42 protein-coding genes and 1 pseudogene are annotated in these 41,949 nt (G+C 60.0%); 11 read left to right on the top strand and 32 right to left on the bottom strand.

Annotated features, from left to right (window positions below; all coding sequences use genetic code 11):
• Positions 1-656, bottom strand: a 656-nt coding sequence (locus tag VGL70_17880; GenBank protein HEY3305395.1) for an acyl-CoA dehydrogenase family protein, incomplete at its 3' end; no start/stop codon positions are given.
• A gap of 80 nt (positions 657-736) precedes the next feature.
• Here VGL70_17880 and VGL70_17885 point away from each other — a divergent pair.
• Both VGL70_17885 and VGL70_17890 read left to right on the top strand, forming a co-directional pair.
• Positions 737-1,246, top strand: coding sequence for a MaoC family dehydratase (locus VGL70_17885; protein ID HEY3305396.1), 510 nt, complete (start codon positions 737-739; stop codon positions 1,244-1,246).
• A 64-nt stretch (positions 1,247-1,310) separates the two neighbouring features.
• A complete protein-coding gene (locus VGL70_17890; protein HEY3305397.1) occupies positions 1,311-2,516 on the top strand; it encodes a CaiB/BaiF CoA-transferase family protein in 1,206 nt (401 codons plus the stop codon).
• A 203-nt stretch (positions 2,517-2,719) separates the two neighbouring features.
• On the opposite strand, the gene VGL70_17895 is transcribed toward VGL70_17890, so the two are convergent.
• Complete coding sequence (locus VGL70_17895) at positions 2,720-3,976, bottom strand: anaerobic sulfatase maturase (protein ID HEY3305398.1); 1,257 nt, start codon at positions 3,974-3,976, stop codon at positions 2,720-2,722.
• Positions 3,977-4,051: 75 nt separating this feature from the next.
• Between VGL70_17895 and VGL70_17900 the strand changes: the two genes are divergently transcribed.
• A complete protein-coding gene (locus VGL70_17900) occupies positions 4,052-4,978 on the top strand; it encodes a PhnD/SsuA/transferrin family substrate-binding protein (GenBank protein ID HEY3305399.1) in 927 nt (308 codons plus the stop codon).
• Positions 4,979-6,088, top strand: coding sequence for an extracellular solute-binding protein (locus VGL70_17905; protein ID HEY3305400.1), 1,110 nt, complete (start codon positions 4,979-4,981; stop codon positions 6,086-6,088).
• Positions 6,089-6,115: 27 nt separating this feature from the next.
• Here VGL70_17905 and VGL70_17910 read toward each other — a convergent pair whose 3' ends face one another.
• Complete coding sequence (locus VGL70_17910; GenBank protein HEY3305401.1) at positions 6,116-7,921, bottom strand: radical SAM protein; 1,806 nt, start codon at positions 7,919-7,921, stop codon at positions 6,116-6,118.
• Positions 7,922-8,052: 131 nt separating this feature from the next.
• On the opposite strand from VGL70_17910, the gene VGL70_17915 reads away from it, so the two are divergent.
• Positions 8,053-8,628: a class I SAM-dependent methyltransferase gene (locus VGL70_17915; protein HEY3305402.1), complete on the top strand. Its 576-nt coding sequence runs from the start codon at positions 8,053-8,055 to the stop codon at positions 8,626-8,628.
• A gap of 99 nt (positions 8,629-8,727) precedes the next feature.
• On the opposite strand, the gene VGL70_17920 is transcribed toward VGL70_17915, so the two are convergent.
• Complete coding sequence (locus VGL70_17920; GenBank protein HEY3305403.1) at positions 8,728-8,955, bottom strand: hypothetical protein; 228 nt, start codon at positions 8,953-8,955, stop codon at positions 8,728-8,730.
• 211 nt (positions 8,956-9,166) lie between these two features.
• Between VGL70_17920 and VGL70_17925 the strand changes: the two genes are divergently transcribed.
• Positions 9,167-10,024: an alpha/beta hydrolase gene (locus VGL70_17925; GenBank protein ID HEY3305404.1), complete on the top strand. Its 858-nt coding sequence runs from the start codon at positions 9,167-9,169 to the stop codon at positions 10,022-10,024.
• A gap of 49 nt (positions 10,025-10,073) precedes the next feature.
• Positions 10,074-11,660 (top strand): ATP-binding protein, encoded by a 1,587-nt coding sequence (locus tag VGL70_17930; GenBank protein ID HEY3305405.1) that lies wholly within the window; start codon positions 10,074-10,076, stop codon positions 11,658-11,660.
• A gap of 804 nt (positions 11,661-12,464) precedes the next feature.
• On the opposite strand, the gene VGL70_17935 is transcribed toward VGL70_17930, so the two are convergent.
• From VGL70_17935 to VGL70_17975, 9 genes and pseudogenes are all read right to left on the bottom strand, one after another.
• Complete coding sequence (locus tag VGL70_17935) at positions 12,465-12,887, bottom strand: hypothetical protein (protein HEY3305406.1); 423 nt, start codon at positions 12,885-12,887, stop codon at positions 12,465-12,467.
• Between the two features lie 23 nt (positions 12,888-12,910).
• Entirely contained in the window at positions 12,911-13,933 is a 1,023-nt protein-coding gene (locus VGL70_17940) for a TAXI family TRAP transporter solute-binding subunit (GenBank protein ID HEY3305407.1), read from the bottom strand.
• 3 nt (positions 13,934-13,936) lie between these two features.
• Positions 13,937-14,521: a TIGR00730 family Rossman fold protein gene (locus VGL70_17945; protein HEY3305408.1), complete on the bottom strand. Its 585-nt coding sequence runs from the start codon at positions 14,519-14,521 to the stop codon at positions 13,937-13,939.
• Between the two features lie 11 nt (positions 14,522-14,532).
• Entirely contained in the window at positions 14,533-14,949 is a 417-nt protein-coding gene (locus VGL70_17950; GenBank protein HEY3305409.1) for a hypothetical protein, read from the bottom strand.
• Between the two features lie 52 nt (positions 14,950-15,001).
• A complete protein-coding gene (locus VGL70_17955) occupies positions 15,002-15,835 on the bottom strand; it encodes an alpha/beta hydrolase (GenBank protein ID HEY3305410.1) in 834 nt (277 codons plus the stop codon).
• A gap of 134 nt (positions 15,836-15,969) precedes the next feature.
• Positions 15,970-16,620, bottom strand: a complete 651-nt coding sequence (locus VGL70_17960; GenBank protein ID HEY3305411.1) for a class I SAM-dependent methyltransferase — start codon at positions 16,618-16,620, stop codon at positions 15,970-15,972.
• 108 nt (positions 16,621-16,728) lie between these two features.
• On the bottom strand, positions 16,729-17,493 hold the full coding sequence (locus tag VGL70_17965) for an NAD(P)-binding domain-containing protein (protein HEY3305412.1): 765 nt from the start codon (positions 17,491-17,493) through the stop codon (positions 16,729-16,731).
• A 100-nt stretch (positions 17,494-17,593) separates the two neighbouring features.
• Positions 17,594-17,662 (bottom strand): annotated as a pseudogene (locus VGL70_17970) (hypothetical protein).
• Positions 17,663-17,842: 180 nt separating this feature from the next.
• The gene (locus tag VGL70_17975; GenBank protein HEY3305413.1) at positions 17,843-18,565 is read right to left on the bottom strand and encodes a hypothetical protein; all 723 of its coding nucleotides are present in this window, start codon (positions 18,563-18,565) and stop codon (positions 17,843-17,845) included.
• Between the two features lie 180 nt (positions 18,566-18,745).
• Here VGL70_17975 and acnA point away from each other — a divergent pair, with 180 nt between their 5' ends.
• Complete coding sequence (gene acnA, locus VGL70_17980; protein ID HEY3305414.1) at positions 18,746-21,442, top strand: aconitate hydratase AcnA; 2,697 nt, start codon at positions 18,746-18,748, stop codon at positions 21,440-21,442.
• A 76-nt stretch (positions 21,443-21,518) separates the two neighbouring features.
• Here acnA and VGL70_17985 read toward each other — a convergent pair whose 3' ends face one another.
• The 19 genes from VGL70_17985 to tolQ all read right to left on the bottom strand — a co-directional run bounded on the left by VGL70_17985 (position 21,519) and on the right by tolQ (position 39,642).
• A complete protein-coding gene (locus tag VGL70_17985) occupies positions 21,519-23,039 on the bottom strand; it encodes a trypsin-like peptidase domain-containing protein (GenBank protein ID HEY3305415.1) in 1,521 nt (506 codons plus the stop codon).
• Positions 23,036-23,767, bottom strand: a complete 732-nt coding sequence (tsaB, locus tag VGL70_17990; GenBank protein HEY3305416.1) for a tRNA (adenosine(37)-N6)-threonylcarbamoyltransferase complex dimerization subunit type 1 TsaB — start codon at positions 23,765-23,767, stop codon at positions 23,036-23,038. Before tsaB ends, VGL70_17985 begins: the two co-directional genes overlap by 4 nt.
• A gap of 98 nt (positions 23,768-23,865) precedes the next feature.
• The gene (rseP, locus tag VGL70_17995; GenBank protein HEY3305417.1) at positions 23,866-24,936 is read right to left on the bottom strand and encodes an RIP metalloprotease RseP; all 1,071 of its coding nucleotides are present in this window, start codon (positions 24,934-24,936) and stop codon (positions 23,866-23,868) included.
• Between the two features lie 21 nt (positions 24,937-24,957).
• Positions 24,958-26,166 carry a 1-deoxy-D-xylulose-5-phosphate reductoisomerase gene (locus VGL70_18000; protein HEY3305418.1) on the bottom strand — a complete coding sequence of 403 codons (1,209 nt, stop codon included), beginning with the start codon at positions 26,164-26,166 and terminating at the stop codon, positions 24,958-24,960.
• Positions 26,163-26,960 carry a phosphatidate cytidylyltransferase gene (locus tag VGL70_18005; protein HEY3305419.1) on the bottom strand — a complete coding sequence of 266 codons (798 nt, stop codon included), beginning with the start codon at positions 26,958-26,960 and terminating at the stop codon, positions 26,163-26,165. The genes VGL70_18000 and VGL70_18005 overlap by 4 nt, the downstream gene beginning before the upstream one ends.
• Positions 26,957-27,724 (bottom strand): isoprenyl transferase, encoded by a 768-nt coding sequence (locus VGL70_18010; GenBank protein HEY3305420.1) that lies wholly within the window; start codon positions 27,722-27,724, stop codon positions 26,957-26,959. Before VGL70_18010 ends, VGL70_18005 begins: the two co-directional genes overlap by 4 nt.
• A 127-nt stretch (positions 27,725-27,851) precedes the next feature.
• On the bottom strand, positions 27,852-28,409 hold the full coding sequence (frr, locus tag VGL70_18015; GenBank protein ID HEY3305421.1) for a ribosome recycling factor: 558 nt from the start codon (positions 28,407-28,409) through the stop codon (positions 27,852-27,854).
• Complete coding sequence (gene pyrH / locus VGL70_18020; protein ID HEY3305422.1) at positions 28,406-29,152, bottom strand: UMP kinase; 747 nt, start codon at positions 29,150-29,152, stop codon at positions 28,406-28,408. Before pyrH ends, frr begins: the two co-directional genes overlap by 4 nt.
• Before the next feature lie 3 nt (positions 29,153-29,155).
• Positions 29,156-29,758, bottom strand: a complete 603-nt coding sequence (gene tsf, locus VGL70_18025; protein ID HEY3305423.1) for a translation elongation factor Ts — start codon at positions 29,756-29,758, stop codon at positions 29,156-29,158.
• Positions 29,759-29,762: 4 nt separating this feature from the next.
• Complete coding sequence (rpsB, locus tag VGL70_18030; GenBank protein HEY3305424.1) at positions 29,763-30,551, bottom strand: 30S ribosomal protein S2; 789 nt, start codon at positions 30,549-30,551, stop codon at positions 29,763-29,765.
• 216 nt (positions 30,552-30,767) lie between these two features.
• The gene (gene rho / locus VGL70_18035; GenBank protein ID HEY3305425.1) at positions 30,768-32,075 is read right to left on the bottom strand and encodes a transcription termination factor Rho; all 1,308 of its coding nucleotides are present in this window, start codon (positions 32,073-32,075) and stop codon (positions 30,768-30,770) included.
• Between the two features lie 365 nt (positions 32,076-32,440).
• On the bottom strand, positions 32,441-33,430 hold the full coding sequence (locus VGL70_18040) for an RluA family pseudouridine synthase (protein HEY3305426.1): 990 nt from the start codon (positions 33,428-33,430) through the stop codon (positions 32,441-32,443).
• A gap of 27 nt (positions 33,431-33,457) precedes the next feature.
• A complete protein-coding gene (locus tag VGL70_18045; GenBank protein ID HEY3305427.1) occupies positions 33,458-34,414 on the bottom strand; it encodes a bifunctional riboflavin kinase/FAD synthetase in 957 nt (318 codons plus the stop codon).
• A gap of 111 nt (positions 34,415-34,525) precedes the next feature.
• The gene (gene ybgF, locus VGL70_18050; protein ID HEY3305428.1) at positions 34,526-35,368 is read right to left on the bottom strand and encodes a tol-pal system protein YbgF; all 843 of its coding nucleotides are present in this window, start codon (positions 35,366-35,368) and stop codon (positions 34,526-34,528) included.
• A gap of 212 nt (positions 35,369-35,580) precedes the next feature.
• Positions 35,581-36,147 carry a peptidoglycan-associated lipoprotein Pal gene (pal, locus tag VGL70_18055; GenBank protein HEY3305429.1) on the bottom strand — a complete coding sequence of 189 codons (567 nt, stop codon included), beginning with the start codon at positions 36,145-36,147 and terminating at the stop codon, positions 35,581-35,583.
• Between the two features lie 21 nt (positions 36,148-36,168).
• Positions 36,169-37,491, bottom strand: coding sequence for a Tol-Pal system beta propeller repeat protein TolB (tolB, locus tag VGL70_18060; GenBank protein ID HEY3305430.1), 1,323 nt, complete (start codon positions 37,489-37,491; stop codon positions 36,169-36,171).
• A gap of 4 nt (positions 37,492-37,495) precedes the next feature.
• Positions 37,496-38,419, bottom strand: coding sequence for a cell envelope integrity protein TolA (gene tolA, locus VGL70_18065; GenBank protein HEY3305431.1), 924 nt, complete (start codon positions 38,417-38,419; stop codon positions 37,496-37,498).
• Positions 38,420-38,845, bottom strand: coding sequence for a protein TolR (tolR, locus tag VGL70_18070; GenBank protein HEY3305432.1), 426 nt, complete (start codon positions 38,843-38,845; stop codon positions 38,420-38,422). It abuts the gene before it with no gap.
• A gap of 59 nt (positions 38,846-38,904) precedes the next feature.
• Entirely contained in the window at positions 38,905-39,642 is a 738-nt protein-coding gene (tolQ, locus tag VGL70_18075; protein HEY3305433.1) for a protein TolQ, read from the bottom strand.
• Between the two features lie 98 nt (positions 39,643-39,740).
• On the opposite strand from tolQ, the gene VGL70_18080 reads away from it, so the two are divergent.
• From VGL70_18080 to secG, 3 genes are all read left to right on the top strand, one after another.
• The gene (locus VGL70_18080; protein ID HEY3305434.1) at positions 39,741-40,913 is read left to right on the top strand and encodes a phosphoglycerate kinase; all 1,173 of its coding nucleotides are present in this window, start codon (positions 39,741-39,743) and stop codon (positions 40,911-40,913) included.
• Positions 40,910-41,662, top strand: coding sequence for a triose-phosphate isomerase (gene tpiA / locus VGL70_18085; GenBank protein HEY3305435.1), 753 nt, complete (start codon positions 40,910-40,912; stop codon positions 41,660-41,662). Before VGL70_18080 ends, tpiA begins: the two co-directional genes overlap by 4 nt.
• 12 nt (positions 41,663-41,674) lie before the next feature.
• Positions 41,675-41,949 (top strand): preprotein translocase subunit SecG (gene secG, locus VGL70_18090; GenBank protein ID HEY3305436.1); only part of this gene is annotated, 275 nt, incomplete at its 3' end.

Consider the following 41,949-nt stretch of genomic DNA (forward strand, 5'->3'; position numbering starts at 1 on the left):
AGGCCGTCGAAGAAAAGCGCGTTGGTGTGGTGGTTGATCATGAGATCGAGCGGCTTCACTTCGATCTTGCCCTTTGCCGCTCTCAGATCGACGATGAAGACCGAGAGGCCCCGTGTCTTGTCAGTCAACTGGTCGTAAGGAGTCGTGCGCGCGAGCAACAGCATCAGATCGGACTCCAGAACGCGCGAGATGAAAATTTTCTGACCGTTGATGATGTAAGAGTCTCCGCGGCGTGACGCCGTCGTCTCGATACGCGTCGTCTCCGATCCGGCGTTCGGCTCGGTCACGCCGAAGGCCTGGAGGCGCAATTCACCGCGCGCGACCTTCGGCAGGTAGCGCTTCTTCTGCTCATCGCTCCCGTGCCTGAGGAGCGTTCCCATCGTGTACATCTGCGCGTGACAGGCGGTCGCGCTGCCGCCGGAGCGGTTGATCTCTTCGAGGATGATGCTTCCTTCGGTGATTCCCAGCCCGCTGCCGCCGTACTCCTCGGGAATCAACGCGGCGAGCCAGCCCAGCTCGGTTAGCTTCCGCACGAAGGCATCCGGGTAGGCGCGCTTCTCGTCGATCTCCCTCCAGTAAGCGCCGGGAAATTCGCCGCAGACTTTGCGGATTTCTTCGCGGATCTGCCGCTGCTCGGGAGTCAGGTTGAAATCCATCCTCGCCTCCGCTATTTACGGTGATGCTGAACCGCAGTATATAGCGCGAAAGGCTAAATGCAAAATCGGGGAGGAAGCGTATGGCCGTGAAGCCCGGCTGGGAAGGCCGCTACTTCGAAGACTTCGAGGTCGGCGACGTCTATCGCTGCCGTCTCGGGCGCACGATCACCGAGGCGGACAATATCTGGTTCACCTTGCTCACCAACAACACCAACCAGATTCATTTCAACAACGAGTACGCCAAGCGCACCGAGTTCGGGAAGTGCCTGGTCAACAGCGCGCTCACCTTGGCGATCGTGGCGGGCATGGGCGTCGCCGACGTGAGCGAGAACGGCTTCGCCCTCGGCTGGGACGAGATCAAGCTGCCCAATCCGTTGTTCGCCGGCGACACGCTCTATTCCGAATCCGAAGTCGTCGAGAAACGCGCATCGAAATCCAAGCCGCAGTGGGGCATCGTCAAGGTGCGCACGCGCGGCGTCAAACAGGATGGCAAGGTCGTGATCGATTACACGCGCAGCGTGATGGTCTGGAAAAAAGCGCATGCGCCCAGGAGCGATCTGTTTCCGGAGGTCAAAGGTGAGTCGAAATGATCCCTCGCCCTTCCCTCTCCCAGCGGGAGAGGGTTAGGGAGAAGGGGGAAAGTGCGAGAGCTGCGTGACAAGCGATCAGAAATCTTCGACGCAGCGCGCCCTCGACGGCGTGCGCGTGGTCTCGTTCGAGCAGGTGCTCGCGGGCCCGTTCTGCAGCTGCATCCTCGCCGACATGGGCGCGGAGGTCGTCAAAGTCGAGCGCCCCGGCGTCGGCGACTTGATCCGGCACTGGGACCAAGCGGTCCGCGGACTCTCTTCCGGCTACGTCTGGCTCAACCGCAACAAGCAAAGCCTCACCGTCGACGTGAAGCAGGAAAAAGGCCGCGAGATATTGTATCGCCTGATCCGCGGCGCCGATATTTTTTTCGAGAACTACGCGCCGGGCGTCGCCGAGAGGTCTGGGCTCGGATACGAAAAACTCATATCGATCAACCCTCGCCTCATCTATTGCTCGCTCTCGGGTTACGGCCAGGACGGGCCTTACCGCGACGTGAAGGCTTACGATCTCCTCGTCCAGGGCGAAGGCGGCATCCTGGCGACTACCGGCTACCCCGATAAACCGGCGCGGGCGAGCATTGCCATCGTGGACATCGCCTCCGGCATGTACGCGGCGCTAGGAATCGCCCTCGCGCTTTATCAACGGGAGAAAACCGGCGCGGGACAATTCATCGATATCTCCATGTTCGAATCGATCGTCTCGTGGCTCGGCTATTTCCCCCACCACTACTGGCATCAAGGAGAAGAGCCTCCGCGGATCGGAATGCGGCACCACTACGTCACGCCCTACGGACCGTATCTGGCGGGGAACGGAAAATATGTGAACGTCGCAGTCGCGACTCCCAAAGACTGGGAGGTTTTCTGCAAAGAAGTCATCGGGCGACCCGACTTCCTCGAGGACGCGCGTTTTGCGACCGTCGAGGAGAGAAGAAAAAACCGTGCGGTGCTCGAAGAGGAGATCGAAAGGATTTTTCTCGAGCGCGACCACACCGTATGGCTGGAGCGCCTCAAGAAAGCGCAGTTGGCTTACGGGGAAGTCAGAGGCATCGCCGAAGTTCTCGCCCATCCACAGGCCGTCGCGCGCCGGCTGATCCGCGAGGTCGAATCTCCCGTCGGAAAAGTTCCCGTCATCGGCAATCCGCTCCGCCTCTCCGCCAGCCCCGCGCGCTACGACCGCATCCCCGACCTCGGCGAGCAGACCGAAGAGATTCTCAAAAAGCTCGGCTACGACGACGCCGCTATCAAAAACCTTCGCAGCGAAAATGTAATCTGACGGGTTTTGCCTCTGGTGCGAGCAAGGTAGTTTGAGTGCAACTAGGGTACCCGCCCGGGGGTTTCTTGGAGGGCCGATGCGTGGGACGAGCAGCATCGACCGTACTGCAGAATTTTTCATAGCAATCTCGTGCCGCGTAGCACAGCCGTATCGCATCGGCCCGGAAAGAGACCCGCGGGCGGGCTGAGGGCCAGACGGCCTTTTCAGCGGCCGGCACAACATCTTTTGAATTTTTTGCCGCTGCCGCACGGACACAGATCGTTCCGTCCGACTTGAGGAGATCCGCTCGCGTCTTGGGCCCGAACCGCCTCCATCAGTTTTTCCACCGGCTGGTTCGATTCCCACAGCTCGACCATTCTCTTGAGATGAGGCCGGCTGTGGATGAAGAATCGCTTGTAGCCCGCGCACAGATAATTCAAACCCTCTTCGCCGTCGGGCGTCCGAATGAACCGGTCCTTGGGACAGCCGCCGTTGCACATCGCTAAAACTTCGCACTCGCGGCAATAGCGCGGCAGGGAATCGCGCTTCGATTCTCCGAAAGCCCGCTGCGCCGGGCTCTCGACCAGCTCGCCGAGATGCTTCTCGCCGATATTCCCGACGCGATACTCGGGCTCGACGAAATGGTCGCAGGAGAAAAAATCGCCGTTGTGCTCGACGACCGGCACGTCGCCGCAAGTCTCGCGGAAGATGCAGAGCGAATGATCGAGACCGGCCGGCGGCCGCGCGGCCTCGTCGAAGATCTGAATCGCGACCTTGCCGACGTCGTTGCGCACCCACTCGTCGAAGATCGCGCAGAGAAAAGCGCCGAAGGCCTCCGCCGGCGCCGTGCGCGGACTGACGCCGCCGCCTTCGACTTTTTCCACCAGCGGCAGGAACTGGAGAAACTCGACGCCGATTTCCTTGAAGAACCGATAGACCTGCGTCGGATAGCGGACGTTCCGGTCGTGCACGACGCAGAGCACGTCGCAATGAACACGATGCTCGGTCAACAGCCGGAACGCGCGCAGTACTTGCTTGTGCGTCGGCTTCTGGCCTTTGTCCACGCGGTAGGGGTCGTGCAGCTCGCGCGGTCCGTCGATGCTGAGCCCCACTTGAAAGCGCTCGGCGGCGAAGAAGCGGCACCATTTTTCGTCGAGAAGCGTGCCGTTGGTCTGAATCCCGTTGCTGATCTTCTTTCCTTCCGGCCGGTGCTTCCGCTGGAGCGCGACGATTTTCTGAAAGTAGGCGAGTCCGAGCGCGGTCGGCTCCCCACCGTGCCAGGCGAAGTTGACCATCGGCCCCGGCGCGGCTTCGATTTGCTGGACGACGTAGCGCTCCAGCACCTCGTCGCTCATCCGGAAGGCGTTGCCTTCGGGATATAGAAACTCCTTCTTGAGATAATAACAGTAATGGCAGTCGAGGTTGCAAATCGCCCCGATGGGCTTCGCCATCACCTGAAACTCGCGTAAGGCCGTCGTCACCTTCTGATCCTCCGATCGCCTACACTACCAAAGGCTCGCTGGATCGCCAAGAGCTTCCATGCTAAACAAGCCGTCATGGCTGAACATCTCATTCAAATAGGAGCTTTCACCAAAGACGCGGCGACCCTCGCGGCGGAAGGTCAGGGCTTTCTCCAAGCGGAAAACATCCGCGTCGAGCTCGATATCGTCACCGACTCGCCGACCTTGATGCGCAATCTTATCGCCCGGCGATACGATCTCATTCTCAACAACGCCGATAACGTGATCGCCTGGGCGGAAGGACAAGGAGCCGACCCGACGCCCAACGATTTTGTTATTTTTCTCGGCGGCAGCCAGGGCCTGCGGCAGAAACTCGTCGTGGCGCCGGGCGTGAGGGTCTTCGACGACCTCAAGGGAACGGTCCTGGCCGTGGACGCGCCGACGACGGGGTTTGCCATCGTCATGATTTGCATGCTCAAGAAGCACGGCCTGGAGTTGAACCGCGACTACACGTTCAAGGCGTTTGGCAACACGATGAAGCGGGCCGACGCGCTCGCCCGCGGCGAGGCTTCGGCGGGCATGATGAATTTGTCGGACGAAGAGATCGACAGGCGCGGCTTCAAAATCCTGGCGCGGTCCGAGGACTATGTCGAGCATTACGCCCGCGGGCTCGGCGCGACGCGGCGGCAATGGGCCGCGGCCAACGAAGAGCTGCTGGTGCGCTTCACTCGCGCCATGATACGCGCGACCGACTGGATCATGGATACGAGGAACAAAGGCGAGGCCATCAAGCTTCTCTTGCCGGAAAATAAGAATTCGCTGGCGGTAGCGGACGAGGCCTACGAAGAGAGCGTCAGTCCGAAATTCGGCTTTACGCCGCGGAGCCGCATCGATTTGGAAGGCATCCGCACGGTGCTGGAGCTGCGCGAGAAAGTGGGTCTGATGAAGCGTCCGGTTCCCAAGCCGGAGAAATACATCGACGAACGCTTCTACAAGAAGGCGTTGGAGACGCTGGAGAGATAAATGGTTGCAGTCGTTTTGGCCGCCGCGCTGTTTTTTGTATTCTGCCGCCCTGAGATTCTTCCGGCTCAGACCGACTGGAAGAAAGAATGGGATAACACCGTTCGGGCCGCCGAGGCCGAAGGCCAACTCACTCTCTACGGCTGTTGCTACGATTACGACCGCATTCTCGAAAGCTTCAAGAGAACTTTCCCGAAAATAAAAGTCACAACCGTTCTCGGACCGGGAGGACAGTTGGGCGCCAGGATCCTGGCGGAGCGCAGGGCCGACAAATATCTTCCCGATGTTCTCGGCGCCGGGGCGAACACGCTCCACGACGTGCTCTACAAAGCCAACGCGCTGGAAGCTTTTAAGCCCGCGCTCATCCTTCCCGAGGTTCTCGACCCGTCCAAGTGGCACGAAGGGGAGCATCGCTACATCGATCCGGAGAAGCGTCATATCTTCGCCTTCGCCGCCAACTCGCAATCGGGGCAGATCAGCTACAACCTCGAATTAGTTAAACCCGCCGAGTTTAAATCTTACCGGGATCTTCTCAGTCCCAAGTTGAAAGGGAAAATCGCCTCGCTCGATCCGACGACGACCGGAATGGGAGCGGCGCTGCAGTTCTTCTATTACCACCCGGAGCTGGGCCCGGCATTTATCCGGAAGCTTTACGGCGGGATGCAAGTGACGCTCAGCCGTGACGCGCGCCAGATGACCGACTGGCTCGCGTCCGGAAAATTTTCTCTCTGCATTCGCTGCACGGCGGGAGGCGAGGTCGCGAAAGCGAAGCAACAAGGTCTTCACATCGATTTTCTCGACACCGAGAACTGGAAGGAAGGCGGCAGCTCGAGCGCGGCCGGCGGAACGCTCGGCTTGCTCAACCGCGCGCCCCACCCCAACGCGGCTAAAGTGTTCATCAACTGGTTTCTCTCGCGCGAGGGTCAGATCGCCATGCAGAAGCTCGGCCGGCCCGACGCCCACAACTCGCGCCGGATCGACATCCCCAAGGATGACGTCGATCCTTACAACAAGCTCGAGCCGGGAAAAAAATATTTCGATCTCGCCAAGCCCGAATTTCAGGACCTGACGCCTATCTTCAAGCTGGTGAAGGAAGTCCTGCCGCAGAAATAAAGGCTGGAGGAGTTTCTTTGAGGTGATTTACGCCGGGACTCTTACCGGCGCCGCGGCGTTTCTCGACGCCTGCGTCTGCGCTTTCGCCTTGGCCTTGGCCAGCGCCGCGCGCGCAGAGTCGGTGGACTGATACATCTGCAAATTTTCTCCCTCGTCCAAATCATTCACCGGCGTGATGGCGATGTCGGTGTAGCTCCGCGACGCGGGATCTTGCTCGATGCGCTTGCGGAGCTTGTGGAGCTTCGCCTGGAAGCGCAGCGCGGGAATGTAGGTCATGAGCATTTTCCAGACCTGTTCGGGATAAAACAACAGCGGATTTTCCAGCGGCAGACCGTGCCGCCGCTGCGCGCGCACTTTGCGCCGGATGAGGCCGGTTTGCAGCGGGTGCAGCCGCTCGTAGAAATAGCTCCCGTAAAACTGAAAAATCATGTCGGCGAGGCGGAACGGGCTCAGCCCCGTCGCGACCGCGCGCTTGAGCAGCGTCTCGATGTGATCCCACGAGTAGTAGGTGTGCCAGGCTTTGTCGTAGATCGCCTGCCATTCTTCCTTCGACATCAACGGGTGCCCGGTCGTCACGTGCTCCAGGTCGTACTTGTTCATGTCGGGGTCCATCCATACTCCCTTGAGGTAAAGCTCTTTGTGATCCTGCGAGCCGGGAAGCGGCGTGAGGATGAAGAACTCCAGCATGTCGATCGGCAGCTCGCGCTGGATGATCTTGATGTCGCGCTCGATCGTCTCGGGCGTGTCGGTCGGAAATCCGAGAATGTAACCGCAGTAGGTAATGACGCCGGCCTTGCGCCAGGCGAGCAGCATCTTGCGGTACTCGGTGATCCGGTTCTGGTTTTTCGACGCGCCCTTGAGACTGTCGGGATTGATGTTTTCGAGGCCGAGGAAGACGCGCTTGCAGCCGGCGCGCGCGGCTTTCTCGACGAAGTTCTTGATCTTGTGGCACAGCGTGTCCACCTGCATGACGAAGTTGGTCTGAAATCCTTCTTTCTCGCGCAGCTCGATCATGCGGTTGAAGATCGGCTCCCAATTTCTATTGCGCGCGAAGTTGTCGTCGGTGATGAAATAGCGGTGCACGCCCTGGGCGGCATTGGCGCGCATCAAGCGCTCCACGTCGTCCGCGTCGCGGTAGCGCGACTTCCGCCCCTGGACGTTGATGATCGTGCAAAAACTGCAACTGAACGGACAGCCCCGGCCGGCGTCGAAGCAGGCGAGGTCGCGGAAGTAGCGGCTCACGTGCTCTTTGGGAAGAAACGGTATGGGCTGCCCTTCCATGTGCGGCAGGTCTTCCATGAAATTATAAATCGGTTGGAGCCGGCGCTCGTGCGCGTCTTTCAGGATCGCCGCCAGGCGGCCTTCCTCCGCCTCGCCCGCGAACAACGTGATCCCCATGGCGAGCGCTTCTTTGAGGCCGTCAGGCAGCTCGGGAAGCATCGCGATGCAGCCGCTCGCGTGAAAGCCGCCGATCGCGACTTGAATGCCGGCGGCGCGGAACTGCCGCGCGATATCCATCGCACGGGGGAATTGATTAGATTGAACGCCGATGAGACATACGAGACCATAGTTGCCGTTCTGCTTAAAACGGCGGATGATTTTTTTGATCGGCACGACGATATTCGTTTCGTCATAGACCCCGACGGAGATCTCGACGTTGTCGCCCAGGACGCGCCGCTCGATGGCGTCGAGCGCCAGTCCGTAGACGCTCGAGAGAGAATTGGAGGGAATCCAGGCGCGCCACCACTGAATGACGTAGCCGTTGTCGTCGTAGTGGGACGGCTTGATCAGCTCGAGATAGAACCTCTTGGCCTTGCCGCCGATAGCGCCCATTAATGAGGATGTATCAAAAAGGGTCGCAACTTGGCAAGAGAGCAGCCTCTCACACGTTGACATAGTTCTCACGAACTGGCATAAGCTTCGGGTCTTCGAGATAAATTTTGCAACCCTAAAGTGGAGCTTTCATGATGCACCATCGATCGGTACGATTTCTTGCGCTTCTTTCGCTCGTTGTCTTGCCATCGACGACCGGGTCCGGCGAAGCGATTCCGTTCGTCCCCTCGCCCATGATCGTCGTCGACCGCATGCTTCAGCTCGCCGAAGTCCGGAAAGACGACGTGATCTACGATCTGGGCTGCGGCGACGGCCGCATTCTTATTACCGCGGCGAAAAGATACGGCGCGAGAGGAGTCGGTGTCGATATGAATCCGCTATTGGTGGATGAGGCCAGGCGCAAGGCTGCCGAGGAGGGCGTGAGCCACCTGGTCGAGTTCCGCGCCGGAGACGGATTGCAGGTGGATATTTCCGCGGCGACGGTGGTGACCCTTTACATGTACAAATGGTTCAACAATGAGATGCGCCCGAAGCTGCAGCGGCTAAAGCCCGGCTCGCGGGTGGTCGCTCACGACTACGACATCGACGACTGGAAGCCGACAAAAATCGAGACCGTGGATGTGAGCGCGGATCCATCATCATCCGAATACCACGGCACCCGCACGCTTTACTTGTGGAAGGTCGAGGCGCAACCCGCCGCTCCGTAAAGTCGCCGTCTCGGAGCAGCCGCGCTTTTTCAGCCTGACAAGTTCGGCCTCGCCCGGCGTTTCGACGCCGCAGATCTTCCGGCAGCCGCCGACTCGTCGTCATCCAACGCCTCTCGACGGATGAAAATCGTTGATGATCAGAGGACCGATCGAAGTCGTGCTTTGAACGATCTGCGTGACGGATTGGGGCTGATAGTCCCGCGGAATGCCCAGGTCGAAGATATGATTGCCGGTCTCCACCATGAGCGTCTCGTTGGTGAACCCGGCGTCCTGGCCATCGATGCGAACCTTACGCGTTGTCGGATAACTGATGACGACGTATTCCATGGCGGCTCCTCGCTGCTGGGGTGATGTCGAACTCTGGAACAGAAATCTGTTCTTATAGAATTATCATTACAGTGCTCATTGGCCCTCATACTCTGACACGCGGGACGCTGTCAAGAATTATTTTTGCCGGTTTCGTTTCCGCTGCGAGCCGCGTCCGCTTTTCACGCGGCGCCGGATTGTCCACCGCGGCGAAGCGGAGTATAAATCCGCTGTGGAAGACAAAGTCCAGCATGCCTCCGTCAATGGAATTCGCCTTGCGTACGAGAAGACGGGCGCCGGTTACCCGCTGCTGCTGATTCATGGCTTCCCGCGCGACCGGCGTCTGTGGCGCAAGGTGACGCCAGGTTTAGCGGAACGGTTCAGTGTAGTCGCCATGGACCGGCGCGGCTACGGCGAATCCGATCGGCCACCGGACGCCGCAGGCTACGACAACCGGACGATGGCGGCGGATGCGCTGGGTTTGGCGCGCTCGCTTGGATGGGAGAAGTTCATGGTGGTCGGCCACGACCGGGGCGCGCCCGTCGCGCAGAGATTGGCCGCCGACCGCCCGGAAAATATCGCCGCCCTCGTCATGCTCGACTGTCTCCCTTTCGGGTTGAGGGATGACCGCCCGCGAGATCCGAGCGGACGCGGTTGGTACATGGATTTTTTTCGCCAGAGAGGCGTCGCCGAAAAAATCATCGGACAAGACCCGCGTCTGTTCTTCTCGTTGTTTTTGCAGCGTCACTCTCATCTGACGCCGGAGGAGCAGGAAAATTTTTTGGCGCCCTTCTGCCGCCCCGGCTCGGTCGCGGCCGTCCTCGCGGACTATCGACACGCCCTGGAAGACGACGCGGCGTACTGGAAAGACTGGTTTCAGAGCGGGAACAAGATCACGACCCCGGTCTGCGCACTCTGGTCGGAGAGAGGCCCGGTTGCCCGGCAAGCCGTGCTGGAAGCTTGGCGCGCGGCCGCGCGCGACGTGCGCGGCGCGGTGATTTCCAACTGCGCCCATTATCTACAGGAAGAGCAGCCGGACGCCGTCGTCGAGCAGATCTTGCGCTTCGCCGACGAGATAGGTATTTCATAGCGAAGCGGAAAGCGGCTATCCAACAACTCTACTCCAATGGACGTTGCCGATGGGTGAAACCCGCGTCGATCTGCTGCATCTTCTCGAAGATTTGCGCGACGCTTATCCGGGGTCGATCGAGGAGACGATTCTCACTGAAATCATTGCCAACGCCCTCGACTCCGGCGCCACCGAGATCGCTTTTGACGCCGAGCCCGCGCACAGTACCTTGACGACCGTGGACAACGGCTCCGGGATGCGCCGCCGGGAATTGGCGCGCTACCACGACGTCGCCGCCAGCACCAAAACGCGCGGGCAAGGCATCGGCTTCGCCGGCGTCGGCATCAAGCTCGGACTGCTGGTCTGCGAGGAAGTCGTGACGGAGACGCGCCGCGGCAAAAGCCATGTCGCGACTTCCTGGCGTCTGGCGTCGCGCCATCGCGCGCCGTGGAAGTGGGTCCCGCCTCCCGGCCTGGCGCCCGAAAGGGGAACAGCGGTCCGTCTCAAAGTTCACAACGCTCTCTCTCCCTTGCTCGATCCCGGTTTTCTCGAAGCCGCCGTGCGCCGGCACTACCAGCCTTTGCTCGATCCGACCTTCGACGATTTTATCGCCGCGCATTATCCCGCAGGCGTCGCGATCCGCGTCAACGGCCGGCGGCTGGAAAAACAGCGATGGACGGCGCCGCTCGAAGGTCCGTTGGAAATTCGCCTGATGCGCAAACGCAAGCCTTCGGCTTTCGGCTATCTGATCCGGGAAGACATTCCTCTTCCCGAAGAGCAGCGCGGGCTCGCGATCAGCACCTACGGAAAAGTTATTCGCAGAGGGTGGGATTGGCTGGGGCTGACGCCTTCCGCGCCGGAGCGCGTGGGCGGTTTGATCGAGGTGCCGGAGTTGGCGGCTTGCCTGACTCTCAATAAAGGAGATTTCATTCGCGCCGGCGCGCGCGGCGCCGCCTATCTCGCCTTTCGCAAAGGAATTCAGGAAGCGGTGTCGAAGCAGCTCGCCGCCTGGGGTGATGCGCGGGAGACGGCCGAGGACGCGCGCCCGAAGGAAGTCCGCCCGTTGCAGAGGGATTTGGCGCACGTGCTCGAAGATCTTGCCCGCGAGTTTCCCTTGTTGACATCCCTCGTCGAACACCGCGCCGGCGGCCAAAAGAGACTGGCTCTGGGATCCAGCGGCGGGGTCGCGGCTTCGCGCGCGTTGGTGACCGCCTCGGTGATGGGACAGGCGGAAGTGGAGCAGGATTTGGAGGATGCAAAGGAATCGACGGTTCAAGAACCGTCCGATGGAAAGCCACAAGACGCCGAACCGGCGCAAGCTGAAGCATCCAATCACGACGGCATAATGTTGCCGGGCAAGAGCGGCGCGCGAAAACCGGCGCACTATGGGCTCGATATCCAGTTCGAAAACCGTCCGGAGGATCTCGAGATCGGGCGCCTGCAGGAATCCACCGTCTGGGTAAACCGCGCGCATCCGGCCTATCGCCGCGCGCTGGCATCACGGTCGATCGGGTATCACATCGCATTGGCCGTGGCGATGGCGCTTGCGCCGTTGGCCGTCGAGTCGGCCAACGAGCACGGCTTTGTTACGGCGTTTCTGTCGCGCTGGGGCGAAGCGCTCGCTGAGCCCGCGTCGCGAAGGAGAAAAAAACTGTAGCCGATTCGTCCTACGGAATATCGACTTCCCCGATACTTTGCCAATACAGGTACGTGGATCGAGAGGTCCGTCACTCAGGTTTTATCCTCAGCGTTACTTTTCCCGAATTGTTCCGGTAAAAACCGGGGACGTCGTTGGCAAAGCAAAACAGCTCCCCGCTGGCCGGCGCGATAAACGAGCCTTTGGTGCCGAGAACGATGTACGGGCGCTTTTTGTCGATCGCTCCGATCAGCTTGAACAGCCGCTGTCCCGACTCGCGCTTCAGATATTCGAGGATCTTGTCCGTCGTCTTGCCTCACTCCGGCACCCAACCGTCGGCGTCGCACGGGTGCGAGGCGTCGCCACTCGCCTTCGGCGACAAACGAGTACCGCTTTCCTTTGGTCAGGATAATGCCCGTCTTGTTCCAATATTCACGCGCCGAGATTTCCACGCCCTCTGTCGTAGCGCTCATCTTAGGCTCCTCCCCTTTTCGACCGGCGGCTCGTGCCGCCGGCAGCAATTTCCCGCCGGTCTCACGGACCAATGTCAGAAGCGCTGCAAGGATTACCTTCAGGAATTTTCGGCGATCTTCATCCATCTTCCAGCACTCCACGTTGATCCAGGATACTCGTCCGAGACTTTCTCCTTTGAGAAAGCCTTTCACCGGAACAAACATCATGGCTCCAGCGCGGCGATGCACTCTTCGCGAATCCGCCACAAGTCTTCGAAGCTCCGCCCACTGATCTTCTCCGAATTCTTCGCGACCCATTCCTGCATGAAGCGACGATGTAACGCAGTCTTGTACTCGCCGATCCGCTCGGGCGCTACCGTTTCCTCGCGTAGAAATTTGCTGATGGCGCCGGCGGCGCGCCTGCCCGCGTAACGTCGATGCGCAAATCTTCATACATCAAGTAGCAATGCGCTTCGGGGAGAGCCGCGACGCCGTAGCGCTGAAGCACGGCGCCTACGCCCGGAGTATTGCGCTCGTCCATTTCATAGACACCGAGCATGAGCATGACGTCGAACTCCTGCTCAAGAGCAAGAGCCGCCAGGAACGCATGCTTCGTGCTGCACGTGCCTTTCCCTTTGCGAAGAACGGCGCCGAAGTCAGCTCGATCCAATGTCCTGCCGTAAGGAAGCTTTTGCAGGTAGCGCCCGGCGGCGCGGAAATCGCTGACGCCGCGCGCCATGATCTCCGCAGACAACGGGCCGGCCGGCTTCAATGTAAAATCCGCAAAGCATCCCATGACTCCATGCTCGCCTCGTTTCGTTATTTGAGATAGCCTCGCTCGCGGTAAAAGCGCTCCGCGCCCGGATGGAGCGGGACGTCGTTAGGCGCTTCTTCGTCATTGGCGCAAAGCTGCGCGATGTCGAGCGGCTTGAAATTATCGGTGGGAATGAGGTCTTTTCTTCTCTCGATCGCCTCGCAGAGTGCGTACGCCTCGTCGTCCGGCATGTCGGCACGCACGGCCATCGGCCAGCCGCTGAAATCGAGCGTCTGAACATCTTCGGACAAGCCGGGAAAACGGGATTTGGACATGACGGCCGGTCGGTAGCCGAGCGCTACCATGCGCTTGAGAATTTTTCCCTCAACCGGCAGGTACTGGAAGCCGTGCGCCAGGGCCGTCTGCCCCCAGCTCTTGATTCCCTCGTCGAAGATCGCGTTCACGGCCCCGCTCTCGATCGCCTCCCGCCGCGCCGGATTGCTGGGTCCGGGCACCGGCTGAATCTTTCCGCCCCATTTGCGAATATCCGCCAGCGTAAAGCCAGCAGCGCGCATGACGGCGGTCACCGTGAACATCGTGGCATTTCTCAACAGAGCGTCTTGGGTTATCCGTGCGGTGGAAAGGCGCAGCGGATACCGTTGCTTTTTAATTTGATCGAGAGAGGTGATCCCGGTGGACTCATGGACGGCAAAGGCCACGACGTCATAAGAGGGGAAGACCGCGATCGTTCTCAGGGGAAGCCGCTTACGGAACGGACCTTTACCGCGGTACGCCAAGGTCAGCATCGACGATGGGTTGAGCCATACGAGCGAGAATTTCCCTTCGGCCAGCGCCATAAGCTCGCGAAAGCCGCCGGTGGCGAACGACAACGAGACGCTGTCTTTTTCGTCGTTCGCTCTGGCGGCAAGGAAAAGTTTCAGCGTGCGGCCGAGCCGGGAACGGGTCTGCAGAACGCCCTCCGCCGCTCGCGTGGTTTCGAAAGAGAGCGCGCCGTCGTAGAGAGCGGAGGCCATTTCCAAAAGCCCCTTGGCCCGCTGGATTCCCGCGTTGTATCGTTTCTTGTCCATGTCTTATGTCCTCTTCCGGTCGAATCGCTTCGTCGCGCTGGCGGTGATGAATGCTTCGAAGCGATCGAGCAACTTATCCGGCTCTTCTTCCACAATGAGCATGGACCGATGCTGCGGCTTGAGAAAACCCTCCTCGACCGCGCGATCTAAAAAGCGGACGAGATGATGATAGTATCCGGAGACGTTTAAGAGACCGCACGGCTTGTCGTGAAGGTCGAGCTGAGCCCAGCTCAGAACTTCGAAAAATTCCTCCATCGTGCCGATGCCGCCCGGCAGGCCCATAAAGCCGTCGGACAGCTCCGCCATCACGGCTTTGCGCTCGTGCATGGATTTCACGATCCTTAGCTCGGTAAGCCCGCGGTGCGCGAGCTCTTTATCGACCAACAATTCGGGAATCACGCCGATGACTTGACCGCGCTGCGCCAACACCGCGTCCGCGATCTCGGACATGAGCCCGACGTTGCCGCCGCCATACACAAGCCCGTAGCCGCGCTCGACCAGCAAGCGGCCGAGCCGCCGCGCAGCGTCCGCATATTCGGAACCTGCGCCGGCCCTCGACCCCGTGAAGACACAGATTCTTCCTTTCAAGCCCGCCTCGTCTAGCCGCCGCACTCGCCCGGAGAAAGAGACAATGCCGGATGAGTCTCGTCCGCGAATTTGTAAATGAATTCGAAAGCGATCTTGTTCTTCACCGCCTCCCGGTATAGTTGCTCCGCGCACACGAACTTGGTGATCTGTTGCCGCAAGGCATTCTCGAGAGCCTCGCGATCCCGAGGAGATCCGCGAACCGTATAGGTGTAGATTACGCGCTGCGGACCCGCTTCGATCGATTCCCATCTTATGGACGGATTGATATCCATCGGCAATGCCGCCTTCTCCCGCTCGGCCGCAACGATTTTCTCCGCGGTGAGAGGCGCGATGAATTCCCGGGCATAGGCGAACAGCAGGATTGCGATCAAGACCAAACCCGCGGCCAGACCGTACTTGAATAACTTCTCTCTTGTTTCCGCCGTCATCGCTGGCGACCTCCGGCCGCCGTATCCGAAGATTCTGCTCTCGGCGCGGCCCTTAAGGGCAGGCCGCGCCGGAGGCAAGAATCGTTTCGTAGATGTCCAAAACGCCCGCGTCTTCCAAATGGAGAAAATGCCCGACCCCTTTGACGACGACCATCTCGCAATCGGGAATTTGCGAGGCGAGCAATTTAACGTCGTCGAGGTCGATGATCGCGTCCTTCTCGCCGTTTAAAAGCACCGTCTTCGCCCGGATGCTTTTCAAATCGACCACCTCGCTCAAGCTCTTTGATGAGATAACGAACAAGCCATGCTCGTAGAACGCGCGCACGCGCTCTTCCGTCATCGTGCGAAATTGGCTCGCGATTTTCTGCTTGATCGACGAAGGGAGGTCTTCACCAAAGCTTTGGATCAGGACCTCGGCCACTTTTTCGGGATTTTTCATGTCCACGGTGGCGCCCTGTTCGATGGTGTCGACCAGCTTTCTGCTCGGTTTGGTTCCGAGGCTCGCCAGCACCATTCTTTTTATCCTGAGCGGATGGGCCGCGGCGAAAGCCGCCGCGACGACGCCGCCCCAAGAAGCGGCGCAGAGCGTGGCTTCGGCGCAGGTGGCCGTTTCATCGAGCACGGCGTCGAGTATCCCGATCTGCTCGTTCAGCGATATCTCTTCCGCGCCGGAAAGAATTTTCGCCCTTCCCTGATTGGGAAAATCGAAAAGCACGATTCGATAACGGTGGGAGAACCGCGCGATGAACGTTTGCCACATGGCCATGGACTGCTGCACACCGTTAACGCAAACGACATGCGGCGCGTCGTTTTCAAATATCCTGTAGGGAATGAGGAACCTGTCCGTCTCCAGGACGGCTTTTACTTGTGCGGTCGTTTTGGGCATGTCATCACTGGCTACACCCTCGTCGTTGGATTTGCCTCCGTCTCGCGGCGTATGTAATTAATAATGTCCTCGGAAATTGCGCGCAAATCAAGCCGAAGAGCCGTCTGTCGCTTGGAATCAGAAAGGACTAGAAGTTAATACGACTTCCGCCACACGCTGGCGAGCCACGGCTGCTGTTCGCGCGGCAGGCCGGGCGGGCGATAATAGTGAGTCAGCTCGACAAAGCCGGCATTCGTCACAAAGCGCCGCCAAGTTTCGAGATCGTGATACGCGCCATATCTTTGGCCCTGCCATCTTTCTTCATTCTCACCATGAGGATTCGAGCTGAACAATACGCCGCCCGACTTCAGCGTCGCATGCAAATCGCGCAGAACGCGCGGCAATTCCTGACTCGGCACATGGAACAGCGCGGCGTTCGCGAAGACGCCGTCGAAACGATTCGCCGGCAGATCGAGCTTCAGAAAATCCTGCTCCCACACCTCGCAGCCAGAGCACGCGCGCGCCATCTCCGCCAACCGCGCCGAGCCTTCCAGACCGACGGCGACGTGTCCGAGTGTTGAGAAAGTCTTCAAATCCCGCCCCGGCCCACAGCCGAAGTCGAGAATCGTGAACGGCGGATCGCCCTCGATGTACTTCAGCAACGCATCAATATTCTGGCTGACATCATGGTCCTTCGTGCCCTGCCAAAAGTCTTCTGCGTGCTGATCGTAGTATTCCAGCGTCGTGTTGGCGATTTTTTCAAGGTCCCGTCGATGCAGTTTCTTCGAGGCTGATCGTTGGTGCACGGCTAAATTGAGAACTAGCGATTCTTCTCGGCCGACGCGCGGAGCGCGTCGACCACGGCCGCGAGCGTGGGAGGCGGCTCGGTGCGATCTTTGAACGGCGCGAGTCGCTCATTGATCTCGGCGGCCGCAAGGTGAAAGCCCGACGGCAGTCCGGCGGCCTCGAAGGTTGCCGCGATCTCCCTCATCTCCCACATACCGCCACGCCTTGGGCACGGCCACCGCGGCGGCCCGGATGCTCCGCTGATCGGCGTCGGGCTGGGAGAGCGCCCATTCTTCGACAAGAGCTTCGTCCACGTCCTCGATCGCGGCGAGCGCGCGGACCGCGATGACAAGCGCATCGCTGCACTTGCTCCAGGCGGCGTAAGCCATCTTTAGAGCGGAAGCGGCGCCGGGCTTCTCGCCGATCGTCCTCGCGTCGAGCATGCTCGTGGAAAAGAGCCGCGCCACTTCCGCGGCGCGGGTTCCCGAGAGATAGAGACGAGTCGTCCCCGCCCGCTTGACCGGCGATCCGATGATGCCGCCATCCACGAAGCTCGCTCCCGCTTTCGCCACTGTCGCGCCAATTTGCTCGGCCGTGGCTCGGGAAACCGCGTTGGCGTCAACATAAATGCCGCTGAACTTGTGCGCCGCCACGCTGCGGGCAAGCTCCAGGGCCGCGTGCGGCGGGCACACGGAAAGAATCACGTCGCTCGTCCGGACCGCGTTGGTAAGATGCTGCACGTCGATCAGTCCGGCCCGGCGAGCGCGGTCCCGGGTTGACTCGCTGCGTTCGTGCGATGCCCAGACGACGCGGACGCCGCTCGTGGCGGCGGCCGCGCCGACGGTGACGCCCATATTGCCCGGATGCAGCAGCGCTACAGTCTTTAGGTTCATAATCGATTCCTCCTGAACGGCCGCAGCGAAAGTCGAGAATCGCATACGGTAAAGCCGGTGAGAACTTAAGTCTCTGGAGGTGGTCACAGATTGTGACCACCTCGATTCTTTCCTCCGGAGTAAACCGGAACATAAAATCTCCGGGAAACCGATCTTTGTTCCGCTTCACCGCTTGATTCAAGGCCTTGGTGGAAACTCGGATAGCTTTGCCCAATCTGCATTCAGCATCAGCTTTTGTCCTCGAATCAACAGAATCGACCGCTCAATACGCGCAGTCGGTACAATGGATGTTTGATCGTCCATAGGCACGCACCTTCTTCTTATTGACCTGGATTGAACGACCAAGCTTTTAATCTGCCTTTGTTTTGGTGTCTCGTAATTGTGATACGAGCTTCGTTATTGCCCCCTTCAAGGCTTCAACGGCCAATTCGCTCGAACCCGGCAGGCCCTTTTGTTCGCGCCTGAACTGCGACTCAACACTGCCCTGCCAGAGCGCTTCGCCGGATTTCAGATCTAGAAGTTTCACCTCTGTCAAAGCCACATGGCCCTCCACTTCCTTGGTCACGCTCGACTCGATCCCCGCCATGATCATCACTCCAAACGGCCCACCCATAATACCGGCATTCATCATCCGCTCTTGTCCAGCTAAATCTCGATAGACGATGCCGTAAAAATGACTGATGTTTCCCACTAGAACCGCGTCCGCCTTTTGCCCGAGCTCGCGCAGGCGGGCCTCGTTCACTTCAGATGAGACGTATGAAGCCGGTTGGACATCAAGGAAGAGCCCGACCTCACGGATGTGCTTCACCACCGCTTCGTTAAGTTCTCCATGAAAATCCTTGAAGAACTTGTCCCGAGTCGCGACGAAGCCTTTTCCTTTTCCTTCGCCGATTTTCTCCTCTTCCGGACGCAGATCGTCGAGCTTGGCGACTATCACCCGCAGCGGTATCCGCTGAACGTTCTTTTCCCGAGCAATCCCTTCCCAAGAATACATCGAGACAATGGTGGGCGGGCCTCCACCGCAGCCGGAGTTGAGGAGAACTGCCGCCAAGATCCCAAATGCAATCTTCACCTTTATTCACCTCCTCGGAAAGCGAAGGCAATATGGCCCATTTGGCTCGGGACTGTCAAGCATGAAAAGCATATTTCGTTTTCACACCGATAAATGAGCCGCGCTCTTTTACCCGGCTTTGAAAACCGCCGGATGTTGAGATAGTTGTAAGAGTATCCCTCAACATTTAAGGAGATCTCGATGGCACAGAAGTCCCTGGATAGTTACAATACGGCGGCGGAGTTGAAGGTCGGCAACCGCTCGTACAAGATTTTCCGTTTGGATAGGCTGGAGAAGGCGGGATTCAAGACGGCTTCGCAGCTTCCGGTGTCGCTAAAAGTGCTTTTGGAGAATCTTTTGCGGCATGAGGATAACCGATTGGTGACGAAGGCGGACGTGGAGACGCTGGCGGGCTGGAATCCGAAAGCGAAGAAAGAAAAAGAGATCGCCTTCATGCCCGCGCGCGTGCTGACCCAGGACCTGACCGGCGTGCCGTCGGTGGTCGATCTCGCGGCGATGCGCGAAGCGATGAAGCGGATGGGCGGCGACCCTAAGAAGATCAACCCGCTCGCGCCGGTCGATCTCGTCATCGACCACTCGGTCCAGGTGGACAGCTTCGGCTCGCCGGACGCGTTTCATTTGAACTCGAAGATCGAATACGAGCGCAACGTCGAGCGCTACGCCTTCCTCCGCTGGGGCGCGAAGGCCTTCAGCAATTTTCGCGTCGTTCCGCCCGACACCGGCATCTGCCATCAGGTCAATCTCGAATACTTGGGCCAGGTGGTTTTTCGCGGCAAAGAAAACGGCGTGACGCTCGCTTATCCCGACACCGTCGTCGGCATGGACTCGCACACGCCGATGATCAACGGTCTCGGCGTCGTCGGCTGGGGCGTCGGCGGCATCGAGGCGGAAGCCGCGGTGCTCGGCCAGCCGCTGATCATGCTGATTCCCGACGTGATCGGCTTCAAGCTTCACGGCAAGCTCCGCGAAGGCGCGACGGCGACCGACCTCGTCCTCACGGTCACGGAAATGCTCAGGAAAAAAGGCGTGGTGGAAAAGTTCGTCGAGTTTTACGGCGCCGGGCTGTCCAGCCTCACTATCGCCGACCGCGCGACCATCGGCAACATGGCGCCGGAGTACGGCGCGACGATCGGCTTTTTCCCGGTCGATAGCGAAACTCTCAAGTATCTGGAGCTCACCGGCAGAGATCCTGAGTTGATCAAGCTGGTGGAAGCCTACAATAAAGAGCAGGGAATGTTCCGCACCGACGCGTCGCCCGATCCGGTTTTCACCGATACGTTGGAGTTGGATCTCGCCAGCGTCGAGCCGAGTCTTGCCGGCCCGCGGCGGCCGCAGGACCGCGTGCCGCTGACAAAGTCCAAGAGCGCGTTCAAAGAGGCGTTGCCTCAGTTGCTGAAAAGCGGCGACGCGGGAAAAACCGTCTCCGTGAAGCTGAACGGCGGCAGCGCCACTCTCGGACACGGCACGGTCGTGATCTCTGCGATCACGAGCTGCACCAACACGTCGAACCCCTCCGTGTTGATGGCCGCCGGCCTGCTCGCGAAGAAAGCCAACGAGAAGGGTCTCAAGACCAAGCCGTGGGTCAAAACCAGCCTGGCGCCCGGCTCTAAAGTAGTGACGGATTATCTGAAAGAGAGCGGACTCTTGCCGCAGCTCGAAAAGCTCGGCTTCTACCTCGTCGGCTACGGCTGCACGACCTGCATCGGCAACAGCGGCCCGCTGTCCGAGCCCATCGCCGCCGGGATTCAGGAAGGCGATCTCGTCGCCGTCGCGGTGCTCTCCGGCAACCGCAACTTCGAGGGCAGAATCCATCCGCAAGTGCGCGCCAACTATCTCGCCTCTCCGCCACTCGTCGTAGCTTATGCATTGGCCGGCCGCATGGACATGGACCTTTACAGCGAGCCGCTGGGGACCGATACCAAAGGGGCGCCGGTTTATTTAAAGGACATCTGGCCGACGCCGGAAGAGATCCGCGAAGAGATCGGCAAGTCGGTCAGGTCCGACATGTTCAAAAAAGAATACGGCGAAGTTTTTGAAGGCGACGAGCGCTGGAAAAAAATGCCGACGCCCGAGGGCGAGCTGTTCGCGTGGGACCCGAATTCGACCTATGTGCGCGAGGCGCCGTATTTCGCAGGGATGCCGAAGACGCCTAGCGCGCCGAGAGACATCGCTGGCGCGCGCGTCCTTGCCGTGCTCGGCGACTCGGTCACCACCGATCACATCTCCCCCGCGGGCTCGATCGAAAAGAACGGGCCGGCGGCCACGTATCTCATCGAGCACGGCGTCCAACCGAAAGACTTCAACCAGTACGGCGCGCGGCGCGGCAATCACGAAGTCATGATGCGCGGCACTTTTGCCAACGTACGCTTGAAGAACCAGCTCGCGCCCGGCACCGAAGGCGGCTGGACCGTCCACCTGCCGGACAAAAAGCAGATGTCGATCTACGACGCGGCGATGCAGTATCAAAGAGAAGGCGTGCCGCTGGTCGTCATCGCGGGCAAGGAATACGGCACCGGCTCGTCGCGCGACTGGGCGGCGAAAGGGCCGCGGCTCCTCGGCGTCAAGGCGTCCATCGCAGAAAGTTTCGAACGGATCTACCGCAGCAATCTGATCGGCATGGGTATCGTGCCGCTGCAGTTCAAGCCGGGAGAGAACGCGAAGTCGCTCGGCCTCACCGGCTTCGAGACTTACGACGTGGCGGGAATTTCCGCCGGGCTGAAATTAAGGCAGGAGCTGACGGTAAAAGCGAAGAGCGACGACGGCAAGGTCAAAGAGTTCAAAGTCATCTGCCGCATCGACACGCCCGCCGAGCGCGACTACTACCGCCACGGCGGGATTCTGGAGTACGTATTAAGGCAATTGCTGACGGAGAGATAGCGCTTAGTGCTGGTTTGAGCGCTGAGCGCTGAGTACGAGAGGAAGAACATTTTCTTGACTCAGCACTCAGAACTATTTATTGTTTGTGCGCTATCTCCCACACGGGGCGTAGATCCTCGGAGTACTGGTAGCGTATTCCGAAGTCCTTCAGGATATCCTCCGTCGCCGCGACGACCGTGCGGCGGTCGAAAACCATATTCTCTTGCATTCGGTTGGCCATCTTCGCGAACTTGAAAGCCACCTGCGCGCTCTTGCCGTCGCGCAGGATCTCCACCAGGTGCTTCAGGTTCTTAACCGGAACGCCGTCCACTTCTTGAAGGACAAAGCCGTTGGCATCGTCGTAACCCTTGGTGATCGGGTGCGGGAACATCGGCGAGCAAACGATCACGATCTCCTCTCCCGCAAAGACAGGCTTGTCGTAACGCCGGATCATCAGCGGATTCCCCTGGCGCGCGTGGTAAAGCTCCCACTGGTTGCCGAGCTTTTCGATGTACTCCTGAGAGGCGGCGCAAAACACCAGCGGCCCGTAAATAAAATAACGCGGGCTCTTGTTTGCCAGATACGGCATGACCAGGTCGCGTTTACGCAGCACGGGCACGCGGATACGCCGCGGTTGGCCGTTGCGCTGCACCGTAAGATCGAGCGCGCCGTCTTTCGCGTGCCTCTGCACGAGGTAGAGCGCCGAGAGACGGAGATCGTAGCGCACCGAGACTTTTCCGTCGCTGTCGATCGGCTGGCCGCCAACGGCCGTAATCACGTCCCATTCCTTCAGCGGGTAGCCGGCGTCGTTGCCGTAAGGTTGGGTGAGCATCAGTCCCCCCGTTCCCTTGGGCAAACCGAGCCGCGATCGCAGCGCGCTGTTTTCCACCGTCTGAAAAAAATCGTGCAATTGCGGCTTGCCATCGTAAGCCCCGTCGGCCAGATCGTCGAGAAACAGGCGAACCTCCTCGATCGGTATCACGTAGCCGATGTTCTGCGCGTTGGGAATGTTGCTGAAGACCACGCCGACGAGCTTGCCGCGCGAGACCACGGGCCCGCCGCTGTTGCCCGGATTCAGCGCCGCGTCCACTTGAATCCTGAGCCCCATGGTGAACTGGTAGTAATTGGTGAACTCGATGCGCGAGACGATGCCCTCGGTCACCGACAGCTCGGTGCCGCCGGTGGGAAATCCGTAGACGCTGACGGCGTCCTTGACCCTGGGGAGATCGTCGGCAAAGGGCAGAAACGCCCGCTTGTCGAAAAACGATTCGTCTTCGACGGTGAGAACGGCGAGGTCTACGGGTTCCGCTATGGTGACGACGCGCGCCGCCAGTTTCTCCGCCGATTGGTTCGGCTGGATGTAAATCTGGCTCGCGTTCTGGACGACGTGGGCGTTGGTGAGGATGCGTTTCCCCTGGATCACGATCCCCGATCCGCTCACGTTCGCGGGATTTTGCTTCGTCCAGGGCCGGGTGAGGTCGGGGTCGCGGCGCGTCGTGTGGATTTTTACCACCAGATCTCTCACGTCGTCCTGGCCGTGGGCGTAGGACGCCGTCAACGCCAAAAAGATTAAAGCGAGACCGAGCAAAATCCTTTGACCATGGTGAAACTTTTTCATGGCTTCCTTTTCAGCTCCGCCTCCGACGGACGCAGATAGAGCGGCACGAGCGGCCCCACGGGATCGCACTCCCGCCGGAGAATTTTTTCCTCGGCAAGAAAGGCCACGGCAGAAGCGACGGACGGATAGTTTTCGCCCAGCGTCAGCCGTCCCTTCTCTCCCAAACTCTCCTTGACTACCTCCGCGTACGTGCGGGCCGCGTCGCCGATAAATACACACGGCTCGCCGTCCGTAAGCCGGCGGACCGACTCGACCACTTTTTCCGGCGCCGCGGCGATATCCTCGCTCACGCGCTCCAGCCTCCCGCCGCTCCTGCAAAACAGCGCGGCATAGACCTCTTTCTTGCGCGCGTCGAGAAAAGGACAGATGAAACCGTCGCCGTCGTTCACGCGCGCGGCGACGGCCGCAAGCGTGGGAATGCCGACGACCGGCGCTTCGGATCCGTACGCCAATCCCTTGACCGTGCTGAGCCCGATGCGGAGTCCCGTGAACGAGCCCGGACCGATCGCCACCGCAAATGCGGAAACGTCCGTCAGCCGAAGTCCTGCCGTGTCCAGGAGCTTGTCGATCAACGGAAGAAGAGTCTCCGCGTGATTGCCGCGATGAGGCGCCGCGCCGTTGCCCGATGCTCGGAAGTCGGCGCCGGTTTCTTCTACGACGAGCCTCGCGTCTTCGACGATGGCGGCGCTCGCCGCCGCCGTCGCCGTGTCGATGCCGAGAATGATCATAGAAAGGCGAGAGGCGATAGGCGGAAGGCGTGAGTTTTCGGATTAAGAATTTCAGGAGTCTTTGGACTCTCGCCTGTTGCCTCACGCCTCACGCCTGATTATCCTTCGAAGAATCTGGCGATGTCGTTGTAGAACGCGTAGGCCATGACCATGAGCAATATCAGGATGCCGACCTGTTGCGCCCGCTCGCGCTGCTTGAGCCCGATCGGACGGCCGAGGATCCCTTCCAAAAGAAAGAACAGCAGGTGGCCGCCGTCGAGCACGGGGATGGGCAACAGGTTCAAGACGCCGAGGTTGATGCTCAGCACCGCTACAAAGAAGAAAAAGTTCGCCAGTCCTTCGCGCGCCTGCTGTCCGGCCATCTGCGCGATGAGCAGTGGCCCGCCGAGATTTTTGGGCGAGAGATCCCCCGCGATCATTTTGTAGAGCGCGACGAGCGTCACGACCGAGTACTCTCCCGTCTTGTAAAAAGCCTGTCCTACGGCCAACACCGGATTGCCGCGCTCGATCACGGGCTCGCTGGCGATGCCGATGATCCAGGTCTCCTGGGTCTCGCCGAAAACGTTTTTCGTGTCTCGCTTCGCCGGTTCGACCGTGGTCTCGATCTCGCGGTTCTCCCGCACGACTCGAACGGCCAGCGGCCTCCCCCGGCTTTCCTTGATGCGCCGCGAAAGATCCTCCCACTTTTCGATCGGCTGGCCGTCGACTGCGACGATGCGGTCTCCTTTTTCGATCCCCGCCGTGGCCGCCGGCGAATCGGGCTCGACGGCCGCGACCTTCGAAGTGGAGACCGGCACGCCGTAAGTAAGAAAGGTCCAGAGAAAAATGACGACTGCGAGCAAGAGATTAAAGACCGGCCCCGCCGCCACGATGGCGATGCGCTTGCCGAGCGGCTGGTGGGAAAAGGACTTGTGCACGTCCACCGAGCTCACTTGCTCCTCCGGATCTTCTCCCACCATCTTCACGTAACCGCCGAAAGGAAAGGCGCTGACCGCGTACTCGGTCTCGCCTATCTTCTTCTTGAAGAGCTTCGGGCCGAAGCCGATCGAAAAGGTAAGCACGCCGACGCCGCTCTTTTTGGCGACGAGGAAATGGCCCAGCTCATGGATCACGATAAGGATGCCGAGCCCGATCAAGGCCGAGACTACCGCATAGACAACGTTCAGCATTCTATACTCTCCTGTTCAGACCTACGTAATGCTCCGGGATGGGAAAGGCCCGCTGACTTCACCATACCGGGTGGCGGGCTTGCGATCAACCAGCCGCGCCGCCCGTTCGCGCGCCCAGCGATCGACCTCGAGAATCTCGCGGACGTCGTCGGGATGGACGGTCGAGTGCGCCGCCATCGTCTTGGCGATGATCCGATGGATCTCGCGGAAGCCGATGCGCTTTCCCAGAAAAGCCGCGACGGCCACTTCATTGGCGGCGTTGAGCACGGCGGGCATCGTGCCGCCCGCGGCGAGCGCCTCGTAAGCCAGTTGGAGCGCCGGGAATCTTTTTTTCTCGACCGGGAGAAACGTCAGCGCGCCGAGCTCGGTCAGGTCCAGCGCCCGCCAGCTCGCCTTCAGGCGCAGCGGATAGGAAAGCGCGTAGGCGATCGGGATGCGCATGTCGGGAATCCCCAGTTGCGCGATGATCGAGCCGTCCTGATAGCGGACCATGGAGTGGACGACGCTCTCTGGATGGATGACCACGTCCACGCGCGGCGGCTGCATGTCGAAGAGCCAACGCGCCTCGACGACTTCCAGCCCTTTATTCATCATGGTCGCCGAATCGACGGTGATCTTGGGCCCCATCTTCCAGTTTGGATGCTTGAGCGCCTGCTCCACCGTCACGCGGTCGAGACTTTTCAGCGAGGAGCGGAGAAAAGGCCCGCCGGACGCGGTCAGGATGATCTGGTCCACATCCTCCCGGCGGTTTCCCTGGAGACATTGAAAAATCGCGTTGTGCTCGCTGTCCACGGGAAGAAGCCGGACGCCGCGCTGCTTCGCTTCGCGGACGAAGATCTCGCCCGCCATCACGAGCGCTTCCTTGTTCGCCAGCGCCACCTCTTTTCCCGCCCGCACCGCCGCCAGGGTCGGCACCAGGCCCGCGCCGCCGACGATCGCGGCGACCACGACGTCCGCTCTATCCGCGGCGGCCAGCGCGGCCGCGCCGCTCTCGCCCCAGAGGATTTCGGTCTTCGAGCGCCCGATCATCCTCCTCAGCTCGTCGACTCCTTCCTCCTCGCGGACGCTGACCGACTCGGGCGAGAATTCCTTGATTTGCGCGGCGAGGAGCTTGAGATTGCGCCCGGCCACGAGCGCGCGGACGCTAAATTTTTCCGGAAAACTCCGCACCAGATCGAGCGTGCTCACGCCGACCGAGCCGGTCGAGCCCAAGATGACGATCGACTTCATGGATGAAAAACCCTCACGTAGTAGGCGGCGAACACCAGAGGGAATATAAGACTATCCATGCGGTCGAGCAACCCTCCGTGCCCGGGAATAAGCGCGCTCGAGTCTTTGACGCCGAAGACGCGCTTGATCCACGACTCGAACAGGTCGCCGATCTGCCCCAAGAAGCTCAAGACAATAGAAATTCCCAACAGCTCCGGCCACGGCTGCAACGGCAGGAGGAAGGGGCCGGTAAACACGCCGACGATGAGGCTCGCGGCGGTCGAGCCGATCGCGCCTTCGACGGTCTTTCCCGGGCTCACCTCCGGATAGAGTTTTCTTCTTCCCATTGTAGTGCCGACAAGGTAAGCCGCCGTGTCCCCGGCCATGACCGCGAGCAGGACGAAAAAAATCCATTGCGGCCCGTCCGGCAGCCGGTAAAGAAGCGCCGCGTGCGGAACCAAGTAGCCGATATAAACGGTTCCGAGGATCGTCCAGCAGAGGCGGTTGAATCTCTCCTCCAGCCTGCCGCCGAAAAATAGATGACTGCAGAAAAGCAGTACGGTCACACCCGCGAGCCCGGCGGAAGGCCACCCGGAGAGAACGCCGACGCCGACCAAGAAGCCCGCGAGAATTCCGCCGGCCTGTTCGCGCGGCCGGGCGGGAAACGCGATCCGGTAATATTCCCAAAGACAGACGAGAGTAACGAGAAAAACGAGCGCCGAGAAAATCCGCAAGCCGCCCCGGCCGACGAGCCACACGAGCGCCGGAATACCGAGCAAGGCGGTGACGATTCTAGGAACGAGCTTCGATCTCACGATTGCGGCCCGGCGATTTGTTCGTCCGTGCGGCCGAACCTCCGGCGCCGCCGTTGAAATTCAGTCAGCGCCTGGAGGTATTCGGCCTCGCGAAAGTCCGGCCACAGCGTGGGCGTGATGTAAAGCTCGGTGTAGGCGATCTGCCAGAGAAAAAAATTGCTGATGCGCATCTCGCCGCTGGTGCGGATCAGGAGATCGGGATCGGGGATTTTCTTCGTCGCCATCTCGCGCGCGACCATCTCGGCGTCGATGTCGCGCACGTCGCACTTGCCTTTTTTCACGGCCTCCGCGATGCGCCGGACCATGCCGACGATATCGTCGCGGCCGCTGTAGCTCAGCGCCAACAGGACCGTCATCCCCTGATTCGCGCGCGTGATGCGCTCGACGTGCTTCAGTGTAGCGCGCACGCTCGGCGGCAGCCGGCTTCGCTCGCCGATGGCGAGGAGCCGGATGCCGTGGCGCATCATCTTCGGCTGCTCCGCCGTCAGATAATGCTCGAGCATGCCCATCAGCGCGTCCACCTCGTCCTCGGGACGAAACCAATTTTCGGTCGAGAAGGCGTACAGCGAGATATACGGGATGCCGAGCTTGCGGCTCATCTCCACCACCGCGCGGACCGAGGCGGTTCCGCGGCGGTGGCCTTCGGTGCGGCCCTTGCCTCTCAGCTTGGCCCAGCGCCCGTTGCCGTCCATGATGACGGCGACGTGGCGGGGCAGCCGACTCTTGTCTAAACCGTCTAAACTTATTTTCGTTGGATGCGTCACGCGGGCTCGTGATCGTGACTCTCGTCGCGATCGTGGCGAGCTTGACCTTCGACTTGCCCAGAACCCTGAGTTTCATCGAAGGGTCGACCACGATCACGACGCAAGGGCGGCGGGGTTGTGGGAAGTCTTAGACCTCCATGATCTCTTCTTCTTTGGTCTTCAGAACTTTGTCCACTTTTTCAATGAATTCCTTGCTGATCTTCTCGACCCGCTCCTGGCCGTGCTTGAGATCGTCCGCGGTGATCTCCTTCTTTTTTTCCGTTTCTTTCAGTTTCTCGATGGCCAGCCGCCGGTGATTGCGCACCGAGACGCGAAATTCCTCGGCGATTTTTTTGACGTGCTTGACGAGATCGTGGCGCCGCTCCTCGGTCAGCGCGGGGATGGGAATGCGGATCACCTTGCCGTCGTTGCTCGGCGTCAGGCCCAGATCGGATTTCATGATCGCTTTTTCGATATTCGCCATGGCCGAGGGGTCGTACGGCTGAATCACCAGCAGGCGCGGCTCCGGGGCGCTCAAGGTCGCCAACTGATTGAGCGGCGTCGGCGCACCGTAGTAGTCGACGGTGATGCCTTCGAGCAGAGCGGTGGAGGCCCGGCCCGTGCGCACCTTGGAGAGCTCCTTGCGGAACGCGACGACGCACTTCTCCATCTCTTTCTGCAGCTCGGAAAAAAAAGACTCGTTCATGACTTCTCCGCGCAGACGAGCGTGCCGATCTCCTCGCCGCAAACCACGCGCTTGATGTTGCCCTTCTCCATGAGATTGAAGACGACGATGGGAAGATGGTTGTCCATGCAGAGCGAGATGGCCGTGGAATCCATGACCTTCAGCTCTTTGTTGAGCACCTCGATGTAGGAGAGCCGGCCGTACATCTTGGCGCCCTCGTGCTTCTTGGGATCGGCGTCGTAGACGCCGGGGACTTTCGTGGCCTTGAGGATCACCTCCGCGCCGATCTCCATCGCGCGGAGACTCGCCGTCGTGTCGGTGGTGAAATAAGGATTGCCGGTGCCGCCGGCGAAGATCACCACGCGCCCTTTTTCCAGATGGCGCGTCGCGCGGCGGCGGATGTAGGGCTCGGCCACCTGGCGCATCTCGATCGCCGACATGACGCGGGTCGAGACGCCGAGCTTTTCCAGCGCGTCTTGCAGCGCCAGGCTGTTGATCACGGTCGCCAGCATCCCCATGTAGTCGGCCGTGGCGCGCTCCATGCCGCCTTCGCTCAACTGCGCGCCGCGAAAGATGTTGCCGCCGCCGATGACCAGCGCCATCTCGCAGCCGAGCGCCTTGACCTCCTTGATTTCTTCCGCGAACGACCGGACGGTATTACTGTCGATGCCGTATTTTTCCTCGCCGCCGAAAATTTCGCCGGTGACCTTCAGGATCACCCGCTTGTACTTGAGCACGTTGTCTTTTCGCGCCGGCTTGGCCATGAGCTACGCGACGCTTTCGCCCACCTGATAGCGCATGAAGCGCCTCACCTGGATGTTCTCTCCCATGCGCGCCACCGCGTCTTGCAGCAGGTCGCCGACCTTGCGGTCGGGGTCCTTGATGAACGCCTGCTCCAAAAGGCAGACCTCGGAATAAAAGCGGTCCATCTTTCCTTCGACGATCTTCTCCACGATCTTTTCCGGCTTGCCGGAGTCGAGCGCCTGGCGCCGATGGATCTCGCGCTCGCGCTCCAATTCCTCCGCCGAAACCTCCTCGCGCTTGACGTAACGCGGGCTCGCCGCCGCCACCTGCATGGCGATATCCTTGAGCAGCGCCTGAAACTCCGGCGTGCGGGCGACGAAATCGGTCTCGCAGTTGAGCTCGACCATCACGCCGATCTTTCCTCCCGCATGGATGTAGGCCCCGACCAACCCTTCGGATGCCACACGGCTCATTTTTTTGGCCGCCGACGCGAGACCCTTGCGGCGCAGATAATCGACCGCCTTTTCCAGGTCGCCGGCGCAGTCGGCCAGCGCCTTTTTGCAGTCCATCATGCCGGCACCGGTCTTCTCGCGCAGCTCTTTAACCGTATTCGCGCTCACCTCCATGAAATCATGCTCCCCCGGCCGCGGTGTTTTCCTGGACTTCGCCGTCGCCGGCAGCCGCGGCTTCAGGCGCCGGCTGGTCGCCCGCCGGCCGCGTGAGCGCCTGCTCGTGGAGCCCCTTGCCTTCGAGAACCGCGTCGGCGATCGCGGCGCAAAAGAGCCGGATGGCCCGGATCGCGTCGTCGTTGCCCGGAACTTTATAATCGACCATGTCGGGATCGCAGTTGGTATCGACCACCGCCACGACGGGAATTCCGAGCTTCCGCGCCTCGCGCACGGCGATCTCCTCCTGCTTGGGATCGATGACGAAGATGGCGTCGGGAAGTTTTTTCATCCCCTTGATGCCGCCGAGCGACTGCTCGAGCTTCTCTCTCTCCCGCCTGAGGCCGAGCCATTCTTTCTTGGTGAAGGCGTCGGCCATCTTGGGATCGTTTTCCATCTCTTCGAGCTTGCGCAGCCGCTCGATGCTCTGGCGAATGGTCGAGAAGTTGGTGAGCGTGCCGCCGAGCCAGCGGTTGTGGACGTGGAACATGCCGCACCGCTCCGCCTCTTCTTTGATCGAGTCCTGGGCTTGTTTTTTCGTGCCGACGAAAAGAATGTGGCCGCCGGATGTCGCGACGTCGCGCACGAACGCCGCCACGCCTTTGAACATCGTGACCGTCTGCTGCAAGTCGATAATGTGGATGCCGTTGCGCGCGCCGAAAATGTACGTCTTCATCTTGGGGTTCCACCGGCTCGTCTGGTGGCCAAAGTGGACTCCCGCCTCTAAAAGCTGCTTCATGGAAATTTCGGTCATAGCACCATCCTTTGGTTGTCTCCTCCCCTCTCGTCATCTCCGCGCCCGACCGTAAGGCACCCGGGCGTAGATCGGAAAGGGTGTGAAATGTTGGGAAAAATCTTTGTTGCCAATTCCCGGACGGCCCGCAGGACCGTTCGGACGCAAGTCTACCGTAAGACTGCGTAACTCTCGGTTTTTAACAGGAATCCCGGGACTGTGCAAGCAGCCGGAGGGTTACGTGTTCATCGAATCGAGGAACTCTTTATTGTTCTTGGTGCCGCGAATTTTGTCCAGGAGAAATTCCATGGACTCGACCGCGTTCAACTGCGAAAGCACTTTGCGGAGAATCCAGATCCGGTTGAGATCTTCTTTCGGGATCAAAAGCTCCTCTTTCCGCGTGCCCGACTTGTTGATGTCGATCGCCGGGAAGACCCGCTTGTCCATCAGGCGCCGGTCGAGGTGGATTTCCATGTTGCCGGTTCCCTTGAACTCTTCGAAGATGACCTCGTCCATGCGGCTGCCGGTGTCGATCAGCGCCGTCGCGATGATCGTGAGACTGCCGCCGTCTTCGATGTTGCGCGCGGCGCCGAAAAATTTCTTCGGCTTGTGGAGCGCGTTGGAATCGACGCCGCCGGAGAGAATCTTGCCGCTCGGCGGCACCACGGTGTTGTAGGCGCGCGCCAGCCGCGTGATGCTGTCGAGCAGGATGACGACGTCCTTGCCGTGCTCCACCAGCCGCTTGGCCTTCTCGATCACCATCTCGGCGACTTGAACGTGGCGCGTCGCCGGCTCGTCGAACGTGGAGCTCACGACCTCGCCGTCGACCGAGCGCTGCATGTCGGTGACTTCCTCGGGCCTTTCGTCGATCAGCAGGACGATGAGGACGATCTCCTTGTTGTTTTGCGAGATGGCTTTGGCGATGTGCTGCAGCATCATCGTCTTTCCGGTGCGCGGTGCGGCGACGATCAGCCCCCTTTGTCCTTTGCCGATCGGCGTCATCAGATCGACGATGCGCGTCGTATAGTCGTCGTGAGCGTATTCGAGCTTCAGCCGCTCGTTGGGATAGAGCGGGGTCAGGTTATCGAAGAGGATTTTGTCTCTGGCTTTTTCGGGGTCCTCATAGTTGATCGCTTCGACTTTGAGCAAGGCGAAATAGCGCTCGCCCTCTTTCGGCGGCCGGATCTGGCCGGAGATGACGTCGCCGGTGCGGAGGTTGAAGCGGCGAATCTGGCTGGGAGAGACGTAGATATCGTCGGGGCCGGGCAGATAATTGTAGTCCGGCGCTCTCAAGAAGCCGAAGCCGTCGGGCAGCGTCTCCAACACGCCTTCGCCGTAGATGAAGCCGTTCTGCTCGGTCTGCGCCTGTAAGATGGCGAAGATCAGCTCCTGCTTCCGCATGTTGGCGGCGCCTTCGATGTTGAAGTTCTTGCCGATCAACGCTAGATCGCCGATTTTCTTTTCTTTTAGAGCCTTCAGATTGAGCTTGCCGTCTTCAACGGCCTCGGGCTCGGATCGCTCGGCTCGGGGACTCCCACGGACCATAGATATGCCTCTCCTTTCACTCCATCGTGAATGACTCGCCGCTGCTGATTGCGATTGCTGAGCTCAAATTCTGGGATCTAATTTCAAGCTGAACGAATCGCCACGGCCTGCTTCAAAGCGCCACGGCTCAGACCGGCATGCTATGCCACCCTTCGGTTTCGACAACGCGCAGTCATCGGACGAAACCGGAGTGTGGCACAAACGTGAATATTTCGTTCGGGATCCAAGTCAAGCTTTGGGTCGGGATTCGATTACCTTAAATGGGGGATTGATTCAAAGAGTAACGTCAAGCCGGATCATCAAGTCTGTACTCATAATAAAAAAACCTTGGCTGCTTGTCAACCCCTCGCGTCAAACCTTTTATTTTATGTTCCCGCCATCGACGCCTCTTTAAGCCGGCGTACAAGACCGCCCATGTCCGCCGGCAGCGGCGCGCAAAAGCTCATCAACGCGCCATTCCTAGGATGAGAGAACTCAAGCCGCTCAGCGTGCAGCGCCTGGCGTGGAAAATCGCGCAGCGCCGGATCATTTTCAATTTTTCCAGGCCGCGGGCCGTAAACTAGGTCGCCCACCACCGGATGGCCTTCATCCGCGAGATGGACGCGCAGCTGATGGGTTCGCCCGCTGCGGGGCTTCAAACGCAGCAGCGTCACGGCGGAGAAGCGGCCCCCGGACGATCGCACCGGGAAAAACTCTTCTACGCGCCATTCCGTCAGCGCTGCTCTCGCGCGGGAGCCCGCGCGAACGCTCGACATGCGCTTGCGATCGCTCCGATGCCGGCCGATGGAGCGATCGATCGCGCCCTTGGCTTTGGCCATACGGCCCCATACCAGGGCGAGATATTCCTTGCCGACGCGCCGGTCCTTGAACTGCGCCGCCAAGTCTCGAAAAGCTTTGCCATTTTTAGCCACGACCATGACGCCTGAGGTGTCCTTATCCAGACGATGGACGATTCCCGGACGGCGCTCCCCGCCGATGCCCGGCAGGTTCGGACAGTGATGGAGGAGGGCGTTGACCAACGTTCCGCTTTTCCACCCCGCGGCGGGGTGAACCACCATGCCCGGCGCCTTGTTGAGCACGATGCAATCCGCGTCCTCATAAAGAATCTCAAGCGGCAGCGGCTCAGGCGCAGGCGCGGCGTCTTTCGGCGGAAGCGGCTGAACCTCGATCCGATCGCCGAGCTTGAGACGAGAGCCCGGCTTCGCCTTGCGCCCATTCAGCGTGACCCCTCCGTCGGCGATCATCTTTTGAATCGCCGAGCGGCTCCATCCGTCCGCGGAAAAAGCGCGCGCCAGGAAAAGATCGAGACGCATCCCCGCATGCGCCGCGTCGATAACGGTCTCGCGCCTCGACATGTCTTGATCTCGCATTGCGGAATGGGGTCATGATCCGGACGGAACGGCGCCCTTTAGATCAATGCCGCGCAATATTTCCTGAGCGCTCGACACGTCCCGCTTGATCTGCTCGACCAAAAGCTCCACGGAGGAAAACTTTTTCTCTTCCCGGATTCTGGCGACGAAAAAAAGCTTGACCGCTTGATCGTAGAGATCGCCGTCGAAGTCGAAGATGTAGCTTTCGACCGTGCGCGGCCCCGCGCCAAAAGTCGGATTGAGTCCCACGCTGGTCACCGAAGGCCATCGTTGCTCGCCGATTTGCACGATCGAAGCGTAAATTCCGTCCAGCGGCAGCACTTCGGTGCGCGGAACGACGTTGGCCGTCGGATAGCCGATCTGACGGCCGCGGCCGTGGCCCCGCGCCACGCGCCCGGAAACAAAATGATAGCGGCCGAGATACCTGCTCGCTTCGCGCACTTCGCCGCTATCGATCAATGTCCGGACGCGGCTGCTGCTGACGCGATGGCCGCCAAGCTGAATCGGCTCGATGACGCCGACTTCGAAGCCCATATCCTTCCCCCAATGCGCCAGATCTTCCACCCGCCCTTTTCGCCCCTTGCCGAACCTGAGATCTCTCCCGACCCACATCTTGCGGACTCCGATCCGCCGCACCAGATACTCCCGGACAAACTCGTCGGCCTCGACGCCGGCGAAAGCCGCGTCGAAAGTCTGGACGATCACGACGTCCACGCCGAAAGATTGGAGCAAGGTCATCTTGTCCTTGTGCGTCAGGATCAACCGCGGCGCCTTCTCGGGCGCGAGAACCTTCAGCGGATGGGGCTCGAAGGTCAGAACCACGGAGCGCCCGCCCACTTCTTTGGCGTCTTTTACCGCGCGGCCGAGCAGCGCCTGATGGCCCAAATGAATTCCGTCGAAATTCCCCATCAACAGAATCGGGTGGGGAATCGCAAGAGCACGGCTCTCGAGGTGACGGAGAATCTCCATGGGTCGGGCCAAGCCGATCAACGATCAACGTTGTGCGCGCATCGGCTCCGCAATTTTAAACGACCGAGCAGCGAAATGAAATTGGATTCGTGGGGTAAAAAAGGCGACAGACTACGAGCCTAAAGTCTTCAGCCTCTGCTTCGCTCTCCCCGCCTCTTCAGACTGGGGAAAGCGATCGACCAGCTCCTGTAGGATCAAACGGGCGTCCACCTTGTCGCCCAGCTCGGCGAAGGCGAATCCTTGCTTGAGCAGCGCCGCCGGCACCTTATCGCCCTTGGGGTATCTCCGCCTGACCGCGTCGAACTCCAGGATCGCTTGGTCGTACTCCTTCAGGCCATAATAGCACTCGCCGAGCCAATACTGCGCGTTGTCCGCGAGGGCGCTGTTGGGATGCTTCTTGAGAAATTCTCTCAACCGGGGAATCGCGGCTCGATACTCTTTGCGCTCCACGAGCCTCCACGCATCGTCGTAATCTTTTTTGGCGGCTTCGGACTCGGGGGCGGCTTTATCGCGCGGGTCGGTCACGGCGCCGGGCGGCGCGCTCTCCGCCGTCCTCCCCTGCATGCCTTCCCGGAGCGATCGTATCTCTTCATCGCGCTGCTTCAGAAGAGCGGCCTGCGCTTTGAGCTCTTCGCCGACCTTGCCGACCTTCGCCTCCAGATCCTTGATTCTCTGGTCCCCCTCCTTCGTCGATCGGCCGATCTGCCGGTCGAGCTGGTAGCGAACCTCTTCCATCTTTTCTTTGAGCGCGTTGATCTCCCGGCGCATCTGGTCGACGTTCGCGGAAGTATCGGCAAGACTTGCGCGAATAGAATCCAAATCGCCGCGGCTGGTCGTCGTCTGACTTCGGAGAGTCCGTTGTTCACGCTCGATGATGTCCACTTGTTGCGGCGTGACGCAGGCGGGCAGCGCCGCGGCCGCCAGCGCAAAAACAACAATGTAAGGACGGTTCATTGAAAACACGGAGCTATATGAAAATAGACGGGCGATCGACAACGCTGCGCTGTTTCAAGTTCAAGGCTCAAGTTGACTTGAAACTCGATCCTTTCGATAAACTCAGGACTTCGAGTCGTGAGCCTCAGTCGAGCGATCGACCCTGAGCCCTTCGACTTCGCTCAGGACAGGCGCGTCGAAGGGTAACCGGCAAAGATTCCTGCCGAAGATTCTTAGGAAGCCGGACGTCCGGCGGTGACCACAAAACGGTCGCGACGGTTTTTTTGCCAGCAGTCCTCAGTCTGCTCTTTGCAAACCTGAAGCTCTTCGCCGTAGCTGATCGTGGACAACCGCGCAGCCGGTATCCCCAAGGTGATCAGATAATCCTTCGCCGCCTGCGCGCGCTTGGCGCCGAGCGCCAGGTTGTACTCGTTCGTGCCGCGCTCGTCGCAATGGCCTTCGATCTCGACCCGAGCGGCCGGATTGGCTTTGAGCCAGTCCGCGTTTGTTTTTAGCGTGGCGCGCGCGTCCGGACGCAGATCGAAGCTGTCATAAGCGAAATAAACCTCTTTCAGCGGACCATCGCTGACCGGAAGCTTGCCCTTGCTCGCATCTTCCAGACTTCCGCCGCGCGTAGTGGACTCGCCGGTCTTGGATTGTTGCTGGCCTTTTCCACCCGCCGTGCCTTGGGAAGCTGCGTCACCCTGGGGTGTGGGAGTAGGCTTTGGACAGCCTCCTATGACGAAAAGAAATGCCAAAAAGGCGGTTCCCCAAAGCAGCGTGTTTACCCGATCGAACATTTTTTCTCCTTTCATTTCAAGTCATTCCAAGCGCGCAGACCATGAAGGATTTGTATCATCAGACCCGGAGGCTGTCAATGTAGCCTGGTTTTCGCCGGTGTCGCGCATGATGTAAAGACGATAACGTCCGCCGCCGCGATTCGACGCAAAGGCGAGAAATCTTCCGTCCGGCGCCCAGGAAGGGTCTTCGTTGTCTCCGGAGCCGGAGGTGAGTTGCTGCGGTTCTCCGCCCTGTACGGAAATGGTAAAAACCTGGAAGCGCCCGGCGACTCTGCTCGTATAGGCGATCTTGTCTCCCTTGGGCGACCAGTCCGGCGAAGTGTTATAGGACCCCGAGAACGTAAGCCTTCGGACGCTGCCGCTGCCGAGATCCATAATATAAATCTGTGGACTGCCGCTGCGATTGGAAACGAACGCCAGGCGATTGCCGTCCGGCGACCACGAGGGCGAGACGTCGATGCCGCGGTCTTCGGTCAATCGTCTGAGAATTTTTCCGCTGCGGTCCAGCAAATAGAGATCGGTGTTGCCGCCGCGCTCGAACGATACGGCGATCGTTTGTCCGTCGGGCGACCATTTTCCGCCGATGCTCGAGCCGCTGCGGTCGGAGATTCGAGTCTCCCTTCCCGTCGTCAGATCATACAGGAAAAGACCCCGCACTCCGTCTTTGTAAGAAGTATAAAGAACCGTCCGGCCGTCGGGACTCCACGCGGGAGAAAGATTGATCGAGCGGTTGTTGGTGATCTGGCTTTTTTCGCTGCCGTCGAGATGGGAGACGTAGACTTCCTTGAGGCTGCCGCCGGCTTTCGAGACGTAGGCGATGCGCGAGTTGAAGGGGCCCGGAGTGCCGGTAAACTGATTGATGATCTCGTCGGCGAACTTGTGCGCGATGCGGCGGGAATCGCGGACCTTGCCGGTGTATTTTTTGCCGACCAGTTGTTTGGACTGATACACGTCGAACAGGCGAAGCTCGACGGTCAGGTCGTCTCCCTGCACGCTGAAACCGCCTTTGACCAAACTCTCGGCGCCGAGGGTGGACCAGTTTTTAAAGTTGATAGTTTCTAAGGTGATTCCGCTTTGCTGCGGATCATCGATGAAAGCCGAGCGGTCCAAAACGCGGAACCAGCCCGAGAGATTCAAATCGTTGCCGATGGCATCCGCGACCGATTCCGAAATCCTGCGATTGTTATCGCTCGCGCCCAGGTTTTTCAGCGGCGAGATCGCGATGGGATAACGGCGGCCGGTTTGCCCTTCGATCGTTCCTTTTACCTGAGGTGAAAGGGGCCGAACGGAGAAAGCCTGCGCCAGCAGCAAAGTAAAAATAACCAGCGTCGCTCTCCGAAGCATCGGATTACCCCCCCAGCTCCTTCGGAGTAAAAGCCAGTTCCACGTCGGTAAATTCCTCGCGGTGGCTCTCGGGAGGCGGAGGGAGTGGATTGGCTTTTCTCAGCGCGCGGATCACCGAGTCATCGTAGGACGAATCGCCGGAACCGCGGACCAGTTTCAGCCCTACAATTTCTCCGTTTTCCTGAATGCTGAAACGCACCGACGCCACCAGGTCGGTTCTCCTTCCCGCCCAGGTCCAGCCGCTTTTGATCCGCTCGCGCATCTCGTTAAAATATCTTACGAACTCGGCGCCTCGCGCGATTCCTCCGCCGGTGCCTCCCGCGCCCAGGGCCGCGGCGCCGGGTTCTTTGCCGGTCGCGGTGCTGGTCGCCGCCGCCTTTTGCTGCTGCTGCTGTTCCCTCTGTTCCTGCGATTTGGCGCGACTCCGGATCGCCTCCAAAGCCTCTGCGATCCGTCTCTCCCTCAGCTCCTTGAGCTTTTCTCTGGTTTTTTCCGCCTCCGCCTCTTCCTTCTCCTTCTTGGCCTTTGCCGCCAATGCCATCTCGGCGCGGCTGTCCGGAAGTTTTTTCTTGGTCTCCTTCAGCTCGGCGGGGTTCGGTCGAACCTCTTCCTTGGCTTTTTTGGCCTCCTTCTTGGCTTCTTTTATCTCCGGCGAAGCCTTCACTTCCGGAACCGACTTCGCCTTGGGCGCCGGCGCGACCGAGGTGCCCGCTCCGCCGCCGAGCTTCTCGCCGCCGACTAAATCCACGGTGTACACAGGGTAATTCGGAGCTTTGCTCGGCAAAAACGGCACGATCAACAAAACCGCGATGAGCACGGCGTGGGCCACTCCCGAAAAGAAAACCCAGCGCCACACCCGTCCGCCGCCGTCGCGGTGATCGGATGGCCTTCCGGAAACCGGCAGGGGATCCAGATGAGTCTTCGCCATCTAACTTCCTTCTTGCGGCGGGCGCGTCACCATGCCGACTTTTTGAATGCCCGCCTGCTTGATCGTCTCGACCACTTTCATCACGACGCCGTAGCGCACGTCCTGATCCGCCCGGAGAAAAACTTCTTTGTCCGCCTTGATCCCGCGAATCGCGCGCAACTTCTGTCCCAGGTCCGAGACGCTCATCGCGGTGTCGTTGAGATAAACGCGGCCGTTCTTGTTGACGACAACGACGAGCTGCTCCTCTTTTCCCGGGATCGCGCCGGCCTTAGCCTGTGGCAGATTCACCTGCACGCCCTGCTGAAGGATCGGCGCCGTGACCATGAAGATCACGAGCAGCACCAGCATCACGTCTACGAGTGGAGTGACGTTGATCTGCGAGATCGTGGTCGATCCACCCTGCTGTGACGAAGTATCAATCGCCATAAACCGAACTCCTCCTTGCTTTTGCCTTGTGTTTTTACTTTTTACTTTTGCCTTTTTACTTATTTCAAAAAGTGCCGCTCCGCGATATTCAAGAACTCGTGCGAGAAATTGTCCATATCCGAAGTCAGGACCTTGATCCGCTGAACGAAATGATTGTAGGCCATCAGCGCGGGGATTGCCGCCGCCAGGCCGGCCGCCGTCGCGATCAGCGCCTCGGCGATGCCGGGAGCGACCGCCTGAATGCTGGAAGAATGCGTCGCGCTGAGACCGCGGAACGCGTTCATGATTCCCCAGACCGTGCCGAAGAGGCCGATAAACGGCGTCGTGCTCGCCGTGGTCCCGAGGAACGTGAGCGCCTTTTCGAGCTTCGTGATCTCGACGCTCGTCGCCCGCTTCATCGCGCGCGCGACGTTGTCCACGCCGCCCAACTCCGTCGTCAGCCCTTCGCCGGGAGAGGACTTGCCGCGCGAGACCCGGAGCAGCTCCTCGTAGCCGGCGCGAAACACCTGCGCCACGGGACCGGATTTGAGATCGCGGCTGGCGTCGTGGATCGACGCGAGGTTCCGGCTGTCCCAAAATATTTCGATGAACTTTTCCGATTCGCTCTTGGCCCGGCGCATCTGACTGAGCTTGGAAAAAATGATTCCCCAGCTCAGCACCGAAAACAAGATCAAGAGATAGAGCACCCCTTGGACCAGAGCACCCGATCCTCTGACCAAATCCAGGATCCCGTGCTGTTGGAGGACCGGCAAATCGTTCTGCGCCAATAATTGAAGCGGCCACAAGGAAGGCATCATGAGTCCGTTGAAAAACGATTATAACCTCTGTATCTAATCAAATAAAGTCCTGCCGCCATTTTTATGTATTAGACGATCGAGGGGGCGCTTTCATCGACATGATCCGCAAATTAAAAGACCTCGATCTCGCCGGCAAAAAGGTTTTCGTCCGCGCCGATTTCAACGTCCCGATCCAGCAAGGCAAGATCACGGAGATGCACCGCATCGAGAGCACGCTGCCGACGCTCAGCTTCGTTCTCGGCAAAGCCGAAAAACTTTTCCTCGCCTCTCATTTGGGACGGCCCGGCGGGAAAAGAGATCCCCAGTGGAGCCTGGCGCCGGTCGGCGACGCGCTGGAGAAGTTGCTTTCGTCTCCGGTCACGCTCGCGCCCGACTGCGTCGGCGCCGAAGTCGAGGCGCTCGCTCGAGACCCGGGCCAACGGATTGTTTTGTTGGAGAACCTCCGCTTCCATAAGGAAGAAGAGAAAAACGATCCCGGCTTTGCGCGGCAGCTCGCTTCTCTCGCCGAAGTTTACGTGAACGACGCCTTCGGCGCGGCGCATCGCGCGCATGCGTCCACCGCGGGGATGGCCGCGTTCGTGCGCGAAAAAGGCGCCGGTCTTCTCCTGCAAAAAGAGCTGGACTATCTCGGCAAGCTGCTCGGCGCTCCCGAGCGGCCGTTCATCGCCGTCCTGGGCGGCGCCAAAGTCTCGGACAAGATCGGCGTGATCAAAAACCTCATGCCCAAGCTCGACGGCTTGCTGATCGGCGGCGGCATGGCCTACACGTTCCTAAAGGCCAAAGGCGTCTCGATCGGTCGCTCGCTGGTCGAAGAGGCGCACGTCGATCTGGCGCGCGAGCTGATCGCGCAGGCGGCGAAGTCGGGAATCGCCTTATTGCTGCCCGTCGATCACGTGGCGGCCAAAGGACGCGACCAGAACCCGGTCGCGACCGGCGAGAGCATCCCGGAAAATTTGATGGGCCTGGACATCGGGCCGAAGACGCGGGAGCTTTTCATCCGCGAGCTGCGCAAGGCTAAAATGGTCCTATGGAACGGTCCCATCGGGCTGTTCGAGGAAAAGAATTTCAGCGGCGGGACGTTCGATATTGCCCGCGCCCTCGCGGACTCCGGCGCGGTCGTCGTCGTCGCCGGCGGAGACACGGTGGCGGCGGTGATGGCGGCGGGCGTAGAGAAGCGCATCACGCATCTATCGACCGGCGGCGGGGCGACGCTCGAATTTCTCGAAGGAAAAAAATTGCCGGGGATCGAGGCGCTCGAGGTGAGCCGATGAAAGCTCCGTTGGTGGTCGCCAACTGGAAGATGCACGGCACCCAGGCCGAGGCCGCGACACTGGCGCGCGAGGTTGTGAATGGAGGGAACGGAATCGGCGGCGTGGAAATAGTTCTCGCACCGCCCTTTACCGCGCTTGCTACCGTTTCGGCTGTCATAAGAGACAGCGCCGTCCGGCTCGGCGCGCAAAATATTCATTGGGAAATGAAAGGCGCGTTCACCGGCGAGATCAGCCCCATCATGGTGCGAGAGCTGGGGTGCGAGTATGTCATCATCGGCCATTCGGAGCGCCGCCGTCTCTTTCATGAAACCGACCGGATGGTAGGAAAAAAGATAGCCGCTGCTCTGAGCGTCGACCTCGCACCGATCGTTTGCGTAGGAGAAACGCTGCAGGAAAGACAAAGAAAAAAAACCAACGCCGTGATCGGCCGCCAACTGCGAGCCGCGTTGAAGGGGTTGGGCAAAAGTGCTATAAAAAACTTCGCCGTCGCCTATGAGCCGGTGTGGGCCATCGGCACCGGGCGGAACGCCACGCCCGAGCAGGTCGCCGCGGTGCACGTCCGGATACGGGATCTTTTGCGTCGTCTTCGCGGCAATCCGGCAGCGGAAGATTGCCGCATTCTTTACGGCGGCAGCGTCAACCCGGACAACGCGGCGGAATTGGCCAGGGTTCCCGACGTAAACGGTTTCCTCGTCGGCGGGGCCAGTCTCAAGGCGGAGAGTTTTCTCGGCATCGCGCGCGCTTTTTAATATGGCAGAACAATGATTACGGTCGTAACGATCATTCACATCATCGTCAGCATCGGCCTCATCCTGGTCGTGCTGCTGCAAACCGGGAAAGGGGCCGACATGGGCGCCGTCTTCGGCGGGTCCAGCTCGACCATCTTCGGCAGCAGCGGCGCCGGCAATTTTCTCACGCGGCTCACGACCGGAATGGCGATCGTATTCATGATAACATCGTTGACCTTGGGATATTTCTCCGGCAAAAAGCCGGCGTCCAGTGTCTTTGATGCCGGCACGGAACAGTCGGTTCCGCA

The organism is Candidatus Binatia bacterium, from assembly GCA_036504975.1.
In the GTDB taxonomy this organism is placed as follows: domain Bacteria; phylum Desulfobacterota; class Binatia; order UBA9968; family UBA9968; genus JAJPJQ01.

What these genes read in the sequence shown, in the direction of transcription:
- tsf (HEY3305423.1), bottom strand. Translation starts at nt 29,758, where the DNA reads ATGGAGGTGAGCGCGAATACGGTTAAAGAGCTGCGCGAGAAGACCGGT.
- VGL70_17930 (HEY3305405.1), top strand. Translation starts at nt 10,074, where the DNA reads ATGGGTGAAACCCGCGTCGATCTGCTGCATCTTCTCGAAGATTTGCGC.
- ybgF (HEY3305428.1), bottom strand. Translation starts at nt 35,368, where the DNA reads ATGAACCGTCCTTACATTGTTGTTTTTGCGCTGGCGGCCGCGGCGCTG.
- rseP (HEY3305417.1), bottom strand. Translation starts at nt 24,936, where the DNA reads ATGCTGAACGTTGTCTATGCGGTAGTCTCGGCCTTGATCGGGCTCGGC.
- VGL70_17885 (HEY3305396.1), top strand. Translation starts at nt 737, where the DNA reads ATGGCCGTGAAGCCCGGCTGGGAAGGCCGCTACTTCGAAGACTTCGAG.
- frr (HEY3305421.1), bottom strand. Translation starts at nt 28,409, where the DNA reads ATGAACGAGTCTTTTTTTTCCGAGCTGCAGAAAGAGATGGAGAAGTGC.
- VGL70_17985 (HEY3305415.1), bottom strand. Translation starts at nt 23,039, where the DNA reads ATGAAAAAGTTTCACCATGGTCAAAGGATTTTGCTCGGTCTCGCTTTA.
- VGL70_17935 (HEY3305406.1), bottom strand. Translation starts at nt 12,887, where the DNA reads ATGGGATGCTTTGCGGATTTTACATTGAAGCCGGCCGGCCCGTTGTCT.
- VGL70_17920 (HEY3305403.1), bottom strand. Translation starts at nt 8,955, where the DNA reads ATGGAATACGTCGTCATCAGTTATCCGACAACGCGTAAGGTTCGCATC.
- tsaB (HEY3305416.1), bottom strand. Translation starts at nt 23,767, where the DNA reads ATGATCATTCTCGGCATCGACACGGCGACGGCGGCGGCGAGCGCCGCC.
- pyrH (HEY3305422.1), bottom strand. Translation starts at nt 29,152, where the DNA reads ATGGCCAAGCCGGCGCGAAAAGACAACGTGCTCAAGTACAAGCGGGTG.
- VGL70_17950 (HEY3305409.1), bottom strand. Translation starts at nt 14,949, where the DNA reads ATGACGGCGGAAACAAGAGAGAAGTTATTCAAGTACGGTCTGGCCGCG.
- acnA (HEY3305414.1), top strand. Translation starts at nt 18,746, where the DNA reads ATGGCACAGAAGTCCCTGGATAGTTACAATACGGCGGCGGAGTTGAAG.
- VGL70_17940 (HEY3305407.1), bottom strand. Translation starts at nt 13,933, where the DNA reads ATGGACAAGAAACGATACAACGCGGGAATCCAGCGGGCCAAGGGGCTT.
- rho (HEY3305425.1), bottom strand. Translation starts at nt 32,075, where the DNA reads ATGGTCCGTGGGAGTCCCCGAGCCGAGCGATCCGAGCCCGAGGCCGTT.
- pal (HEY3305429.1), bottom strand. Translation starts at nt 36,147, where the DNA reads ATGTTCGATCGGGTAAACACGCTGCTTTGGGGAACCGCCTTTTTGGCA.
- VGL70_17905 (HEY3305400.1), top strand. Translation starts at nt 4,979, where the DNA reads ATGGTTGCAGTCGTTTTGGCCGCCGCGCTGTTTTTTGTATTCTGCCGC.
- tolQ (HEY3305433.1), bottom strand. Translation starts at nt 39,642, where the DNA reads ATGATGCCTTCCTTGTGGCCGCTTCAATTATTGGCGCAGAACGATTTG.
- tolR (HEY3305432.1), bottom strand. Translation starts at nt 38,845, where the DNA reads ATGGCGATTGATACTTCGTCACAGCAGGGTGGATCGACCACGATCTCG.
- VGL70_17910 (HEY3305401.1), bottom strand. Translation starts at nt 7,921, where the DNA reads ATGGGCGCTATCGGCGGCAAGGCCAAGAGGTTCTATCTCGAGCTGATC.
- VGL70_17900 (HEY3305399.1), top strand. Translation starts at nt 4,052, where the DNA reads ATGGCTGAACATCTCATTCAAATAGGAGCTTTCACCAAAGACGCGGCG.
- tolB (HEY3305430.1), bottom strand. Translation starts at nt 37,491, where the DNA reads ATGCTTCGGAGAGCGACGCTGGTTATTTTTACTTTGCTGCTGGCGCAG.
- tolA (HEY3305431.1), bottom strand. Translation starts at nt 38,419, where the DNA reads ATGGCGAAGACTCATCTGGATCCCCTGCCGGTTTCCGGAAGGCCATCC.
- VGL70_18040 (HEY3305426.1), bottom strand. Translation starts at nt 33,430, where the DNA reads ATGTCGAGGCGCGAGACCGTTATCGACGCGGCGCATGCGGGGATGCGT.
- VGL70_17965 (HEY3305412.1), bottom strand. Translation starts at nt 17,493, where the DNA reads ATGAACCTAAAGACTGTAGCGCTGCTGCATCCGGGCAATATGGGCGTC.
- VGL70_17955 (HEY3305410.1), bottom strand. Translation starts at nt 15,835, where the DNA reads ATGCCCAAAACGACCGCACAAGTAAAAGCCGTCCTGGAGACGGACAGG.
- VGL70_18000 (HEY3305418.1), bottom strand. Translation starts at nt 26,166, where the DNA reads ATGAAGTCGATCGTCATCTTGGGCTCGACCGGCTCGGTCGGCGTGAGC.
- VGL70_18080 (HEY3305434.1), top strand. Translation starts at nt 39,741, where the DNA reads ATGATCCGCAAATTAAAAGACCTCGATCTCGCCGGCAAAAAGGTTTTC.
- rpsB (HEY3305424.1), bottom strand. Translation starts at nt 30,551, where the DNA reads ATGACCGAAATTTCCATGAAGCAGCTTTTAGAGGCGGGAGTCCACTTT.
- VGL70_17915 (HEY3305402.1), top strand. Translation starts at nt 8,053, where the DNA reads ATGATGCACCATCGATCGGTACGATTTCTTGCGCTTCTTTCGCTCGTT.
- tpiA (HEY3305435.1), top strand. Translation starts at nt 40,910, where the DNA reads ATGAAAGCTCCGTTGGTGGTCGCCAACTGGAAGATGCACGGCACCCAG.
- VGL70_18045 (HEY3305427.1), bottom strand. Translation starts at nt 34,414, where the DNA reads ATGGAGATTCTCCGTCACCTCGAGAGCCGTGCTCTTGCGATTCCCCAC.